This window comes from Wolbachia endosymbiont of Drosophila simulans wHa (assembly GCF_000376605.1).
GTDB lineage: Bacteria > Pseudomonadota > Alphaproteobacteria > Rickettsiales > Anaplasmataceae > Wolbachia > Wolbachia pipientis.
In genome coordinates this window covers 1-57,671 of record NC_021089.1, presented here as the reverse complement: position 1 = coordinate 57,671, position 57,671 = coordinate 1, and the positions used below count along the sequence as shown (strand labels likewise).

Sequence of the window (57,671 nt, the reverse complement as noted above, 5' to 3'; positions counted from 1 at the left end):
CCACTTTCTATTCCCATGGATTCATATTTTTTGCCTTGACCAAGAAAAAATTCAGCTATTGCCTTACTTTCTCTTGCAACAACTTCTTCCTTAACAATTTTTCCTTTCTCATCAACGATACTTATAAAAGTTTCTTTTAGTGAGATCGCTATAATATTCCATGAGACTGCTCCTACTAATAAAAGTTTAAATTATTTTTGAAGAACTTATTCTACTGAATTCGTTACTTCGTGCTAAAATAATGGACTCCATCATTCAACAGCAATTACAGTATGTTTACCCTTTTTCTTGTTATTTTTCTAATCTATAGTCAGCATTCAAAACCATATTCGAAAAGTATCTCATATATTTCCAGATTTTTTTAATGCTGTTTATTTCATCCTCAACATTGCCTCTACCTTTATGAACTAAGTAGCAGCATTAAAAATTATAACGTATTCCTACTTCTAGAATCGCGTCCGGTATTTGTACTGGTGGTTTAAAGCCACTTAGTTGCCCGCCTGCGGTAATACCAACTGTACCAACTATCTGTGGAGCAATTTCATAATCAACACCGACCTTTAGTTTATAGGAAATAGAACCCAGTATTTTATCTACTACAGATGCCTTCTCTCCAGCAGCTTCAATATCTTTGCTTGCAGGTTCACTTGTACCACTGTTACCAAAGCCAAAAGGTATTACTTGTAGGTATCCTCCTAAACCTCCGCTGACATATAGCTTAACGGGATCAATATCAAGGTTAGGGTAATAACGGTAATTTGCTAATAAGCTAGCCCCCATTTTCTTTTCTTCTTTACCAAACATATCACTTATGTCAGTGAGAACCTCAAGTTCAAACTTAGAGTTTTTGTCATGATGATAACCAAAAACAACGCTAGGTTTTATTTTTAAGCCACCACCCCATCCAGCACCAAAGTTTAAACCTGCATAATACTGATCTTCTGACTTACTTGCACTATTATTAGCTGTACCTGCTAGAGATGAAGTGAGCAACACAGCTAAAGCACATAATCTTTTCATTTTCATATAACTCCTCATACAAAAAAATATATAATGCATAAGTATATATCCTTTATATTAAAAAAGATATAATCGCATGCTAAAAAGAGTATAACCATGAAGTCAAAGATGCGCTACGGATTTTTTATATAACTATATTTACTATCTTATTTGGTACAGCATATACAGTGCGAACTTTGTTTTGATCGATCTTACTGGACACAGAGTCTATCGCTATTTTCTTCAATTCTTCTTGAGGTAAGTTAATTGCCACTTCGATTGTCGCACGCAACTTTCCATTGATCTGCACTGCTATAGTTACCGTATCGTCAACTAATAATGATTCATCAGCTTTTGGCCAAGGTTGACCTCCTATTTCTTGCCATAGGCTTTCAGCTAAATGCGGCATAAATGGTTCGATTACTCTGATTAGTATGCATATACCTTCATTAATAAGAGATTTTCCAGCTGCTACGTCTATTTCAGCTATTAAATTCGTCATTTCACGAAATTTTGCCACTACACAGTTTAATCTGCAGTTTTCCAAGTCATCTGTAAGTCCATGTAAGAGTTTATGAATTTTTTTTCTGTACTCTAGAAGTCCACCCGTAACACTTTTGCTATCATAGTGCATATTCACAGGCTTAAGCTGCATGACCATACGCCACAATTTATTTACATAACGAGAACAACCTTCCACACCATCATCGGACCATTCCATATCTTTCTCTGGAGGAGTGTCAGACAACACAAACAAGCGGGCAGTATCAGCACCATACTTTTCTATGATAAAATTTGGATCAACTGTGTTCTTTTTCGATTTGCTCATTTTCTCGACTTTTCCAACTTGAACCTTAGCTCCTTGTGCAATCAACTCTTTTGCTTCTGCGGGAAATAGCCACTTACCATTTTCGTCTTTATAAGTTGCATGGCAGACCATTCCTTGAGTGATTAAAGTAGAGAAAGGCTCTTTAATATCAAAATAGCCACATTTGGTTAAAGCACGGCAGAAAAATCGTGAGTAAAGCAAATGCAGAATTGCATGCTCTATCCCACCTATATAATAATCAACAGGCATAAAACGATTACATGCATCTTTGTCTATTGATTTATCTTCACTACAGAATGCAGCAAAATACCAGGAAGACTCAAAAAAGGTGTCGAATGTATCAGTTTCACGCTCTGCTTGCTTTCCACATTTTGGGCAATCAACGAACTTCCAAGTTGGGTGTTTATCAAGCGGATTACCACCACTTGTAAATTCCACATCTGTTGGTAGAACTACAGGAAGGTCTTTTTCTGGTACTGGAACAGTTCCGCAGTCTCTGCAATATATGATAGGTATAGGGCATCCCCAATAACGTTGTCTCGAAATTCCCCAATCATGTAAACGATAGTTTGTTGTTTTCTCACCTATCCCTTTTTCTTTGAGCTTTTTAATGATTACTTCCTTTGCTTCACTAACCGTCAATCCATTTAAGAATTCAGAGTTGCACATTATTTCGCCGCCAGTGTAGGCTTCTTCTAGAGTCACTATGGCTTGTGCACCCTTTTCACAAATAACAGGAATAACCGGCAAATCGTATTTCTGTGCAAATTCAAAATCACGCTGATCATGTGCAGGGCACCCAAAAATCGCGCCTTCCCCATATTCCATCAACACAAAATTCGCTATGTAAAGCGGCAATTCCTTATCAAGAAATGGATGCTTGACGTTTAATCCGGTGTAAACTCCTATTTTTTCGTCATTTTCCTCCTTTGCTTTCATGCCATCGATAAAGTCTCGTATTTCTTTGTCCTTAAGATCCTGCACAATAGGGTGTTCTGCTGCTACCGCAAAAAAAGAAGCTCCAAACCAAGTATGAGGAGAAGTTGTAAAAATCTTTAATTTCTTATTTAAGCCAACTATTTCAAAATCTATAGTTACCCCTTCAGATTTTCCTATCCAACGCTCCTGCATTGTTTTGACTTTTTCTGGCCAATTTTTCAAACTTTGCAGACACTTGAGTAAATCTTCAGCGAAATCAGTAATCTTTAAAAACCACTGGGATAACTTACGTTTTTCAACAACGGCGCCTGACCGCCATCCTTTTCCATCAACCACCTGTTCATTTGCAAGCACTGTTTGGTCCACTGGATCCCAGTTAACCCATGATTCTTTTCGATAGGCAAGCCCATGCTTTAAAAAATCCAGGAAAAATTTTTGTTCGTGTTTGTAATAATCAGGCTCACATGTGGAGAGTTCACGCTCCCAATTATAAGAAAGACCTATAGATTTCAACTGTGTACGCATATTATCTATATTCTCTTTTGTCCATGTTTCGGGGCTAATATTGTTATCCCTTGCTGCATTCTCAGCTGGTAATCCAAACGCATCCCAGCCAATTGGATGCAAAACCTCAAATCCATTAGCTCTCTTGTAACGCGCTATCACATCCCCTATTGCATAGTTACGTAAGTGTCCCATATGAATTTTACCAGATGGATATGGAAACATTTCCAACACGTAACACTTTTCTTGTTTACCACTCTTGCTTACAGAAAAATCCCATTTATCTTGATAAAATTTTTCAACACTTTTAAAATCATATTTCATATAAATCCAAATTCAATTACAGTTCATATGCATCAAAGGATCAACCGCTTGGCCATTATGTCGTATTGTGAAACACATCTGTGGATCTTTATCTTGTGTGCTTGATTTACCTGCAGATCCAATTACTTGACCTTGCTTTACTTTATCGCCAATTTCAACATGTATGTTTTTTAAATAGGAGTACACAGTCATGTAATTATCTTTGTGTTCCACTATAATTAAATTCCCATACCATCTCAGCCCTTTGCCTACATATATCACTTTGCCTGGTGCAGAGGAAACTACGTTCGTTCCATTTTGAGCAGCAATTTTTATGCCATCCTTACACATTTCATCAGAAGAGGTAGCTGAACCTTTAACTGGCATTACAAATTTACAATTTACCCCCACATTTTGTGTATTATTGTTATCTTTGTATATCCTATTTATGATGGCTTTTCTACTTTCTTTTTGCACTGAAGGCTCCCTAATTAAATGGTACTCTCTTGTATATTCCAGATCTCTTTTTCCGTAAAATTCTTCGCCTTTAAGCAGCACAGGTGCAGGTTTTTGCAGGCCACAGCCTATTAATATTGCTAATAACATAAGAAATGAGGCTATATGCCACATTTTAAACTCTCACAAAACTCCAAAATTTTAGCGAGACGTAGTGTTTCACGCCTGCTTGTTACTTTCCTCGTTATTTATTTTACTAGTTAAATAGTCCCTCAAATCGGTGAGTTCTTGCAACAAATTCTTTGTGACTTTTATATCATTACCAAATTCTTTTTGCACTCCTTTTATTGTATATCCTTTATCATATAGCATGTATTTTACTTTCTTTATGGCCTCTATACACTTGCGATCATATAGCCTTCTTCCTTTACGCTTTGTAGGCTTAATTTGATGAAATTGACCTTCCCAAAATCTCAAAACATGCTGTTCCAAATGTAGCTCTTCAGCTACTTCCCCAATCGTATAAAATAATTTTTCCTTGTTCATTAATTATTGATTGATTTTTTTATAATTTTTGAAGGCCTAAAAGAAACTGAATTTCTTGCCTGAATCATCACTTTCTCCGATGTATTTGGTATATTTCCTGGTCTTTCCTTCTTTTTCTTAACCAAGAATGTTCCAAATGACGATATTTTTACTATTCCATCCTTTACCAAGCTTGTCTTTATTTCGTCCAATATATCATCTATTATCGAAACAGAGTCTTCCTTTGATAATCCTATTTCTTGGTTTATATCTCCAGCTATCGTTGCCTTAGTTACTGTTGTGTCTTTTGTTGTAACGTGATCCATTATTGATAAATATTACAATACGTAAATATAATATAGCAATCGACTCGAGATTCAGCTACTTTATTTTTTAGAGTATGTCTCTTTTGTTGCATAATTTAAAATACCGGCAACTATCAATATCGCAAATATTGCAAAAAGTGCCATTTTATGATCTGTAAAAAGTGCTAACATTGACACTATAACTCCACTGCCAATAAACATAAATCCATTGATAATGGATGATGATGTGCTGATGTATTTTCGTTTCACAATCTCGCTGCCGACAGTAAAATTAAGCATATGTCCTCCCGCAAAAAACCCGAACATTAACATACAAAAGTACACAACGTGGACTGTTAAATGGCTGTATAGTAAAATAATAATTGAGACGCCTTGCAATAAAGCAAAAGCAGAAATTACATGTTTCCTATTTTTAAATAAGTTTGAGATTCGATCTGCAATTGGAGCACCAACTGCAAGACCAAGCCATAGTATTGCAGTTGCTATACCTGACTCCATTGCATTGAGTTCTGAGTTGCCCAGTAACCTTGGAGCCCACAAGGTATTAAGTGCTAAAAATGTTCCAAAAGTAATAGCACCCACCACTGAAGTTATCCAGATATCTCTTAATTTTAGCACTGTTAATATAGAGCACATTACTGTCTTCATAGAGCTTTTTATTGTGCGCTTTTCTGAGCTGCTTTCTGGAAGTGTGTTTGGACAAAAAAGCGTAAGTACAAATATCAACACACCAAATAGTATTATGCATACAATCAGATTTTTCCAATATGCATCTTCGGCAAGCAAGTTAGAGAACAGTATTTGAATTACCAAAGCAGAAAGGCTTGAAATTGTCTGCACTAGTGAAAACATTAGTCCAAATTGGGCAGCGGAAAAACATATGCTACTTGTGTGAGCAGCACCAATAAAACCAAATGATGCTCCAGTTGCAATCAACACTTGAGACAAAATCAAATGGGAGAAATTGTCACTATTAATAAGGACAAAAAACCCCAAGATCATAGTTGATAACGAGAAAAAATAAATTTTTTTACTGGAAAAAACATTAAACGTTGCTCCACTAAAAAATTGTAAGATGGCGAAAGTCCAAGTATATGCTGAATTAGCCAGTGCAACTTGCGCGATTGTAAGTCGAAGTTCCTTTTCGAGATTTACACTTATAAAGGTATAAATTATCTGCATGTTGCTGAATATAACAACCAAGTTACTAATCAGCCAAATGAACCAAGCCTTAGCTCTGCTTTCCATAAGATTTATTTTTATAAGTAATCTATTAGAAATTTAACACTAAGTCTCTTTTTAAGCTATTGTTTCCTGACTACTGTTATAGCTAACCCAAAAAACGGTTTCCCTACGTCATGCCGCCGCGGTATCTCTAGATCCCGCTAACAAGCAGCGGGATGACGAGCTTATCGTCACGCCGCCACGAACCGTCATACCGCGATTCATTCGCGGTATCTCAGCCGCTAACAAGTAGCGGGATGACGGTTGTCAGGGTGTCATGAAAGTAGCTGACACTGGAATCCAGAAAAAAAGAAATATGTATCAGCTACTTTCATTTGCTGCGCCTCGAAAATAAACGTTCATGTAGCTAAGCCATAAATCCAGTATAAAGACCTTTAATCATTGGCTTCGTAGTACTTCTCAACCAACTTATTAAGTAACCTTACACCAAAACCTACTGCTCCTCTTGGACAAATGTCAGTACCTTTCTCGTGCCAAGCAGTGCCTGCGATATCTAAATGTGCCCAGCAAGTTTCATTCACAAAACGCTGTAAAAACTGTGCAGCCATTATGCTATCTCCACCAGAGCCTGCAGGAGCGATGTTTTGAACATCAGCAATCGGTGAATCAATAATTTTGTCATAAGTTTCATTCATAGGAAAACGCCATAACTTCTCATTTACTTCATTTCCTGCATCAATCAGACGGTTTGCTAATTCATCATTATTTGAAAAAAGACCAGCATATTCGTTATTTCCAAGTGCAACCACTATAGCACCAGTTAAAGTTGCAAGATCAATCATAAATTTTGGTGAGAATCTATCTTGCGTATACCATAAAGCATCTGCAAGTATGAGCCTTCCTTCTGCATCGGTGTTCAACACTTCTATTGTTTGTCCAGACATTGAAGTTACTACATCACTTGGTCTTTGAGCATTACCACCCACTGCATTTTCTGCAAGTGCGACCACGCCAATTGCATTTACTTTTGCTTTTCGTCCTGCTAAAGCATGCATCACCCCAACCACAGTAGCAGAGCCTGCCATGTCATATTTCATCGACTCCATACCACGTGAAGGTTTGAGTGATACTCCACCAGTGTCAAACGTTATACCTTTACCAACAAAAGCTATAGGCTTTTGTTCTTTAGAAGCTCCATTCCATTTTATCACTACTAATTTTGGTTCTTTACTACTTCCTTGTGCAACTCCAAGCAAGGCTCCCATTTTTTTCTCTTCCATCTGCTTTTTATCAAGCACCTCGATTTCAAGGCCAAGCTTAGTAAGTTCTTTTTTTATATGATCAGCATAGGATTCTGGATATAGAATGTTAGGAGGCTCTGTTATAAAAGAGCGCGCAAGAAATATACTCTCACCTTCTTGCCTTAAGTGCTCAAATGATCTTTCAGCATTACTTAATTGTTCATCTTTTACTAATACGGTAATCTCCTCTACCTCTGTAATTTTCTCATCCTTTTTAGTTTTATACTTATCAAACTTAAAACTACGCAGAAACGCACCATATGCAACATTTGCTGCACTACCTTCGATTAAAACCGCTGCTTTTTTAATTTTTAATCTGCTTAGCTCACAATATATTTTACCACCAATATTTAATTCTTTATTTTCATTCCATTCATCCTTCTTACCCAGTCCAACAACTATAACATTTTTTTCTTCTGGCAAAGCAGTAGAGAAAAATTCACCAAAACTTCCATTGAAATCGCTAAATTGCTTTATATTATCTATGACCTGTTTTCCTTGCAAAACTCCGCCATCATTTACGGTTTCGTTGTCTTCAAATAAACCCATTACTATTGTTTTAAAATCGGGCGAAATTTTAGAAATTGTTATTTTCATTGCTGGTATCTCCGTTGCAAATAATTGTAAACTGTACATAAAACATAGCAAAAACATCAGTAAGATATTTTTCATATACATCCTAAGTACAATAACACTTAAGTTTACTATGGACTCCCTTACATGCAAGGTTTTTTATCTTTTATTAGAGAACTTATTATATCCGCCCAAGGTAATGTTAAACGTATAGGTTTTTATGACCTGATCACTGTAAGTAAATGGTGTTATGAGAAGGCTTGCAAGCCCATTACTAACAAAATCTTCAAGAACAGGATCAGCGCAATTATCGCAATTATGGTCAGCAAAAAACATTTGCGTTGTGAATTCTGGAAAATCCGGATGTTGAACTAGAAAGTTGATATGTGGAGCTCTATCACCAATTTTACCAGGTGCTATCGTAATAAAATTATAATAGCCAAGATTATTCACTACAAACCTTCCTGATCCAGCAAAATTCAGATCATCCTCTATATTCTTATCGTAATGGTTCACGCCGCGTGAATTCGCGTGCCATATAGAAACTACAGCATTTTGTATTGGTAAGCAGTTTATATCAGTAATTCTACCCACTATGTGTATTAATTCCCCTATTGCACTATTTGGAGAACCAGGTTTTCTTCTTAAATTGTTTGAAGAGTTAAAATTTTTTGGCCTTGCATCAAGGTCATATATTTCTGGAGTTTCAATGCAGTTGAGCAAAACAGGATCAGCTGCAAATAGCGGCAAACTGAATACCATTTGTACTAAAAACGCTAATAAGATATTTTTCACATTCATTTCATTTATAATAGACTTCTTGCATAACCATATAACAAACTTTTATTGGGAATAGAAACGAAAAAATTACTTTACAAACTCCGCCAGCCCTCTTATCATAAAACTGAAGGTATTCAGTTATCTTCATCTGTGCAGATTAAACAGCAAGAAAACAACGTAGTTGGCGTCTTATTTTTAATTTTTTGCACTATGTGCACCTTATGTCTTCACAATATTTCTAGGTTTTTACCTACACAAGCTGAAACGCGCTTATAAGTCGTTCAAGACAGTATAGTACGCCAATTTGCAGGATTAGAGAGTGACAACTAGCTAACACGGGGTTTCTTTTGCCTTTTTTTCTGTTTAGTAAATTGTATCCGTTCAGCGGAGTGGTAGAATAAGGTAGACAAAGTGATCTAAAAAGATAATCATAGAGCAAAAGTGAGGTAATGTGGTAAACCTTTTAGAACTTTGCAAAAATTTACAGCAAAAAATAGAAAAACTGAAAGCAGAGATAGAAAACTTAAAAGCAGAAAATAAAGCTTTAAAGATAGAGAACGCTGAATTAAAGGAAAGGCTTGGTTTAAACTCGAAAAATTCATCTCTACCGAGCTCTAAAGAATTGTACAAAACAAAAAAGGACAAGCCAAAAAGCGAAAGGAATGTTGGCGATCAGGTTGAGCATAAAGGAAATTTTCATGCTACAATGGAAGCGGATAAAGTAGTAAAAATAGAGTTGCCTAATATTTGCGAATGCGGAGGAGAGCTTGTAATATGCGAAAAACCTTATGTTCACCAAAAAGTTGATCTTCCGGAAATTAGGCCTTATGTAGTAATTGGAACATGGTCGTTGTTGGAGATGCAGAAAAAGAAAAAGTAGCAAGTTACCAGAAGGTGTTACGCCAGATACATTTGGTCCAAGGGTTAAGTCTATAATTGCAGCACTCAGCGGATTTTACAAAAACTCAAAGCATGAAGTGGCTAGTATCATAAATGACATTTTTAATTTGAACATAAGTGTTGGCAGCATATCAAATCTTACTATTACCCACAAATATGAGGTTCGTGAGCAAGTCGCCATCCTTCTGCTAGATCAAAGAGACGTCTCCACCCTTTCCAAAGAGTAATTGGTCCTGGTTTTGGGTCGCTTTTTCTTGCTAAATGACCTCCAAGTTCACGAAACGGCTTCTTTTATAGTAGGGGCTATATTTGGACATGGTTTCCTGTGTATTTTAACATATAAAACTTTCCATTCTTCCTCAGCTAATAAGGCAGTACATGGTAATGTTGGGTTAGTTCTTGCAATTGATGTAATAAAGAAAATTCTCCAAGCAATAATGCTCATGACTGTTAAATACCTCATTAATCTTTCTGCTGTTCCAAGTCTACATTCCTCAACTTTGAGACCGGATTTAAAATTTTATGTAATATCTCTATTTTCCATCTAAGGAAATTGTAAGTTAAAAACGTGATATAAAAGAGATAAGAGAGAAAGATAACCCTGCTCACTAGGAATAGCGGGCGTGCGCGACCGAAAGGAAATTGGTATTACAACCGTTGGTATCAAGGTACGCTAGCCCTATCTCTCGATACGTTTGAATAGTTGCTTGGGACATATATATGCACCCGTTTACAATCTTAAATTAACTAAAACTATCGAGGTTTATTATGGTTACATCTTATCAAAATTTTATTGGCATTGACATCGGAAAATTTAAAAATGTCGTTGCAATTCACAAACAGAAGAATGCTGTCGAATTTGATAATAATGCTTCTGGTTGGCAACAATTATTTCAAGAGTTTTCAGATATTCTACCTAATGCTTTAGTGACTTTAGAAAATACAGGGAAATATGAGCTTGGCTTATCACATTTTCTTACCGACAAAAATATTGCCGTGCATCGAGCTAATACTCGTAAAGTAAAAAGCTTTATTTTATCTCACGGAGCTTTAGCAAAGTCTGATAGATCAGATGCAAGAGCTCTTGCTCAATATGGATTTGAACGCCATAGAACTATCTCTCTATTTGTACCTACCTCTACAGAACAATCAACTTTGGCTGCACTTTGTCAACGTCGTGATGATATTACGCAAATGAGAACTCAAGAAAAATGCAGACTTGAAGCACCGGAAAATGATCATATAAAAGAAAGCTGTCAAAAGACCATTGAGTTTTTCGATAGTCAAATAAACGAACTCAATGATACTATACAAAAGATTATTGATGAAAGCCGCGAATTACAACAACGCCAAAAAATTCTTAAAACAGTTCCTGGAATAGGTAAAAAGTTATCACAAGATTTTTTGTGTTTAATGCCAGAGCTTGGTTACTTAAACAGAAAAGAAGTAGCAAGTCTTGCCGGAGTTGCACCGCATCCAAAAGAAAGTGGTAAAGCTGTTGGTTACCGAAGGATTACAGGTGGTAGAAGTAACGTTCGTTCAAAGCTCTTTACAGCCGCTATGGCTGCTACAAGGTCAAAATCTATACTTGGCGCCTTTTATTCTAAGCTTGTTGAAAGTGGTAAGAAGAAGATGGTGGCTATAACAGCCCTAATGCGTAAAATTATAGTAATTGCTAATACAAGACTTAAAGAAGCAATTAATTTGCATACTTAAAAATCTTCACAACGGTAACTAAAATTGGCTAATGAATATGTGCGTCCACACAGACTTAAAGCACATATTCATTAGCTTAAGCAGAAATTGCTGTGGTAGCTGTTTGATATAAAATTCTATTTCTATGACAAACGGGTTTTTATTGCCCATATAATTTGCAAAATTACACAAATAAAAAAATTTTTAAAAAACATAGTTGATAGCAGAAAAAGCACCAATAATAAAGTTAGCCTACGATGAGTTAGACAAGTTTTGCTGGAATGAGAAAGATTTAGTAGCATATGAAGAAAGAATAATGGATCTGCGGAAAGAAGAAGCCATTCTTGAATACAAACTTGAGGAAGGTATAGAGAAAGGAAAAATCGAAGTTGCAAAAAATTTACTTAAAGCTGGTGTATCTGTTAATTTAATAGCTGAATCCACTGGCCTTTCTCAAGCTGAAATTGTACAGCTTAAGCAAGAAGTAGCCTAAGTATCACGTTTTTCAGGGCTTTTTTAGCTCGGCAGTGGTCTGAAAAGTCCATTTTTCACTTTATAAAATGTTTATATTTTACCACCTACTTTATTTGAATAAGTTCTTCTGCCACACTCTGAACGGATACTTGAATCAGGCTCAAGTTGACAAGTAGATGTTATCTTGTTATAATAAATATTTATTAATTTAATCTTAACTTAAGAGGGTATTTATGGTAGCAAGTGATAGTGTTTTAAAAAGGTATGCGTTAGCCTATATAAAGAAATTAGGTAATAATAATAATATTGAAGGGTTTCTACAGTATTGTAATAATACACCGAATTTAACTTGGAGCAAGGAGAATTTTAAAAATGTGTATGAAGAATTTACACATCCAAATTCAAGCAATAGGCACGATACAGGAAGCAGAAATGATCAATATAACGCAGGGAATAACGCACAACCTACAGGCTCTCAGACTACACATATACATGTATACAATGATAGAGGTTTAGATTTTTGGGATTATTTACTACTTCGCAGCCTGTTTGGTGGTCATACTACAGTTATAAATAACCCTGGTTTCAGTAGTGGTAGCCATCAAAGCAGAGAAGATAAGAAAAAAGACTCAGAAGACAATAGAAAGTTATTAGCTTTAGGTATGGTAGCTGCAGTTGTGTGTGTTGCTTTCCATGCTGGTATGTGTTTTTGGTATAACAGCAGCAGAAAAGTGGCTAGAAAAGAAGAAAAAATAGATTACCTGGATAGTAAATTTAAAACGTTCAGAAATATAGAATTTGCGGTTGGCGCTGTTTCTTTGGCAGCTTTGGTAGCTTGTGCTGTTTACCCAGTCTTACCAGTGTGGGGTTTAGTTATCCTTGGCGTTAATTCTCTTGTGTGTTTTACTGGTGGTTTAGCTTTTCATATGAAGCATGAGGAAGAATCAGAAAATATCGAGAAAGCTGAAAGAGCGGTAGATAGCTATCTTAAACAAGGGCATGGTTATGGAGATTCTTCTCGTTATGATGCACCACCTCCTTACTTTTCTCAAGATCCTAATACTACTCCAACTGCTCCTCCTCAAAATGCATTTGATAATCCTTATTTGCAACAGAAGTTTGGGAATTGTAAGGGGTTCACGCGTGATAAAAATTAACAGTTTTATTTTTAGCCAAATTAATTGAATCAAGCTACAAAACCTGCTAAAGTTAACTTTGTGAAAGCACCCTTAGCTCAGTTGGATTAGAGCATTTGACTACGGATCAAAAGGTCGGGCGTTCAAGTCGCTCAGGGTGCACCACATTTTATAGGAAACAGAAGTCACACTTGAAATTAATATATGTAATACCTATCTTTAAAGGTTAAACACTAAACTATTATATATGAGCAAAAAAGACTACTATGATCTGCTGGAAGTAGGCAGAAATGCCAATATTGATGAGATAAAAAAAGCATATAAAAAATTAGCGTTAAAATATCATCCTGATAGAAATCCTGGCAATAAAGAAGCAGAGGAAAAATTTAAAGAAGTAACAGCTGCATATGAAGTTCTGTCTGACTCTGAGAAAAGGGCAGGCTATGACCGTTATGGCCACGAAGGTGCTTCTGGTGGATTTCAAGGCTTTAGCTCTGCAGGAGATTTTAGCGACATATTCAATGACTTCTTTGGTGGAGGATTCGGTGGTGGTGCAAGTAGATCGAGAGCAAAAAGAAGTACAACAGGAGTATCTGGAGCAGACCTACGTTATGATCTTGAAATTACCTTAGAAGATGCATTTAAAGGAATACAAGCGCCTATACATTATGTGACAAATGTAAAATGTGATACATGCCAAGGCACAGGTGGCGAAGGAGCAATTAAACCAGTTCAGTGCCACACATGCCAGGGAAGCGGTAGGATTAGAACTCAACAAGGCTTTTTTACCATCGAAAGAACATGTACTACATGCTATGGGGAAGGAGAAATAATACAAAACAAATGTAAGAAATGTGGTGGAAGTGGACGTAGAAGAGATGAAGTAAATATATCCGTTTCAATTCCAAAAGGCATAGAAGAAGGAGCTAAGGTAAGGATAAGTGGTAAAGGAGAAGCTGGAACAAAAGGTGGAAAAAGTGGAGATTTATACGTATACGTGAAAATAATTTTCCATAAAATCTTTGCTAGAAATAAAGCAGATTTACACTGTAAAGTGCCTATAAGAATGACACTAGCAGTGCTTGGTGGTGAAATCGATATTCAATCAATTGATGGAGCTAAAATAAAAGTAAAGGTCCCTGAAGGCACTCAAACTGGTACCAAACTACGTTGTAGGGAAAAGGGTATGCCATATATGAACTCACATGCTCGTGGTGATTTATACGTACAGGTAATAGTTGAGACTTTAAATCCAAAAAATTTAACTAAAAAGCAAATTGAACTATTAAAAGCGCTTGAAGAAGAGGAAAATGCAAGTGTACAACAGCAATCTGAAGGGTTTTTTAGTAAAGTAAAAAAAAAATAAGAAATCTGCTAAATGACATAAAGGGGTAACTGTTTACGGGTTTTCATTTAATCCTGCAATTTTTTGATCTCACTCATGGAAAACTTAACAATAATTAGCCAATAGAAACTTCTTAGCTCCTTATAGCCAAAGTGGCTTAGGTTTACCTACAATTTGAAAAACAACAAATTCGTCATTCCGCTACTCGTTAGCGGAATCTATACCGCGAATAAATCGCGGTATGACGTTGGGAAACCTTTCTTGGGTTAGCTATAAAACTATGTAAAAGCAATAAATTTCTTTATTTAAGGTCGAAGTTTTGCTATTCTCAGGTTTTAATAATTTAAATTTAATGAATATAAACAAAAATGAGTTTTTATTTCTTCCGCTTGGGGGAGTAGGAAGAATCGGGATGAATGTTAGCCTATATCATTACCAAGGTAAGTGGATTATGATCGACCTTGGTGTTGGTTTTGCAGATGAAACTATGCCAGGTGTTGAGCTGCTCATTGCTGATATAGATTTTATTGCTCAAAGAAAAAAAGATTTACTTGGAATAATAATTACACATGCACATGAGGACCACTGCGGTGCAGTGCCCCACTTGTGGGAAGAGTTGCAGTGCTCCATATATACAACAAAGTTTACGGTTAATTTTCTTAAAGAAAAACTAAAAGAATTTCGATTGGAAGGTATAGTGCCTGTAAAAGAGGTAGACATAAATGGCAGCATAAATTTGGGTCCTTTTACCGTCGAGTTTATAAATGTAACTCATTCAATTCCTGAGGCAAATTCAATATTAATTAGCACTGAAATGGGTAGTGCACTCCATACCGGAGACTGGAAATTTGATCCAAAACCTGTTGTTGGATTAACTTCTAATATGGAGCGTCTAAAAGAAATTGGCGATAAAGGTGACCTGCTTGCAGCAATTTGCGATTCAACCAATATATTAAGCAAGCATCACCCTGAGTCAGAAGGTGAAATTTATAATAATATTTATAACATAATAAAGCGGTCTAAAAAATTAGTTGCTGTTTCGCTATTCGCTTCAAATGTGGCACGAATTGAAACGATAAGCCAAGCTGCAAAAGCACTAAATAGAAAAGTAGTTTTACTTGGTAGATCTTTATGGAGAATAGTGAAAGTTGCGCAAGATAGTGGTTATTTAACTGATTCTCCTCAGTTTCTTGAAGCAAAGGAAGCAGTAAATTTTCCAAGGGAAGAACTGGTGCTACTTTGCACAGGTTGTCAAGGTGAGCCACTGGCAGCTACCGCAAGACTTGCTGCTAAGAGTCATCAAGCATTTAAAATGCAGCAAGGTGATACCATGATCTTTTCGTCAAAAATCATTCCTGGAAATGAAACTCGTGCGCACAACATGCTCAATGCCTTTATTGAGATGGGGGTAGAAGTTATTACTGAAAAAACAGAGCATGTTCATGCTTCTGGGCATCCAACAAGAGAAGAGCTAAAGGAAATGTATTCTTTAATAAAACCGAAGATGTCTATTCCAGTTCACGGCGAATATATTCACACGCATGCACATGTAAAATTTGCTAAAGAGTGCGGTGTGGCAAAAGCAATAATGATTGCACCAGGTGATATTGTTAATTTGGAGAACGGAGAAAAAGTTGATTCAATTGATGTTGACTACTTTGGTATTGATGGTATGCTGCTACGTCATCCGGAGAGCAGTGTTATAAAAATGCGTAAAAGGATGAGAGATGCCGGAGTTATTGTGGTAACAGCAGTTGTAAACAAGAAAAATAAATTGCTTGCTAAACCAAAAGTATTTGTACCTGGTGTTTTTGAAGTGCTAGAAGATGCAGCTACCATACAGAAAATTGTCAAGAAAGTTGAGTCGTTGTTTAGTTTGCAGCCAACAAAAAAAATTAAAAATAAGATTGAAAGTTCAATATTGAGTATCTTAAAGGAATATTTACTAAAAAGGCCTATAATTGAGGTTCAGATAGAACAGGTATGAAATGAATGAAGCTATTCGTTCATCTGGTGTTATTTATTTCGTTATTTATTCCTTATTTTACAAAAGCTGCTTTATATGTTGATATAAAAAAAAGCAGTGTTGGTAACATTGGTCTTGTTGTATCTAAATGTACATGTAAAACAGCGTTGGAAAGCGAATTAAGCGAAAATATTGCAAAGGTAATAGGAACAAATTTATCTAATTGTGGCTTATTTAATGTAAAACGTGGCGCGGAAGCTGAATCTAAATCTTGGAAAAGCGATACTGTAGTCACAGTAAGTTTAAGCGAAATATCTGGTAGTGCATTAGAGCTATCATTTCGTTTATTTGACACTTTTACAAAAAGAGAATTACTTACTCAGTCAGTTGTTTTTCCAGCAAAAGACTGGAGAAAAATTGGTCACCTCGTTTCGGATGTGATACATGATAGATTAATTGGTGAGAAAGGGCACTTCAACACAAAAATCACGTATATCGCTGAAGAAAAAGATAGCAACTACAAATCTGTGCGTAAAATTGCTGTGATGAATCAAGATGGAAGTAATATAAAATACTTAACAAATGGCGATAGATTTGTGTCAACACCGAGATTCTCACCAAATGGAAAGGGTATTGTTTATATCTCGTACGCAAATGGTAAAAGTTATATAATATTAAAAAATTTAAAAGATAACACTGAATCAATAATCAGCGCATTTGAAGGAGTTGTTTCTGCACCAAGATTTTCTCCCGATGGTAAATCTCTTTTAATTTCCCACTCATTGGGTGGTGAAACGAATATATTATCTTTGGATTTAAGTAGTAAACGAACAAAAAAAATTACTAAAGGTTCAGCTATAAGCACTTCTCCCTCTTTTTCTCCAGATCAAAAGTATATGGCTTTTAGTTCTGATATAAGTGGGAGTCAGCAACTGTACGTTATCGATTTTACTAACAAAAGTAAAAAACCTAAAAGAATTAGTTTTGGAAGTGGAAGATATGCTACGCCTGTTTGGTCGCCAAAAGGAGATCTGATAGCTTTTACAAAGATTCAGTCAGGAAAATTTTACATAGGAGTTATGAAGCCAGATGGCAAAGAAGAACGTCTGCTTTCAGAGGGGCATAAAATTGAATCCCCGGCATGGCTACCAAATGGTAGAGAAATCATTTTTACAAGAACAGAATCACCAAGCAACTCTAAACTATATTTAGTAGACTTAGTAAAGAAAAATCAAAAAATGGTTTCCACTCCCACAAATGCTTCTTTACCGGATTGGTCTTATTTTTGAAAGTAGATCTATTATAGGTTTGATATGAGCCTTATTTTACTTTAATCGCTTATAACCTTTGGCACTACAAAATACCCATGCTCAGGTTTTGTATTGGACAATATCTCTTTTTTAATGTTTTGAGAATTTATAACATCATCGCGTACATGAATGTCCTTGTCTATGCTGCCATAACGCATAGGAGAAACACCTTCAGTATTAACTTGCAATAAAGTATCGTGTATCCAATCCAGCATTGTCAGTTCTTTGGAGTAGTGATCAATCTCGTCATTTGATAACTTAATCCTTACAAGCTGTGCAATTTTAAGCATTTCTTCCTTGGTAATTGTTATTTTTCTCTTATTTGCAAATTCTATTAGTGAAGTAATAACGTCTTCTGTTGACTTAGCTGGCATTTCTACCTCCTTGGATGAAGTGAGTTAAAATATTTACAACCGAAACAACTTCTATTTTACCAGTTTTTTCAAGTTTGTGAAGTATGGTATCCGTAATCACTAATTTATCTAAAGAAGAGGAAGAGATTTTCTCAACTGCACTTCCTGAAAGCACACCGTGTGTGATGCATGAAGTTACGGACTTTGCTCCGTAACTTTTTAAAGCAAGAGCTGCATTACACAACGTTCCACCAGAGTCAACTATATCATCAACAATGACACAATTTTTGTTTGCAACTTCTCCTATTATGTTCATTACTTGAGATGTGCCTGCTTTCTCCCTATATTTATCTACTACAATAATCTTATCACTTAACCCTATCTTGTACTTTTCCTCTAAAGCCCTCGCAAAAGCACGTGCTCTGCCAATTGCCCCAACATCAGGTGCAACAATTGCCAAATTTTCCGTGTTTATAGAGTCAACAAATGCTTCAAAGCAGTTCAAATTAGTTACCGGTACATCAAAGAATCCTTCAATTTGACTTGAGTGCAAATCAATAACTGCAACACTACTTGCACCTGCAGTTTGAATAAGATTTGCAACTAATTTAGCACTTAAAGCAGATTGCATATTATTGTTTTTGATAATTCTATCTTGTCTGCTATATCCATAATAAGGAATAATTACTACTATCCTTTTGGCTCCTAATCTATTTACTGCATCAATTATAAGCAGAAGCTCCATAAGGTTATCATTCACAGGGGGAGAAAGAGATTGTACTATGTATACTTCTTGATTATACAGATCATTTGCTACTTCTACATTTACCTCGCCATCGGTAAACTTTGATATCCAAGCAGAGGATGGTTGAACATCTAGCCGGTTAACTACTGATTCCCCTAATTCCTTACTAGCATTACCTATTATTATCTTCATAACGCACTAATTGAGTTTTTAAGATTATACAGAAATTGTAAAATAATTGAAATGTAAGTTTCTTTATCTAGTATTCTTGTCGGCGAATTAGGTATCTCTTGTACAATGACCTGTCATTTTCACGCATTGTTTCAATATACAGACCCAAATTGAAACAACTATACAAAATCCTGCTTATGTTTCAAGATAAATGACTTTAATGAAATATAATTTATCTAGTCATTTGTATCTGCTAACATACTACACTTCCCATTGTAGAGCCTCTGCAACTTACTGAAATTTATAATCGCTTTATAAAAAGTTTTATACTCTTTGCTTAATTGGAGGTGCTACCTCTGCACCTTCTGCTCTGTCTAGGGTACTACTTGGTTTTTCTGCAGTAATTTTTTGAATGCTACCATCTACCTTATTCTTGATATCTGCTCCATATGATCTTAATACTTCAATAGCTTTTTCGTTTCCACTATTCAGCGCAATATCCAAAGCATCCATTCCATCATTATTTTTGTGGTTGATAAAATTCTCTAACTCAAAGATTTTTATATATTGCTCAATGATGAATTCTACCACTTTTCCAGGGCAATTATTAGCGGCAGGAAAGAGTACTGCATTGTTATTATTGTCTTTCTTTGTTACATCTGCTTTGAGCTTGTCTATCAAATACTTGATAATTTCTATTCTGCTATCATCTTCTGCTTCAGTGCACTGCCTAGCAGCTAAAAACAGAGCTGTTCGCCCATTATTGTCCACATCTTCAATATCTTGTCCCTTATCAATTAAGGCTTGTATTATATTTTTGTTCCCATACAAAGCAGCAAAGTGAAGAGGAGTATACCCTTCGGTGCTTTCTCTTTCATTAATCAATGCACCATGGCTAGCTAGTAATTCTATAAATTCTGGCGTATTTGCAAAAACTGCAAAGTGCATTGGTGTTAGATCATCTTTACCATGATTTTGAGTTTTTGCATTAACGTTTGCTCCATTTTTTATTAGCAATTTTGCTATTTCTAATTGTTTGCGTCCGATGGCAATATGCAGTGGCGTACGATTGCGTTCATAATGATCATTGACGTTTGTGCCACACTTTATTAGTAGTTCTGCAGCTTCAATATTACCTTCCTGAATTGCAACATATAAGGAAGCATATCCATCTTTTGTTTCCTCTGTCATACGAAATTGCGAACATGTTAGTTCATATATTATTAAGGATTATTATTAAGTTTTTATTAATACAATATTAATGTAGCGGGATGACGAGCTTATCGTCATCCCGCCGCGAACCGTCATACCACTGCGAACCGTCATACCGCCGCGGTATCTCTAGATCCCGCTAACAAGCAGCGGGATGACGGTTTTTCAAATTATCGTAAGTCAGTTTAGCTATAGCTACAAGTTTCATTCTTCCCTTACAAATAACTTTACTGCGTCCTTTTTTCGGATTCAGAATTAGCAAGAAACGTTCTTGTAAGGTGGTCTACTAAAATTTTGCTTTATAAAACAATGTCTGAACTATGCAATTAATACATTATCAACACAACTGATTCATAAAAGCAAATATTATAACCACGAAGAGAGGAAATGTTATACTTAGTTTAATAAGAAAGACCTTGAGAAAAAAAATGACTCATCAGGTAAACGATTCGAAATTGAAAGAGAAAGATGAAAAAAATATTTTAAAATTAGCATCAAAAATAAAAGGCAAAAAAAGTAGCATTGCTGAAGAACTAGAAAAAATATCTAAAAAGGAAAAACAAAGGATTCTTACTACGGAAGTAAGCAAACATCGGGGTAAAGAACCAACTATTATATCACTTGCTTATGCTATACTACGTAAAGATAGTATAGCTGTTGAGAAAATGTTAAGAGTAGCTAAAGAAAACGGTATTCTGAAAGACATTCTTGACGCAACAACAACTATAAAATATCCAGGTGGTCAGGAAGAAACTTGCACACCACTTACTTATGCCATATTATGTAAAAATAGCAAAACTATTGAAGAAACTTTAAAAGTCTCTAAAGAAAACGGTATTCTGAAAGATATTCTTAACGCAACAACAACTATAAAATATCCGGATGGTCGGAGAGCAACTGTTACACCACTTGCTTATGCTATACTATGTGAAGATAGTATAGCTATTGAAGAAATTTTAAAAGTCTCTAAGGAGAACGGTATTCTGAAAGATATTCTTAACACAACAGCAACTATAAGATATCCAGATAACAAGGAAGTGACTTACGCGCCACTTGCTTATGCTATGTTCTGGAAGGATAGTATAGCTATTGAAGAAATTTTAAAAATCTCTAAGGAGAACAGTATTCTGAAAGATATTCTTAACGCAACAATAACTATAAAATGTCTAGATGGTCGGAGAGTAACTGTTACACTACTTGCTTATGCTATACTACGTAAAGATAGTATAGCTGTTGAGAAAATGTTAAGAGTAGCTAAAGAAAACGATATTCTGAAAGACATTCTTGACGCAACAACAACTATAAAATATCCAGATGGTCAGGAAGAAACTTGCACACCACTTGCTTATGCTATACTACGTAAAGATAGTATAGCTGTTGAGAAAATGTTAAGAGTAGCTAAAGAAAACGGTATTCTGAAAGACATTCTTAACACAACAATAACCATAAAACATAAAAATAATCAAAAAGTAACTGATAAGTTACTTGCCGCATTACATGATCGCAAAGTTATTCAAGAAATTTTAGACATAGCTAGAGAAAACGATATTCTGAAAGACATTCTTAATGCAACAATAACTATAAAATATCCAGATAGTGAAGAAAAAATCTACACACCACTTACTTATACAATATCATGTAAAAGCAACGAAGCTTTTAATACAACAAGAGCTATAAATCAAGATGGTCAGGAAAAAACTCACATCCCATTTCCTACCGTTTCCGTACTTGATGAAAGAGAAACTGAATTAAAATTAAAAGAAAAAAGACAAAGTAGAAGAGATGAGGGATTAAATTTTAACAATGGTAGTAGTGACAAAAATGTTGAAATAAAAGTTAATGGGGATATCTTGTTGCAGCATAGTAGTGGAACTAAAAATGAAATAAATCATACTGCTGTACGTAATGATGTAGGGGGGGTAAAGCCTCTAATAGAAAGTAGAGTAAATGTTAAAGTACAGAATATAAATGCAGTGATTGCAACTTCTGTGACACTTGAGTTGGTAGCTAGTAAAATAACATGTGTACTGTCAAAACCCACCACTAAATTGGAAGAAGTAGCTATAACATATTTTCAAGGTTTAGCACTATATTTGTGAAACTTAATTTATATGTGCTAAACAAGATGCTGATTAGTTTTATAGCTAACCCAAGAAAGGTTTCCCTACGTCATACCGCCGCGGTATCTCTAGATCCCGCTAACAAGCAGCGGGATGACGATTGTCGTTTAGCCATAAACATTAAGAAATTTACCAAGCGAAAAAAAAGGCAAAAGAAGCCCTGGGGTTATTATCCGCTTTAAAATATTGGCGTTTTTTATGTTTTAAACGCTTGACAAGCGAAATTCAGCTGCTTTTAATTGCAACTAACTTACGCTGCAAATGTTTAAGAAGTTTACTAAGCAGAAAAAAAGACAAAGAATCCCCGAGTTAGCTAGTCTTTTACTATCTCTGTCGAGTATTAGCATTTTTTGATGTCTTGTAACGCTTTATAAGCGCGTTCAGCTTATTTAGATAAAAATCTAGATGTAGATGAAGTTTTGTAAAGACATACAGTATCTATATACTGCAAAAAATTGAACATAAGACGCCGATACATTAAGTAATCCTTACCTTTTAATCTGCAGATTGGCGAAAGCAAATACAATAGCTTCACTATCATGATAAGTGGGCTGGCGGAGTTTGTCAAGGAAGTTTTTCGTTTCTGTGAACCACCTGCTAACCGACAGCTAACATTAACTACCGATATCGTATCTGAAGAAGCCCCCTGGCCATTCTAAAAAATTTAATGCTGAGTACAGCTTACTTTTGGCTTCCTCTATAGTGCTCCCTTCTGCTACTATATTTAGCACTCTTCCGCCATCGGAAACTAAGTTACCACTTTCATCGAATTTAGTACCAGCATGAAACACCAACACACCAGGAATGCTTTCAATCTTATCTAATCCTTTAATTACTTCTCCCTTTTGATAATCACCCGGATAGCCTTTACTTGCAACAACTACACAAACTGTAGATTTGTTGTTAAGTTCCACCATTTTGACATTTAACTTTCCTTCTGCAACTGACAACATCAATTTTAACAAATCGCAATTTGAATCAAATCTAGGTAATATAGATTGCGTTTCTGGATCACCGAATCTAACGTTATACTCGAGAAGTTTTGGGCTATCTTTGCAAATCATTAAACCAGCAAAGAGTACTCCTTTATAAGACGTACCCATGTTAACCAATGCTTGAGCTGTAGGGTATATTATTTTTTGGATAATTTTTTGCTCCATGTCCTTACTTATAATTGAAGGTGATGAGTACGACCCCATACCTCCAGTATTTTGGCTTTCATTACTTTCATCAACTCTCTTATAATCTTTTGCACACCCAAGAGTTACTACTTTCAACCCATCAATAAGAGCAAAAAAACTTACTTCTTCTCCAACTAAAAACTCTTCTATGATTATTTCTTCACCTGATTCACCAAATTTTTTCTCCACTAGCATTGAATTTATTGCTGAAAAAGCTTCGCTTTCTGTATTACATATAACCACCCCTTTTCCTGCTGCAATTCCATTTGCTTTCACTACAAGTGGAAACTTTATTTTATTGCTACGTACAAAATCTTTAGCTAACCCTTCATCAACAAAACACTCGTACTTGGCAGTTGGTATACCATATCGTTTACATAGTCCCTTGGTGAAAGACTTCGATCCCTCAAGTTTTGCAGTTGCTTGACTTGGAGCAAAAACATTTATTCCCTCTGCAACTAAATCATCAGCAAGCCCATCAATTATTGGTTGTTCTGGACCAATAACAACCAACTCTATATTTTCTCTCTTGCAAAATTGTGTAACATCTACTGAATTTTGAATATTTACATCCACAAGAGCCCCAAGATCTTTCATAGCTTGGCGACCAGGAGTTACATATAACTCAGTCAAGATAGGAGATTTTTTTAGAGCCCAAAGTAGAGCGTGCTCACGCCCACCAGAACCTATAACCAGAACCTTCATCTTTATTTCCTCGCTTTTCTATATGTCAAAATTATTATTTGCTTATAACAGTATCATTACTCATGTATTTTTGCAACACGTTTGGTATTGCAATCGACCCGTCAGAATTTTGATAATTCTCCATTATGGCAATAATCGTTCTTCCTATAGCTAAAGCTGAGCCGTTTAAAGTGTGAATATATTTTTTCATCTTTTTATCAGTTTCTGAAGAGTATTTAGCGTTCATCCTTCTTGCTTGAAATGCACCACAATTTGAGCAGCTTGATATTTCTCTATATTTATTTTGCCCAAGTAACCATACCTCTATGTCATAAGTCCTTTGTGCAGCAAAACCCATATCGCCACTGCAAAGCAGCATTACTCTGTATGGCAATTCTAATTTTTTTAATATCTCTTCAGCAACACTCGTCATACGCTCAAGCTCATCATTTGATTGGTCTTCAGTTGTGATGCTTACCAACTCCACTTTACCAAATTGGTGTTGCCTTATCATGCCCCTGGTATCGCGACCTGCACTACCTGCTTCTTTACGAAAGCACTCCGAATATGCAGTAAAGCGAATAGGCAGTTCTTTTTCTTCCATTATTTTGTCAGCAACTAAATTTGTTAAAAACACTTCACTTGTGGGAATCAACCTCAATTCGTCGGTAGTTAAATACGAATCGTCAGAAAATTTCGGTAGCTGACCAACATTATACATAGCTTCGTTTTTCACCAAAGCCGGGTGGTACACCTCAGTATAGCCAAATTCATTAACATGCATTTCAAGCATACAATTTATTAGCGCTCGTCCAAGCTTAGCTAACTGTCCTTTTAATATCGTAAATCTTGATCCGGAAATTCTCGCCGCTTGTTCGAAGTCCATTAAACCTAACTTTTCCCCGAGCTCATAATGAGATTTTGCTGTAAAATCAAACTGTCTTTTTCCTCCATATCTTCTCACCTCTAAATTAGAGTTCTCATCTGCGCCTATTGGCACATCTTGCGCAGGAATATTCGGCAAGTTAGATAAAACATTCACTAACTTATCCTTTTCTGCTTGTTCTTTTAAGCTGATTGCCTCTATCTCATTTGTGATGCTTTTTGACAACTCTATTTGCTCTTCACAGGGGCTCTTGCTCATTTTAAGCTTTTTTATTTCCTCTGTGATTTCATTGCGCTGCCTATTCAAATCCTGCAGTTTAGTGGTTAATGATCTTTTCTCGTGATCGATTTCTAATATCTCTTCCGCAGTAGATTCTCTAATTCCCCTGCTTTTCATTGCCTTTTCAAATCCTTCAGGGTTTTTGCGTATATATTCTATATCGTGCATATATTGTGCTATTACTAACATTGTTACTGTACTCCAAAAGCTCTTAATATTCAATATATTCTCATACTACTAAAATTATTATGGTTGATTTTTTTGTTAGAATTTGTTAAAATTTAATTAACTTAGCGTTCATAGGGTGTAGTATGTTGGGTATTACAAAAAATAATCAGAAAGAGAGCACTGACTTTGCTGGTGAGGAATTCGTTATCTACGCTACTTGTGTATGCCTAGCAGCCACATTCGCTGCTGGCTGTTTAGGGGCGGTAATAGGATCCCCTCTATTGACCTTTCCACTTGCTATGCTCATCTCTAACCCCGTAGTTTGGGTTTTAATGGGAATAATTCTTACAGTAGCATACAAAATGGTTGTTGAACCTTTATTTTACTTAGCGAAGAACTATATTAATGGAAAAAGAGCTTCAAAGGGGGAAAAGAGTGAAGAAAAAGATACAGAACTACAAGATTTGCAAGGCAAGACTCCAGAAAAGCAAGCAAGACCGAAAACTCCTGATAGGGATAGTGGTATTTTTGACTGCAAAGAAAATAAGGATTCTTTTGTATATAAGACAAATAAAAAAGAAGATTATAAATTTTGGTTAAGTAATTTTGATATTGCAGAGATTGCAAAAAGTTACTATGGATGGATGCCATATCGTAAAAAAGGTCACAGGGAATTTTCCAAAGGAGTGTTCTTTTCTTGCCTCGATAATCTTACATCTTTTCTGGGGAACCGATTGCAAGAATATAAAGATAAAGTAAAAGGGGATAACAATTTAGTATTATCTTCAATTCTTAACTTAAATAACAATCATTGGGTAACATTGGTTATTTCTCATGATGAAAAGAGTAAAAAGTTTAGAGCATATTATTGCGATTCATTTGGTGAACCATTACCAGAAGAGGTATCAAGTGCGCTACAGAAAACTCTAGGAATAGACAATAGTAGTATTAGAAACTCAAAAGCTAAACAACAAGATGATAAGTATAATTGTGGAATATTTGCCTTAGAGAATGCTAAGAAAATTACAGATATGCTGAAAGCAGGCAAATCGTTTGATGAAATTGATGATCAGCTAAAATATGAACTTAGTTCAGAGCAATTAATAGAGAAGAGAAAAGAATTTGCAAAAGCGTTGAAAAAGGATGAACAAAGCAGGGCTGGCACGCCAAGCCCTGTATTAGGTGGTCCAGGAAATATAAGTCGTAAAGATAGCGGAGTAAGTTTAGATTCAGTAGAAAGTAAGCAAACAAAAATTGTTCAATATAATACTACAGGTGATGGCAACTGCTTTTTCCATGCGGTATTTGGTGATAATAGCTCTGGTCAATATAAAACTGAAAAAGCACAAGATATGAGAATGGAATGGCACAAATTTTTAAGTCAATTTAACTCTTTGAATGATCCAAGGATGCCTGAGTTATTGAAGGGACAGATGCAGAAAGTTTTTGGTGCATTCTTAGAAAATCCAAATCATTTGATTGGTATGTCGGACTCAATAAAAGATTTGGTTCAGCATACAAACAGACGGGTAGAGAAGATCAAAAAAAAGACTAATAAATTAATAAAAAAGTTATGTTGTCTTACAACATTAAAAGAAAATGAAGTTATAGGTGATTTAAGAAGCATTAGTGCTAGTAATCTCAATATTAGTGAAAGAAAATATGATAGAAATTATAATAGTGATACTGCAGCAAATTCTTTTCTCAATGGCAAATCCATTTATAGATCTTATCTAGAGGCAATCAGCAGCCAAAGTTACCATGTTTTCATAGAAGAAATTTCTATCTTAGCTTCGCTGGCTAATATTGAAATTGACGTCTACTATAAAAATAATGGTAATGATGTAAATACATTGTTTCTGCCAAATGCGGGAATGATAAATGAAGGTTATCAGCAGAACAACGAGCTATGGGGAAATAAAGAACAAGAAACGGTATACTTGGCACCTGGTCATTATGAGAGAGCTGAGATAGTAGAGGTAGAGCCTTCTCTTATGGAAAAAGTAAGTTCGGCTATACAAAGTATTGTAACAGTATGTGTAAATGCGCTAGGTTTGAACACATAGAATATATGTCCCTACAAGTAGGAAATTTGACAATTGATTCTCCAGTTATTTTAGCTCCAATGTCTGGAGTGACTGATTATCCGTTTAGAAGTATTGTGAAGAAACTTGGTGCAAGTTTGTTAGTTTCAGAGATGATCGCAAGCAGAGCTATGATTATGCAAACTCGCCAGAGTTTGCAAAAAGCAAAAGTCGATGCATTAACTGCTGTGCAGCTTGCTGGGTGTGAGCCAGATGTTATGGCGGAGGCTGCAAAATTAAACGAGGACATGGGAGCAAAAATTATAGACATAAACTTTGGTTGCCCTGTTAAAAAAGTTGTAAACGGTTATGCAGGATCAGCGCTAATGCGTGATGAGAAAAAAGCCGCTGAGATAATTGAAGCTGTGGTCAAAGCAGTGAATATGCCAGTTACGGTGAAAATGCGCACTGGATGGAACGATGAAAATCGCAATGCCCCGAGACTTGCGAAAATTGCCGAAGACTTAGGAGCAAAAATGATCACTGTGCATGGAAGAACAAGAGCGCAGCTTTATAATGGTCAAGCAGATTGGAAATTCGTTAGAAATGTTAAAGAGCAAGTGAAAATTCCAGTTATAGTAAATGGCGATATTAAAAATTTAAATGATATTCAGAATGCTCTCAAAGAATCTGGAGCAGACGGAGTGATGATAGGTCGTGGTGCCTACGGTAAACCTTGGCTGATTAATCAAGCAATGAACTTTCTCAGTGGAAGTGAAACTTCTGAGCCAACAGCTTCAGAGAGATTAAGCATCATACTCGAGCATTACGACAATATTCTTGAGTACTATGGAAATGACACAGGAATAAAGATGGCCCGCAAACACATAGGTTGGTACAGTAGCGGGCTTCAAGGCTCATCTGAATTTCGTGTGAGAGTAAATAACATGACAGATAGCACAGAAGTGAAAGAAAATATTATTGGCTTTTTTGGTCAAGAGACACACTAGCTGTACTCAATTCGACTGATCGTATGCCACTACGCTCTCTTCCTCACCAGAGTGTAAATGACAACCATTATCCATCAACCATTCCTCGTCATAAGTTTCAATATCAAAATATTTTTCATATTTATCCACATTATCACAAAGTGAAAGTGCTCTGATCTTATTCATAATCAAACCTGTACCAGCAGGAATTAATCTTCCTACTATAACATTTTCTTTTAATCCACTTAAAGGATCACTCTTCCCGCAGAATGCTGCTTCTGTAAGTACTTTTGTTGTCTCTTGGAAAGAGGCAGCAGAAATAAAGGAGCTAGTTTCAAGACTTGCCCTAGTAATCCCCTGCAGAATAGGAAGATAATGAGTAGACCGTTTGCCAGAGTTACTCATAGCATCATTTTCCCTATCAACTTCCAGCTTGTCAATGCTTTCGCCAACCAAGTACATAGTATCACCAGGATCAGTAATTTCCACTTTTTGTAGCATTTGTTTTAAGATCACCTCTAAATGCTTATTGTCTATACGAACACCCTGCAATCTATAAACTTGCTGTATTTCAGAAATCATATAGTGCGCTAAAGCTTCTAACCCAAGCACACGTAAAATATCATGGAGATCAGGGTCACCATCCATCAATAGATCACCTTTACGTACAAAATCACCTTCATTGACTATTACATGCTTACTTCTTGATACCAAATATTCAACTGGAGAAATTTGTTCATCTACAGGTTTAATTAATATACTGCATTTTCCTCTACGGTCTTTTTCAGAAAACGCTACATAGCCATCTATCTCACTAACAATAGCATGCTCTTTAGGACGACGTGCTTCAAATAACTCTATAACCCTCGGTAAACCACCAGTAATATCACGAGTTTTAACTGACTCTCTTGGTGTTCTTGTAATAACATCACCTGCATGAACCTCCTGGCCATCTTGTACATTGAGCACTGCACCGATTGGTATAAAATAACATGCTTCAACGCCACTTGCGAGTGTCATTACTTTACCATTATCGTCAAGCAGCACAATACGAGGACGTAAATTAGCTCCACCAGAATGCAATTTCCAGTCTTTTACTACTTTGCTTGATATTCCTGTAGATTCATCCATCACTTCAGTGATCGAAATTCCATCTTTTAAGTCCTGATAAGACACTGTACCAGTCTTCTCCGTGATAATAGGCAATGTATAAGGATCCCATTCCGCAACTTTATCGCCAATTTTTACTGACCCACTCTCATCTACATAAAGCTTAGCGCCGTAAGGTACACTGTGCTTCAACTTCTCACTACCAAGGCTATCAATCAACACGACTTCACAGGAACGGCTTATCACAATTTTATTTCCGTTTCTATCTATAATTATATTACTATTGTTTAACTTTATTTTAGCATTAATAGAAGCTATAATATTCGAGGATTCAACGCCTCTAGTCATTACTCCACCTATATGAAAAGTACGCATCGTTAACTGAGTACCTGGCTCTCCAACAGATTGAGCAGCTATAACACCAACTGCTTCACCTATTGAAACAATTTTACCAGTTGCAAGGTCTCTTCCATAACATAAAGAACATACACCAGGACTTATTTCACAAGTTAAAGGCGATCTAATTTTTACAACATCAAGACCTGCAATGCTGATTTGCTTTACTTTATCCTCATCAATTAATTCCCCTGCTTTTACTAATAATTCTTTTGTCACTGGGTTATATATATCATTTGCAGCTGTTCTACCCAGCACAACACTCTCTAGAGATGCAACTATAGTACTTCCTTCAACTGTAGCTCTCACAACAAGACCATTTTTTGTTTTACAGTCATGCTTTGTAACTATGCAATTTTGAGATACATCAACTAAACGACGAGTTAAGTATCCAGAGTTTGCAGTTTTAAGTGCAGTGTCAGCTAAACCTTTACGCGCACCGTGAGTAGAATTAAAGTATTCAAATACGTTCAATCCTTCACGGAAATTAGAAATTATAGGTGTTTCTATAATCTCACCAGAAGGTTTGGTCATGAGCCCTCGCATTCCTGCTAGCTGTTTCATCTGTGAAGTAGAACCCCTTGCACCAGAGTTAACCATCATATACACTGAGTTGTACTTACTATTTCCATCATATATAGATATTGCTTTTAACATATCATTAGCTATCATATCCGTACACTTAGACCATTCATCTATAACCTTGTTATACCTCTCACTTCTAGTTATTAGCCCATCTTGATATTGCATAGAGAATTTCTTAATTTCACCCCTCGCGTGATCAACATGTGTAGCTTTAGTTTCAGGTATAACCATATCACAACGACCAAAAGAGACACCAGAAAATGTGGCATACTCAAAGCCAAGTACCATTAATTTATCAGAAAATGCCACTGTAGCACTTTGACCACAGTTACGATATACCAAATCAACTATACCAGTTATTTCCTTGACTGTTAATATCTGATTTATTAGATCGAAGCCTAGATTCTCATGCTTAGGAAAAATTTGCCATAATATTAAACGGCCAGGAGTTGTACAAACAGTTTTATAGTGAGTTTCACCGCTGCTATTAATATACTCCATCCTATACTTTATACTAGAATGAATATGTAAAGTACCATCACTCAAGGAATGCTCAACTTCACAAAAAGCACCAAAAGATGGTAAATTATCTTCCTTAGGTTCTTGTAAAGTCAGATAATATATACCAAGTACTATATCTTTACTAGGAACTATAATCGGTCTGCCATTAGAAGGACTTAAAACGTTATTAGTGGACATCATCAACACCCTAGCTTCAAGCTGAGCTTCCAATGAAATTGGCACATGCACTGCCATTTGATCACCATCAAAATCAGCATTAAACGCCGTACAGACAAGCGGATGAAGCTGTATTGCTTTGCCTTCAATAAGGATTGGCTCAAAAGCCTGAATACCAAGTCTATGTAGCGTAGGCGCTCTATTCAACAAAACAGGATGCTCTTTTATTACCTCTTCAAGCATATCCCAAACTTCTGGTTTTTCTGCTCTTATCAACTTACTAGCAAACTTAATAGTTGGAGCCATACCATACATCTTAAGCTTTGAGTAAACAAAAGGTTTGAATAGTTCAAGAGCCATTCTTTTTGGTAATCCACACTGATTTAGTTTCAAAGTTGGACCAACAACTATTACAGAACGTCCAGAGTAGTCTACCCTTTTTCCTAAGAGGTTCTGGCGAAAACGACCCTGTTTTCCTTTTAACATATCACTAATGGACTTTTTATATCCAACAGCACCAGCTTTATTTACCAAAGTATTACGACGACTATTATCAAAAAGAGAATCAACTGCTTCTTGTAACATCCTTTTTTCATTACGAATCATAATCTCAGGAGGATTTAAGCTCAACAATTTCCTCAACCTGTTATTTCTATTAATAATAGTCCTATAATGATGATTCAGATCAGAAACTGCAGGACGACCACTCTCAAGCGATACCAAAGGACGCAAATCAGGTGGTAAAATAGGTATAGTTGTAAGTATCATCCACTCAGGCCTATTTCCAGATTTAATGAAGTTTTCAACAATACGCAATCTCTTTATAATTTTCTTTCTTCTTATCTCAGAAGCAACAGATTCTAATTCTAGTCTTAAATCCTTCCTAATTTCATGTAAATCAAGGCGCGTTAGCAACTCTCTTATAGCTTCAACACCTTGCATAGCTACAAAACTATCGATCCCATAGCTATCTTTAGCTTCATTATAAGCTTTTTCACTAATAATCTCACCTTTTTCAAAAGGCGAAACAAGAGGATCTATTACGATATAATTATCGCTATATAAAATATTCTCAATATCTCTGAGAGACATATCTAATAATGCTCCAATTCTTGAAGGAAGCGATTTCAAAAACCATATATGAGCAACAGGAGATGCAAGCTCTATATGACCCATCCTTTCTCTTCTTACTTTAGAAGATGTAACTTCTACTCCGCATTTTTCGCATATGCGACCTCTGTGTCTTCTTTTTTTGTATTTTCCACATAAACATTCATCGTCATTGACAGGGCCAAAAACCTTAGGGCAAAATAATCCACCTTTCTCAACTTTGAACGTACGATAATTTGCAGTTGAAACATCTTCTATCTCACCACAAGATATACGCTTAATACTTTCAGGGCTAGCAATCGATATGCTAACCTCATTAAAAGGTTGTGCAATGTGAGTGTGAGATATATCTTCAATCACTACATCATTTTGCTTTAAATCTACATTTAAACATAAAGAACGTAGTTCTTTTATCATCACATTAAAGGATTCAGGAATTCCACATTCAAAATTACTGTCACCTTTTATTATCGATTCATAAATCTTAACTCTACCATTAATATCATCAGACTTCACAGTTAACATTTCCTGCAAAGTATAAGCAGCACCATAGGCTTGTAATGCCCAACATTCCATTTCACCAAAACGCTGACCACCAAAATGAGATTTTCCTCCAAGAGGTTGTTGAGTAACCAAACTATAAGGCCCTACTGAACGCGCATGAATTTTACCATCAACCAAGTGGTGCAACTTAAGCATGTACATGTAACCAACTGTAACCTTGCGGTCGAATTTTTCACCACTGCAACCGTCATATAATACAGCTTGTCCAGAGTTATCTAAACCAGCAAGTTCAAATAATTTTGCTATTTGTTCATCTTTTGGACCCTCAAATACAGGTGCAGCAACAGGAACGCCATCACGTAATTTGCGTGCAAATTCAATGAGATTATTATCACTAATATTACGAATATCATTACAGATAGATACGTTACTGCCATAGCTATAAACCTCAATCAGGAAGTTACGTAAATTGCTGTATGAACTTTTACAAGAGTTCAAATAGTTCTCTACTAACTCATTCAACTCGTCATTTAGTGCATTCTTATTAGGTGTATTTAAAACAGAAGCCGTTATTTCATCATCATCAATATTTTCAATTTTTTTATTATCAAGGTATGCTACTGCAAATTGTGTAAAATTATCATCGTTAAGGGACCTAATTCCCTTGCAAAAAGCACTTTTGATCTTATTGATCTCATCGAGAATATTACTTACCTTTTCCCCTAATTTTCTACAAGCCCAACCTACATGCGTTTCCAGTATTTGCCCTACATTCATTCGTGAAGGAACACCAAGAGGGTTAAGAATAATATCAACAGGAGTACCATCTTCCAAATAAGGCATATCTTCCACTGGCACAACTCGAGAAATCACACCTTTATTTCCATGTCTACCAGCCATTTTATCCCCTGGTTGCAGACTATGTTTCACAGCAATGAAAACTTTTACTGACATCGACACACCTTGAGGCAGGTCATAACCTTCATGTAATTTTTCTACTTTTCGCTTAAACTGTGCTATTGCATGCGATACTTTTTCATCAAAATCTTTTTTTAAGCTCTTAACTTGCTCAGAAATGGATTGGTTTTTTAATCCTATACCCCACCATTGCTCACGTTCAATAGAGTCAAATTTTTCTCGATCTTGAGAACCAGAATTAATAAGAAGTTTCTTCAATTCATCATAGAAATATTCACTAGTAACATTGATTATATAATCTCGCTCTTCCTCAAAGTCATTTATCTCTTTTTGTTTGATGAGTAATGCCCTTTCATTTTCTTCAACCCCCCTGCGTGTAAAGACTTGTACATCAATTACTGTCCCTTCAACATCTGGAGATGTATATAAAGAGGAATCCGCACAATCGAATGACTTTTCACCAAAAATTGTCATTAATAACTTCGTTTCAGGAGGCAATGAAAGAGAAGGTTTAGGTGTAACTTTACCTACCAGAATATAGCCTGGACCAACTCTTGTACCAATTTTCACTATACCACTATCATCCAAGTGATATAGATTTTCTTCATTAACACCAGGTATAGCACGAGTTATTTTTTCTGATCCTAAAGGGGTATCATGTACAACACAGTCAAATTCTTCTATATGAATAGAAGTAAAGAGATCTTTTTTAACAACTTCACTAGAAATAATAATAGAGTCTTCAAAATTATAACCTTGCCAAGACATAAAAGCGACTAGCAAATTTTTACCAAGCGCCAACTCACCACTGTTAATTGCAGGACCATCAGCTATTACATCACCCTTTTTAACATAATCACCTACGCACACTAGCGGTCTTTGATTAATACAAGTATTATGGTTAGAACGCTGAAACTTCCTTAGATGATAAATATCTACGTCCAAGTAGTTAACCCTTTCTTTATCAAAAGCACGTATAACTATAGAGTTACTATCAGAACTATCAACTATGCCATCGCGTTTTGCTAAAACTACAGCACCAGAGCCAGAAGCTACAAAAGACTCCATACCAGTAGCAACCAGAGGAGCGGTAGGCTTCAATAAAGGTACGGCCTGACGTTGCATATTTGAGCCCATTAATGCTCTATTAGCATCATCATTTTCTAAAAATGGAATCAAGGAAGCTGCAACTGATATTACCTGCTTAGGAGATACGTCAATGTAACTAACTTGGTCGCTACTTACCATGACGAAGCTACCAGCATATCTACAGTATAGCATGTCATCAACAAAGCAATTATTTTCATCAAGCTTTACGCTAGTGTCAGCTATATGATGTGAGCCTTCGTCTATAGCAGAAAGATACTCAATTTGATCAGTAACAACCCTATTGACTACTTTTCTATAAGGGCTTTCAATGAAACCATATTTATTAATACGCGCGTATATAGCTAAGCTGTTGATTAACCCTATATTTTGCCCTTCAGGAGTCTCAATAGGGCAAATTCTTCCATAATGAGTTGGATGAACATCACGCACCTCAAATCCTGCCCGTTCTCTTGTTAAACCGCCAGGACCTAACGCGGATAACCTTCTTTTATGTGTTATTTCAGATAACGGATTAGTCTGATCCATAAATTGAGATAATTGAGAAGAATTGAAGAAATCTCTTAAGACATTAGTTAACACTTTTGGATTAATAAAATCAGATGGAGAAACTTTATCTAAACTAGAAGTGGACATAGAATCAACTATTGCGCGTTCCAATTTCAACAACCCAGTTCTAAATTGATTTTCTATAAACTCTCCAACTGATCTTACTCTTCTGTTTCCTAAATGATCAATATCATCTACAGATCCTTGACCGTCACGTAACAATACTATTTTTTTCACAATTTCAATAATATCTTCATGCGTTAAAACAGTTAAATCCTCATCATAATTTAATCCAAGGTAAGAGTTAAGCTTCAACCTACCAATGTTAGACAAATCATAATATTCCGGACTGAAGAAAAGATTACGGAAAAACTCTTCTACTATCTCTAAAACAGGAACTTCACCAGGACGCAAAACTCTATATATTTCATATAGTGCATCCTGATAAGACATGTTTTCATCTAAGAAAAGCGTATTTAATATATAAGGTCCAACAAACAAATTATCTATGTTCAACACTGATATTTCATCTACAGATAATAACTCAAGCTTCTTTATGTCTTCCAGCTTTATAGATTCACCAGCAGATAAAATTTTCGTAGAGCTAGCACTATCCATTAAATCTTCTGCGAGGAATAAACCACATATAGAATTAAAAGGAACCAGATACTCTTTCAATTCATTATCATATAGCTTTTTAGCTAGTCTTGAGGTAATACGAACGTTAGCTTTAAGCAGCACATTACCTTCAATATCCATTAAGTCGAAAGGCAGCCTCACTCCTTTAAATTTATCAGGAACAAAAGGCACTTTCCAACCATCTTTATGTTTTACATACTTTATTTTCTCATAAAATCTATCGAGTATATCATTATTTGATAAACCCAACGCCTTTAATAAAACTGAGATTGGCAATTTTCTTTTTCTATCAACACGAAAATACAAATGGTCTTTAACATCAAATTCAATATCAAGCCAAGAACCCCTATAAGGAATAATTCTAGCAGAATAGATCAATTTACCAGAATTGTAAGTTTTTCCCTTATCGCTATCAAAGAATACACCAGGAGACCTATGCATTTGTGAGACGATAACTTTTTCCACACCATTAATGATGAAAGTGCCCTTATCAGTCATCATAGGCAACCCACAAAAGTGGACTTTCTGCTCTTCTATAGATTTTACAACGGTTGCAAGTTTAGAATGATCTCCACTCTCTTTAATCGATTTATATTCATCAAGAGAAATACCATCCTGCATAACAACAAGACGTATAGAAGCAATAACCTGAGCAGAAAAAGTTACACCACGCTTTATACACTCAGATTCATCATACTTAGGATCATCCACCCTACAACTTATAAACTCAATAGTAGCCCTACGCAAAGGATCATTTATTGGAAAGATTGTATGAAAGATAACTTCAAGTCTTTCATTACCCTTATTCTGAGGAGTAAATGAATCATACGATTCTTTTTGAACCTTAACCAAATCCAATAAAGAATCTTTTAAATCAATCGACCTAGAATAAGAAACTCTAGGAACAAAAGCACCAGAAGCGTACATATAAGAAGAATCAACCATTAAAATACCCCAAACTAATTAAAAGAGCTATATCAATATAAAATTAATACATTAAATATTATTCAAGCTCCACTTTAGTTGCTCCTGCTTCAATAAGTTTTTGCTTGATTTTTTCTGCTTCGTCTTTAGGAACATTAGCAGTCAAATCTTTAGGTAAAGATTCAACCAACTCTTTTGCTTCTTTTAAACCCAATGTAGAATTAACCTCTCTCACAGCTTTAATAACTCCTATTTTTTTACTCGCATCAATTTCTTTAATCACAACTTTATATTCAACTTTCTCTTGAGCAGCAGGAGCAGCAGCATTATCGCCAACAGGCGCCCCAGCACCAACAGCTCCACCAAGAAAAGAACCAGCAGGCAACCCTATTTTCTCTTCTAGAACTTTTACAAGTTCAGAAGCCTCTAATAGATTTAAAGATAATATTTTATCAACCAAATCACTTGTTACATTACTCATAATTACCACCTTACTTAACAATAAATTTATTTTTTAGAACTATAATAATCCAAAACTCTCATAAGCCTCATAGAAGATGAATTAATAGACAACGCCAATCGAGCAGGAATATCATAAGATATTAAACGCATAATTTTAACACGCAATTCATCCAGAGAAGGCAACTTAGCCAGTTTATTAACATCTTCCACTGTTAACAATTCATTTAAATGAGCCGCGCAAATCACAGACATTTTTTCTTTGTTAGCATTAGCAAAATCAACTATTAACTTTGCAGCTTCTACTATGCCACTAGAGTATATAATAGCAACAGGACCAGAAAATTTGCCTGATAAATAAGAAAATTTGCCAGTCCTTTCCAAAGCCAAGCGAGCCAGAGTATTTTTAACTACTAATACCCCACCTGTTATAGACTTCAGGTTATTCCTCAGGATTAATGAATCATTAGCATTTATAGATTTAAAATTTACTAATATTAAGAAATCATTATTTACAAATACGTTTATTGTGTTCTGTATAAATTCATCCTTATTTTTACGCTTCACGGTATCGCTCCCTTAAATTATATCTTCCACTTTGCTTATCTTATAAGCTTTACCCATAGTTGAATTTAAAAAAACACCCTTAAAGTAAACTCCTTTCACAGAAATAGGTTTATTATCTTTAATTACTTTAAGAAAGGCTTTTAAATTTTCTAGCAAGTCATCAATATCAAATTTAATATTTCCTAATTTACCATGAATAACACCATTTTTATCTGTTCTAAATTTTATCTGACCAGACTTAATGGTTTTAATAGCTTCTGCAATGTTAGAAGTCACAGTACCAAATTTAGGGTTAGGCATCAGCCCTTTAGCACCCAATACTTTTGCAATAGGAGTGATTTTTGCCATAAAATCAGGAGTAGTAATGCACCAATCAACATCTAATTTTCTACCTTTTTTTATTTCTTCAACTAAATCCTCTCCTCCTGCAATATCAGCACCAGCTTTTTCAGCTTCTAATAAATGTTTATCTTGAGCGAAAACAGCTACTTTAATATTCTTCCCGATACCCTTAGGCAAAACTACTGTACCACGCACCTGCTCTTCAGATTTACATGAATCTACGCCTAGATTGACCGCAACATCAACTGATTCATTAAATTTTGCTGAAGCAGACTCAACAATCTTCTCCAAACACTGCTTAGGATTACCATTATATGTATTCATTTACCTAACCTTCCACAACTTCTATACCCATAGATTTTGCAGTGCCTACAACCATTTTCACTGCTGAATCTTCATTATCCACTTTCATATCAACCATCTTGCACTTTGCCACTTTAATTATAGCAGACATAGGTAATTTAGCCACTAATTCTTTACCAGGATTACCAGAACCTTTACTTAATTTAGCTTCCTGCTTAAGTAAATAAGCCACAGGAGGACCGCTGACAGTAAAATCATGAGAGCGATCATCCTTTATGGAAATTCGCACTGTTACTAAATCACCTACTTTATAATTAGCGTTAGCAGCGCTAGTAACTTTATTAAAAGCTTCACAAAACTTAGGAACAGGTATACCACGCGGACCAAGTACTGAAGCAATTTTTGGTCCTGGAACTGCTTTTCCAGCTTCCATAAGTAAGTTAATCTTAGCAACTACAACACTCATAATTAATCCTCTATTTTCTCTACTTGAGCCAGATCAAGCTCTATTATTGTCGGCTTACCTAAAATCGATACTTCCACATTAATAATTTTTTTCTCATCGTTTACCATATTTACCTTACCAGTAAAATTTTGAAAAAGACCATCATTAATTTTCACTTTTTCACCTTTTTCATAACCATAACCTAACTTCTTTGTCTCTTGAGCATTATAAAGTGCATTACACATTGAGTGAATCTCATCATCCAAAATTACCTTTGGAATATTACCATTTTTCAAAAATCCATAAACCTTAAGAGATTTTGGTATATTATTGATAAAATTCAATACTTCATCGCATAAATTCACGTATAAAAAGACATAACCAGGAAAGCATTTCCTTCGTGTAGCAATTTTCTTAGATTTTAACTCTATTTCACTTAGCTCTTCATATGGAATAAAAACTTCCTTAAAGTAATCATTAACACCCAATCTCATAGAATTTTCCAATATATGTTGGCGCACTTTCTCTTCACAATTGGAAGCAACTCTCAAGATATACCATTTATATCTATTAAATTCTTTACACTTTAAACTTATCTCATCATCTGAAATCATCTCAAAATCACCAGATTCGCCACTACAGAATCCAGGCGTTTGATTCAAAATATTTTTGCTTTCATCACACAGATGCATATATACATACACTTCACATAACTCTTTTATATCAGACTTTGAATTACATACCGTTTGATAAGGAATAAACACTTCCTTAAAATAAACAGCATTACTTACCAATTCGCGTATGTTTTGCTCATATCCATAATCAACTTTAATGATATACCATTTATATTCACATTCCATAAATAATTCCAAATAAAGCCTTAATTACGTAAAGAGACATAAAATCCACAAAACAGAAGAAAATCGAAAAGCATAATATAACAATCATTACAACAAATAGAGATGACAACACCTCCTGTTTCTTTACCCAAGCAATTCTTCGTATTTCTTGCTTTATATCACAGAAAAAACCATACAAACTTTTTAACATTTCCACCACAACATTAATGCAGGAGCGATAGGAATTGAACCTACAACCTCTGGTTTTGGAGACCAGCGCTCTACCAATTGAGCTACACTCCTATAACTCAAACTCTCACTCCAAAATTTCAGAAACAACACCAGAACCAACAGTTCTACCGCCTTCTCTTATCGCAAAACGCAATCCCTTATCCATTGCTATCGGTACTTGCAATTCTACTTCTACACTCACATTATCTCCTGGCATTACCATCTCCTTCCCATCTAGCAATTTTATGCTCCCAGTTACATCCGTTGTCCTTAAATAAAACTGTGGCTGGTAATTCGCAAAAAATGGTGTATGCCTTCCTCCTTCCTCTTTCTTTAATATATAAACCTCCGCCTTAAACTTTCTATGCGGTGTTATCGTCCCCGGTTTCGCTAATACTTGCCCTCTCTCCACTTCTTCTCTTTTTGTTCCTCTTAACAATATTCCTACATTGAGTCCTGCACTTCCCTTATCCAGCAACTTCTTAAACATCTCAACACCTGTGCATATCGTCTTTTGCGTCGCTTTCAGACCTATTATCTCTATCTCTTCTCCCGTCTTTATCTCTCCCTTCTCTATTCTTCCTGTTACCACTGTTCCTCGCCCCGATATCGAAAATACATCTTCGATTGGTAATAAAAATGGTAAATCCACAGGCCTTGGTGGAACCGCTACATATTCATCTAACTTTTCCATCAATTTGTCTATTGATTTCTTTCCATATTCGCTGCTGTCATCCTCCAGCGCCTTGAGCGCTGAACCAACCACCACAGGCACTTCATCCCCTGGAAATCCGTATTTACTCAGTAATTCCCTCACTTCCATTTCTACTAAATCTATCATATCAGCATCAGCAACATCAGCTTTATTTATATACACCACGATATATCCAACACCTACCTGCTTCGCCAGCAATATATGCTCTCTCGTTTGTGGCATTGGCCCATCAACCCCCGACACTACCAATATCGCCGCATCCATCTGTGCTGCACCTACTATCATGTTCTTTACATAGTCAGCGTGTCCAGGACAATCAACGTGTGCATAATGCCTTTTTTCCGTCTGATACTCAACATGCGCTGTTGCTATCGTTATCCCCCTCTTCCTTTCTTCTGGCGCTTTATCTATCTGATCGTACGCTACAAAATTTCCATAATGCTTCGTTATCGCCGCTGTTAACGTCGTCTTCCCATGATCCACATGTCCTATTGTTCCCACATTTACATGCGGCTTTCCAAATGCTTCCACTACTGCTGTCATAATTATTACCCTTAATTATACTCTAACTTTAACTCATCAACCACATATTGTGGCACTTGCTCATAACAAGAAAAATGCATACTATACTGCGCCCTTCCCTGAGACATAGAACGCAAAACGTTGATATAACCAAACATATTTGCAAGAGGTACCGAAGCAGTAATTATTTTACTATTATTACCTAAATCGAGCATATCAGCAACATTTCCTCTTCTACTATTTATATCACCCATAACATCACCCATATATTCTTCAGGAGTAATGATTTCAACTTTCATTATAGGCTCCAGCATTTTTGGACCAGCTTTATTTGCCATCTCTTTAAAAGCACCTTTAGCAGCAAGTTCAAAAGCTAAAGGACTAGAATCAACCTCATGAAAAGCACCATCAAGAAGGGTAGCCTTAAAATCAATCAACGGAAATCCCGAAATTACACCACCTTCTTTTATCAACTCCAAGCCATTTTCTACCCCAGGAATATACTCTTTTGGAATAGCACCACCTACAATTTTACTTTCAAATTGAAACCCAGAACCAGGCTCAAGAGGTTCAAATTTTATTTTAACCTTAGCAAACTGACCAGCTCCACCAGATTGTTTTTTATGAATGTAATCAATTTCAACAGATTTAGTGATAGTTTCACGATATGCAACCTGAGGAGCACCGACGTTAGCCTCAACGTTAAATTCGCGCTTCATTCTATCAACAATAATCTCAAGATGGAGCTCACCCATGCCTTTCAATATAGTCTGGCCACTTTCCGCATTTACTGACATTCTCAAAGAAGGATCTTCTGCAACCAACCTATTTAGAGCAATACCTAATTTTTCCTGATCTGAAGTGGTTTTAGGTTCCACAGCAATTTCAATAACAGGCTCAGGAAATTCCATACGCTCCAATAATATAGGAAAATCAACAGAACATAAAGTATCTCCGGTGGTTGTTTTCTTTAGCCCAACTAAAGCAACTATATCTCCAGCCCTAGCCTCAGTTATATCTTCTCGGTTATTTGCATGCATAAGTAACATTCTGCCAATCCCTTCAGTTTCGTTTTTTAACGCATTTGAAACGGTAGATTTAGACTTTAATTTACCAGAATAAATACGGATAAACGTCAAGCTGCCTACAAATTTATCCGTCATCACTTTAAATGCAAGAGCAACAAATTTCTCTTTTTCTGAAGGTTTGACCTCAATTTTCTTTTCTGAATCTTTAGGATCAATTCCAACAATTACATCAACATCAATAGGAGAAGGTAAAAAGTCAACTACACCATCTAAAAGTGGTTGTACGCCTTTATTTTTAAAAGCTGATCCACATAACACAGGAACAAATTTTCCTTTAATGGTCCCATTTCTCACGCATTTTTTCAGTAAATCCACTGGCAGATCATTAGACTCAAAGTAAGTATTCATCGCTTCATCATCCATCTCAGCTGCAGCATCTAATAAAAGATTTCGATATTCTTGAGCCTTATCAAGCAAACCAGAAGGAATATCTTCATAAGAAAATTTAGCGCCCAACGTTTCTTCTTGCCATATAATGGCTTTCATAGAAATAAGGTCAATTATACCTTTGAAATCTTTCTCACTCCCTATTGGTAAATGAATAACTAAAGGTGCTGCACCAAGCTTCGTCTTTATCATATCAACACATCGATAAAAATTTGCCCCTATTCTATCCATCTTATTAACAAAGCAGATACGAGGAACGCTATATTTATCAGCTTGACGCCACACTGTCTCAGATTGAGGTTCAACTCCAGCAACTCCATCAAATACAGCAACTGCACCATCCAAAACCCTTAAAGATCTCTCAACTTCAATAGTGAAATCAACGTGACCAGGAGTGTCTATTATATTGACCCTATGATCATTCCAAAAACATGTTGTTGCAGCAGATGTGATTGTAATACCACGCTCTTTTTCCTGCTCCATCCAATCCATAGAAGCTGCACCATCGTGCACTTCACCAATTCTATTTTGCTTACCAGTATAAAATAAAATACGCTCTGTTGTAGTAGTCTTACCAGCATCTATGTGAGCCATTATCCCTATATTTCTGTATTTAGATATTCCAATTTCCATATCACAATTAATTAGCTAACATTAAAAACGAAGATGAGAAAATGCCTTATTAGCTTCAGCCATTTTATATTTTTCTTCGCACATCTTAAACGCACCACCGCGTTTATTATAAGCATCCAGTATTTCAGATTGCAAACAATCAACAGTGGTTTTTCCACTCTTTTTTCGAGCAGCAGAAGTTGCTTTAGCAATCCACCTTAACGCTAAAGAAACCGCTCTATCTTGTCGAACTTCAACAGGTACTTGATAAGTTGCACCACCAATGCGTCGAGAACGCACTTCTATAGAAGGAGTAACATTTCCTACTGCTGTCTCAAAAATTGATAACCCACCTTCGCCTATTTTCTTTTCAGCTAAAGACAAAGCGTCATAGATAATCTTTTCTGCAGTAGATTTTTTACCACATTTCATGATTGTATTAATGAAACGCATCAGCAAAACACTGCCGTAACGCGAATCAGGACTTATTTCTCTTTTTTTTGCTTTATTCCGACGAGCCATAAACTTTAACCAGATTTCTTTACACCATATTTTGAACGAGCTTTCTTTCGATTTTGCACACCACGCAGATCAAGGGCACCTCTTATTATGTGATAACGCACACCTGGCAAATCTTTAACCCGCCCACCACGTATCAAAACAACAGAGTGTTCTTGTAAATTATGACCTTCACCAGGTATATAAGCCGTCACTTCACCATACCCACTAATTTTTACTCTGGCTACTTTACGGAGTGCTGAGTTAGGCTTTCTAGGAGTTGTAGTATACACCTTAGTGCAAACACCTCTCCTTTGAGGGTTGCTTTCTCCCAAAGCTGGTACCTTTTTCTTATGGGTCAATCCTAATCTACCCTTACGTATTAATTGATTTATCGTAGGCATATGTTATAAACTCAAGCTCATTAAAATAACTAAGTTTTTAGTTATAAAATAATAAACCTCAATAGTCAATATAAAAATAAACATTACTACTCTAATAATTAAGCTCAACTGCCTTGAAAGCCATCAGTAGACTTCTTGCACTACCTCCCAAGCCACAACTGTCATTCAGTAGAAACGAAAAAACTTACTTGACACCCTTCGCCAGCCCCATTATCATGGTACTGAAGGTATTCATTTATCTTCAATCTGTGCAGATTAAATGACAACAGTATTACGTAATTGGCGTCTTATTTTTAATTTTTTGCACTATGCACACTTTACGTCTTCACAACATTTCTGGGTTTTTACCTATATAAGCTGAAACGCGCTTATAAAGCGTTTAAGACAGTATAGTACGCCAATTTGCAGGATTAGAGAGTGACAACTAGCTAATACGGGATATCTTTTGCCTTTTTTTCTGCTTAGTAAATTTCTTAAACATTTAAACTAAGGTGAGTTGCATTTAAAAGCAGCTAAATTGCAGTGTTTAAGACTTAAAAAACGCCAATACTGAAAATAGACAATGACTAGGGCTTCTTTTGCCTTTTTTTTTTGCTTGGTAAATTTCTTAATATTTATGGCAACATGAACTGAGCAGGAAGGTGTCATTCCAGTGCTTGACACTGGAATCCAGTTTTCCATATAATCTCATCGAAAATGTTGTAACCACTTTCTGTGCTAGTTTGCTTGCTTACAAGCAAACTTTTCTGGATCTCAGTGTCTGGGCACTGGGATGACAGGGGAGGGAGGCTACTTGGATGACACCATTCTTTTTCCTGGATCCAAGTAGTCAGGGCACTGGGATGACAGGAGAAGGTACTAGGATGACACCCTGACCTCGTCGTCCCGCTACGTGTTAGCGGAATCTAGAGATACCGTGACGGTATGACGTAAAGCTCGCATTAGCTATACTTTTATGCTCACCAACTTAGCTGGATCCAAGTAGTCAAGCTACTTGGATCTGCAAATTGCAATGTTCGTACAGCTGCGTGCTTGACACTGGGATTTAGCGCAGCTACCCTAAACTGGAAGCTCATCTTGCTATTTTTGGCTGAAAGAAACATATTTTTAGAATAATGAAAACAATCAGCACTTTAATTCAAGAAGGATCGGAGTTATTATCGTCACATAAAGTTGAATCACCACATTTAGATTGTGAAATCATCATGCAGCACGTACTTGGAGTGGAAAGATCATTTATAATTGTGAACCATGCTGATCAAGTGCCGATGGAGAAAGAACTTTTATTTTGGAAATTAACAAAAAAAAGAGCGGAAAGATATCCAATATCGCAAATAATAGGTAATCGTGAATTCTGGAGTAAAAATTTTATAGTTAACCAGCATGTTTTAGATCCAAGGCCAGATAGTGAAACAATAATCCTAGCAGTGTTAAAATATTACCCAAACAAAAAACAGAAACTAAAAATTGCAGATTTTGGTACAGGCACAGGTTGTTTATTGATATCCGTACTTAGTGAGTATGAATATGCTGTTGGCGTCGGTTTTGAAAAAAGCTTGGAAGCATATAAAGTTGCCTATCAGAACACAAAAAAACATGATCTTCTCAGCAGAGCCAAAATATTTCCAAGTTCGTGGACAGAGTGCAGAGGTTCATTCGATCTTATAATCAGTAATCCTCCATATATTAAAAGAAGCAAATTGAAAGACTTGCAAGCTGAAGTGCAAAAGGAACCAAGAATTGCCCTTGATGGTGGTATTGATGGTTTGAGCTGTTATTTGAGCATTTTTCCAATATTGAGAAAGTGCCTTAAAAAAAATGGGTTTGCGATATTGGAGATAGGTGAAGATCAAAGCAATATTGACAAAATAATCCCCTCATACGAATTAGCTTTTCAGGAATATGTATATGACTTAGCGGGAATGAAGAGATGCATTGTTGTGAAAAGAACATAGCTAATGTTTTTTTGCCTTCATCCCATATTATCCTATATCATCCCAGTACCCTCTACCTAGTCATCCAAGTAGCGTGACTACTTGGATCTATATTTAACTAGATCCTATGGTCAAGCCATAGGACGACAGGAACGGTTTTATGCATTTTTTAAAGGGCAACATGTTTAAGCTTTGCTGGCAAAATGGAAAGTAAGACCAGCCTCTATACCGTGTGTATGAAATAGTTGATTACCTATATTTATTTCCTCAGTTACTTTGCTACCTGAGCTAGGATTAAGCTTCTTTTTTTTATCATTATTAGGGTCGTCTACCACTTGTCCTAACCTTTTTGCTGTAAGCTTAATATCGCTACCAATAGCACCAAAACCTCTATATCCGATATGCATATTTACATCTTCGTTTATGCGATAGTCAAAGCCAGCTTTTAATTGACCTGCGGGTCTTATTGACGGTTTTTCAAACATCGTCATTCTTGTTGCACCGATCCCAATACCAACGTAAGGAGAAAAAGAGAAACGGTCACTTTTCCAATGATGATAAACATTTGCCATTACAGATATGTTCTCAATTTGGTCATGACTAACTGCAGCACTATAGAGATAAGTTTCTTTATTAGGATCCTCACCAGTCTCCTTTAGGTATGAAACAGTTATTTGGCTACTTGTTAAACCAATATTATCCACTTTTACAGAAGAATACATCCCTTCCAATTCAGCCCTATAGCTGTTGTTACCCAATTCTCCTGTGTAACCAAATGCCACATTTGCAGCAAAGGTGGATTATAATCTCCTTTATACTCACTTAGTGACTGACCTTCTGTGTTCTGAGCACCCCTGTCATTTATAGACAAATTTTTGATACCTGTAGTGCTTGTTTTTAGTACGCTTGTGTTATTTAAATATTGACCGTAATACCTACTACCAAAGTAAAACCCTTCTGTTTCACTTGCAAAAGATTGTTGTGACAACAATAAAGCAAATGCTGTAACCGCTAATGTTTTTTTACTAATCATTACTACTCCCCTAGTTAAAATAGCTAATCTAATACTAATTAATTAAAAATGGCTTAATATGAAAAAGCTAATTATTTGCATAACTTGCACTTTTCTGAGCTAAAAATAGGCAAAGTTAACCTTACTTCTCGTCATTTTTTAATTTATCCTCATCTTCAAATTCATCCTCCTCTTCTTCGTCATCAAACCCATCATCGCTCCTATCCTCATCTTCCTCGTCATCATCTTCAAACTTATCGTCGATATCTTCGTCTGCAAATTCATCTGATTCATCATATACTGCATCTTCGGTTTTAGTTTCAGCAGGATAATCAACTGAATTAGGTCCCTCAAGAACATTATTCCCCTCGTTATTAACCTTATCTTTGCTCGCAGCGGCAGAAAGAACTTTGTTTGGGTCATATGGTTCTTGTGTAGGCACACGAGTTTGTTTGAGCAGCCTTCTTGTGAAGGTGGTATCACTGTAGTACAAAATTTTCTTTGATTTAATTGGGTAAGTCGACTCTATTAAAATTATCTGATCGTCACGTGGCAACATAATAACTTCTTGAGGCAATAGCAATGCTCTCTGTATTTCAGAGATATGTAATGACCTTGAAGCAGGATTTAAATCTAAAAATTTAGGCTTATTCAACGATTCTTGTTGTACAGTTTTGTTTCCTATAAGTTGCGATATTAAATTAGCTGTTTCAATATTATTGGCTGCAAAAGTTATTCTGTAAGTCGAGTTTGACAAAAAGGAGTTCATCCCTGCTTCTTCGTATATTCCTTTGAGCTGCTCAGTATCTTGAACAATTAAGAATAACCTAACTCGATAACCACGAAAATATGCAATACCTGTTTGAAATTGCTCCATTTTTCCAAGTGTAGGAAACTCATCCATTAAAAACAATACGCCATAAGGCTCGTCATCCGATGGCAATTTTCTACATAAAAACTCAGTTGCCTGTTGGTAAAAAACCTGCATTAAAGGCCTGAGCCTAGTCAAGTTGTCAGGAGTTAAACCAACATAAACTGTAATTTTCTTCTTTTTAAAATCTAGAATATTAAAATCACTTGACGCAGTTGCAGTATCAATCAATGGGTTTGCCCACAATTCAAGTGATGAGTTCATGGTTGATACAACACCTGACCTTTCTTTATCAGCTTTTTGTAAAAAAGCTGCAATATTCATATATGCTACAGGGTGTAGTATTTTACCCATTGTATCAAGAGCAACAGCAAGATTATAAACCACGTCATCACTACGCATCGTACGCACAACTTCACCAAAAGATTTAACTTTCTCTGGTGCAGCAAGTAAGTATAATACCACTCCAACAAATAAGCTTCTTGCTTCATTCTGCCAAAAGTCTTGTTCAGGCATGATTAGGTTAGCTATTTTCTGCACATCGTCAACCATCTGCCCAGGTTTTTCACTAATCCATTGTAATGGATTGTAACAGTGACTTATTCCATCTGGCTGCGCTGGATTCCATACGTATACTTTTTGTCCTTGTCGTTCTCGCCAACCACTTGTTATTTCATAGTTTTCTAATTTTATGTCGTGTACAATTACCGAGTCAGTCCAAAATAATAAATTAGGAATTACAAAGCCAACACCCTTACCAGAACCTGTAGGTGCAAATAACAATGCATGCTGAAACCCATCAGAAATGAAGTATCCTCTTTTATCTTTACCAAGCAATAATCCCTTTTTGCTTCTTAATCCTGCTTTTCGTATGTCTTTCTCTGATGCCCACTGCGAATCTCCATGAAGTGATTCCTTCTTTTTAAATGGTCGCCACTCAATTATCCTTTCTCTTAAATTCCATAAGATAATCATTAAAACAATGATAGGCAGTGCAGAAGATATAATTAATGTGATTTTGAGCTCAAGGCTATATAACTCTGGATGATGCCAACAATATTGTATATGATCAAAAATCGTTGGCCAAAGAGCTTGAGGGAAAGGCGTCAAACTAGGATTAATTGCCTTAAAATCCACAGCATCCGGACCATCAGCAAACAGAACAAACAATATACCAGATAGATAGAAGCAAAACTCAAGTACGCTAAAAGCTACTACACCTCCTATGAGAATATTACGTAGGTGATTTCCATTACTCATAAACTACTCTTCCTTAACTTATGTATAAATTTAAGCATTTTCGCTCGCAGATCTAGTAAATAATATCTCAGAAATGCTTCTTTTGCCCCCACCGGTTCTTTTTAGCTGAATAACAATATCAATCACATTTCTAATGTATGGTATAATTTGGTCTGGAGGAATGCCAAGGTTTGCTTGCATAACCATCAGTTTTATTTGTTCAAGGGCCATTGTTGGACTATCCGCATGAAGGGTTGATATTGATCCAGGGTGACCAGTATTTATCGCCCTAAGAAAACTAAAAGCTTCCGCTCCACGGAGCTCACCAACTATTATTCTGTCTGGCCTTAAACGTAAGCACGCTTCTATCAAATCTTGAGTGGTTACTTTTGCTCTGCCCTGCCCTCCTTTAGAGGCAATTAGATGGACTTTATTGGGATGATCGTTCAAAACGATTTCCCTTGCATCCTCAACAGTAATAATTCTTTCCTCATCTGGAATAGCACGCAAAGTAGCATTAGTAAAAGTAGTCTTACCAGTGGAAGTTCCACCACTAATTATAATATTTTTCTTACTTATTACAGCGTATTCTAAAAACTCTTTTATTTTTTTTTGCCTTAACAGTAAATCCAAATGACGGTCAACTGGATTATCAGTTGCTTCTGTAACAGTTTCAGAAAAAGCCCCCATTTTTTCGTAATCATCGAGTGCTAATTGCATGCTAGAAGGCTTACGAATCGACATGACTACTTTATCAGGCTCACATGCTGGCGGAAATACTATCTGTATACGATAACCATTTGGTAATGTTGCCGAAAGTAACGGCGCTTCTTCGCTAAGCTTTTGTTCTGTAGCTTGAGCAATCAGTCTGCCAAGAGATTTCAAATGGCTAAGATCGAATATTTCTAATTTTTCACACCTTACTTCACCACGATTTTCAATCCATACTTCCTTTGGCTTATTTATTGATATTTCATTTACGCCTTCTTCTTGAAATATGCCCTGTAATGGCTCCAAATATGTATCAAGTGCAGCATAGTTCATTTCATTGATTTAATATTGCCTGTGGAGGAAATACTATATCTTGGTTAACAAATACTTTCAATGCAGTGCCTTGATCAACATAAATAGTTGGTTTTTTATCTGTATATCTGCCCACTATATCTCGCATGTCTTTAGAAAAATCATTGATTGATTTCCCGATTGCTTCATCATAAACAGATTTGCTTCTTTTCTGAGTTTGCCTCAACAGTTGACGTACATCGTCTAAAGTTATACCGATATTGTCACTAGTAATTGCATCAACTCCACTAGCTCCAGAACTTTTTATCACACTTACTATTTCTTCCTTTATTATTCTCAGTAAATCCTGATCACTTTTAGCATTCCGAATTTTTTCAATAGCCCTAAGACCCAATTTCCATTTTTCGTCTCCTACCTTCCCAACTTCAGTTTTTATAGCATCCTCCAATCTCTCAACAATAGCCCCTTTGAGAGAAGAAATATCTATTTCAGTTGCAGTAATAGACTTCACTGCATCCATGGCAGTTAGCGCATCGATAAGATTAGAAGCCTTTTGCCCTATAACAGCCGAACTAATTGAAACACCAGCAAGTGCCACTGAAGAGAATAACGCACTTACTATTTTATTATCAACTATTCCCGCTATCCCTGCTCTACCAAGCTCGTCAGTACTAAGTGATGAGATGGCAACATCTATTCCATGTGGCAGAATCACTCTATTCCAGTTTATATTTACACGAGATTTAGCAACATTCGAGTCAAATGAATAACTACCTATCAATCTTGAGCCTTTAGGTATTAAAACTGTATCACCAGTTTCTGCATAAACATCTCTACTCACCATAGCACGCAGCATTCCTTGCAGATCAGAATTTATTGCAGTTTCAAGAACAGCATCAATAATTTTACCTTGAGTAATCATTAAACCAAGCTTTCCTACTCTGGTAGCTTTGCTCGACTGTGCTGAAGTGTCGGATAAAATAGCATCAGCAGCCTTGTTCTCTCCACTACTACCTGAAATTGTTAACATTTGTGCACTACGTCTGTCTCTAGGATAACCTCCGCCCCCTATTGTAGGAAACGAGGTAGGTAAATTGCTAATAACATTACTAGAAGGAAAATTTGGCTTTGGCAAAATAGGTATATTTGACACAGGGGTTTCTTTTGGTTTCTCTTCTTCTTTTTTAATTTGTTTTATTTCTGGTACGATTTGTGGTGTAGGAAGAGGAGGTAAGGGTGGTAAGGAATCGGTTATTATTCTTTCTGGAACTATTACATTATCTGGAACTTGTTCCAACTTTCCTTTAAATTCTTGAACGTTTTGCTTTGTTTCCTCTTTTTTAATAACTTCTGAATCCTCTTTATGAGAAGGACTAAAATAGAAATAATACACTACACCAACCAGAAGCACTAAAATCATAACCATCAATGCCCTATGACCTTGATTAGAGCCAACTGTTACTACCTTGTTCTCTATTTCTGACTCATCTTCTGAATTGTTACGCCTTTCTTTATTCATATTGCATGTACCACAGCTAAAGTGACCTATTTATAATTTCAACTTCATCATCTTCATAACGCATAAATAGCTTTTTATGTACCCCTTTTATTATAACATAATCATCAAATAACAGCCTTTTACAAGGTTTATCCTCCCCTTCTACAAAAATCTGAGGTATTTTATTATTATTTCTAAATTTTAAATAGGTTAAATAACCATCATCAAATAACTCAATCGGAACTATATCCGCATTACCACCTTCATCAATATATGTATAATTATACTTCGTATCATTTTCTTGTATTATTTTTTCTAGCTTGTCTGTAGTATACTGCATTTGAGTAGGTAAAGAAACCTCATCTAAATCAACATCAAATTCACCTTCTTCTTGAGGATAATAAAAACGTACTACGTAAGATATATCCTTTTCAGCAGAATAATCGTGATCCACTTTCTTAGCATTAGTGTCCAGGTATTTATCGTAGTTTGGCCTTGAGATTAAATCAAAAATGTAATTTCTTTTTTTAGTTGTCGTAATAATCATGTTAGTGCGGCTACTAACTTCAAATGGCATGATAAGCAATTTATTGTCATAAGGATTAATTTTCCAACTTGATGCATCACCAACAGCGATATTTTTAACTTTTTCTCCTTCCGCAAATTCAATATAAGAATAGTAACCCTGACTAAAAACCACCGTAAATACTTCATTAGGGCTATACACAAAAGTCTTTATTCTACTATCTACAGAAATAGGTTCATTATAATTAATGGATGCGTTTAAATTGCTACTTACAAGTAAAACTAAAACTAATAATATCCTATACATATTCATCATCTACTCTATATGAAATAACTTGAAACCCTAATGGGTTAATATATCTTTGCTGATCATTCATTTCAAGCGATGCATATCTATATGACATAATAACTATCTTATTTTTTCTTGTGGAACTTCCATCTTTCCGTATAAATTCCACAAAAAACCTCACCTGAAGAGCATCGTTACCCAATTTTTGAATCGAGCGAATTTTAAATTCATTTTTGGTATCTGAATATAAATTAAAAAGATCATCCATATTCTGCGATCCTATATAATTTCTAAATTCATTATACACATTAGATGAGGAAAACAACCTCACCTTTGTATAATAGTTATAATTATAATGATATGGATCAAAAACCTCCCTTGCTTTTATATACTCTGAAATAAAATAATCGTTCAGCGCTTCATCTGCAGAATACTGCTTTACTGTGACAGGATCAACCAATTGCACTATTCCAGATTTCTTGTCAATTTCTATAACAAATGGCTCAATAGTGCTACTTGTGCTAATTTTAAATATGACTAATATGCTGATAGAGATCGTTGCTAATAATATTAACGCAAATAAAAGTAGAATATTCCTTTGAGCAATAACTGTGCTGTAGCGGTTTGAATTCCAATTTATATCCTTATCTAACGATTCAGTACTTTTCTCTCGCTTAAAAAATCTTAGCATTTTAATATTCTTAAAAATCTTAACTTGTGTTAATAAACATAGCAAATTAACAAAGTAGTTACAACAAAAAAGCTAAAAAACTCTTAACTTATGGCCTAGCTTACCAAACTTTGTCTCCATATATGAATCGTTATATTTATTACGTTCCACAATAAGTGGTAGACACTTTGTAACCTCTATACCACTACTTTCCAATTCTGACAATTTCCTATCATTGTTTGTAAGTAATTGGATTTTGTTAATGTTCAATTTCTTAAGCATTTTAGCTGCAACAACAAAACTCCTTTCATCATCTTCAAAACCCAATATTCTATTTGCATCAACAGTATCAAGGTTATGTTCTCTTTGCATACTGTATGCTCTTAACTTATTAGTTAAACCAATACCTCTTCCATCCTGCATCAAATACAATATAATACCACTTCCAAAGTCAGCTATCATTTGAATTGCTTGATGTAACTGACTTCTGCAATCGCATGATAAGCTATCTAACAAGTCACCCGTATAGCACGAAGAATGAATTCTCACTAATGGTTCGTCATCTTTATCTGGATTGCCAATGATAATTGCATGATGTTCTCTTCCACCACTTTCGGTTCTATAAGATATGATATTTACTTCTTGAGTCTGTTTTAAAAATAATGATGTTTTGCACACTTCATATACATCCTGATTTTCTTGAAAATTATTTATGAATGACGTGTCCAGTGCAATAACGTCATTTTTCTCGCACCAATTTCGCATTTCATGGTTATTCTCAAAAGTCATATCAGCCACTAACGCGTATGGCAATAATTCTGAGAACTTAAGCAAGGCAATAGCACATTCATCTATTGTCTTTGAGCATTGCAACTCTTTTATGCAATCTTCCTTTGAACAGTTTATTAAATAGAGCAGTTCATCAAAATTATTCACCAACAGACGTTTGCTGTTATGTTCTTTATTCTGAGATATGTATTTTACCTTACTTGAAGTTAAAGTAACATATACATTACTTGATGTAAGCTTGTATTGATTAAATAAATCTCTTTCTAAAGCCTCAGCAGCAGCAAACAATAGGTAATTACTTTCATCATATATTACAATTGGCCGACCGCGCCTGATTTCGCTGATAGCTCTTTCTACCTTATTGCTACTCTGATTTCCTATAAACATTTTTACCCATATTAAACAGCGATAAAAACTGGTGCGGCCGAGAAGACTTGAACTTCCAAGGCCTTATGAGCCACAGCGACCTCAACGCTGCGTGTCTACCAATTCCACCACGGCCGCACTATATTCTAGTTTTTATATAATTATTTTAAATTACTTAATCATTTTAGAATTTTTCATCTAGAGTGTCAATCTGATACTAGAATAATTTAGAAATTGTTTGTATAATTTGATTATGAATTTTGTGATTATAAATTTTAATCATTTAAGATAACCTTACTACTAATTTTTAACTTAGGTTTTTATACAAATGAATATAGCTAATATCTTTATTTTTTTAGCTCTCTCTCTTATAACTAGCTTTCATTTCGTCCATGCACAAATATTATACACATGGTCTCAAGTTATCCCAGAAAATAAACTAAGCATACGCGCAATTACGGACAATGACATGTGTCCCATTGTTTATGTTGATGGCGAGGAAACAGAAATGCTGAATCGCAGCTCAATTAACAATGGTGATCATAACGAAACAGTTTGTGAACTGACAGTACAAACAAGTGCCAAAAACATTAGTATTGAGAATCTACGGGTTCCTATATTACCAAAAAAGGTTAATAAAATTGCTTTCATTGGTGACACGGGCTGTAGAATAAATATGTTATTTCAGCAGGAATGTAATTCGGTAGATAGCTGGCCTTTAAAAAAAAATTTAGATTCAATCGCCCTTCATAAACCAGATTTAATTATCCATGTTGGTGATTATCATTATAGACAAACAAAATGTAGAAATACAAAAAAGTGTGGCGATATTTATGGATACAATAAAGAAGTTTGGTACGCTGATTGGTTTGAGCCTGCAAAGGATATTTTATCACAATCCCCTTTCCTTTTTGTTCGTGGAAACCATGAGAGTTGTGATAGAGCTTATGAAGGATGGTTCAGGTATCTAGATTCATACCCCTTTTCGTCTGAAAAATGTGGAAACTTCGTTTCTAGTTGGTCCTTAGATGCTGGACCGATGAAATTTTTTATCTTCGACTCTTCATCCGGTGAGGATATTTTTACAACCCAAAGCACAATTGATGCTTTTGAGAGGCAATTTGATAAATTGATACAAAATAGTTCTGACAAGCCCATGTGGTTTTTAACTCATAAACCGCTTTGGAGATCTCCAAAAAAAGAATTTTTGACATTAAAAAGCCATGGTAATCTTACACAAATCGAAGCTTTTGGAGATAAATTTCCAAGCAATGTTACTACCATAGTTTCTGGCCACATTCATATAGCCCAGATTTTATTAATGGATAATGTTCCAGACCAAATTATAGTTGGAAACGGTGGTGCATCATTACACGCTCAAGATCAAGAATCTGTTTATCAAAATGTAGAATTTGACTATTTAAATGGTAAAAACTACTTAGCACACGAGGTTAGAAACTTTTTTGGCTTTGGCTTTGCAATACTAAATTTAGATGATCACGAATTTACCTTCTATAATCAACACAATAAGGAAATGTATTCTGCGAAGCTAACAGAAGATTTTAAACTTAAACGGATTAAAACTATAGTCGATTCATTTTAGGATTTGTTATTAGCTATTTTAAAAACGCTACTTAAACATTTTTTTTAATCGATTGATTTCATCAGCAAATTTTGAGTCGGTCTTTATAAAATTTTCTACTTGTTTTACTGCATGTATAACAGTAGCATGGTCTCTGCCACCAAAGTTTCTCCCAATATCTGGTAGGCTTTTTTGCGTAAATTTTTTGGCAAAATACATAGCTATTTGTCTTGGCCTTGCAAGACTGCGAAGCCTTCTATTGGATTGCATATCTGCAACCTTTATATTGAAAAATTCAGCTACTTTCTTTTGTATTTCTTCTATTGTGACTGACCTATGATTTGACCTAAGAAGATCGATTAGGGTTTCACTAGCTGATTCTACCGTCATACTTCTTCCAATTAATGAGGTATGGGTAACCTTATTTAATGCTCCTTCTAATTCTCTTATATTAGATTTTATGTTCCTTGCTAAAAACTCTAGGACATCTTTCGGAACATACATATTCATCTGCTCCACTTTTGCCTGCAATATACCAAGCCTTAATTCAAAAGTTGTTTCATTAATATCTGCCACCAACCCCCAACCGAGTCGTGATTTTATTCTTTCTTCCACTCCATCAAGATCACTAGGAGACCTATCAGCTGATATAACCAATTGTTTATTTTGGTCTATCAATGCATTGAAAGTGTGAAAAAATTCTTCTTGTGTACTATCTTTACCACTGATAAATTGCACATCATCTACCATCAATACATCTACTGATCTAAATTGCTCTTTAAATAACATAATATCTTTGCTTCGCAGCGCTGTAATATATTGGTACATGAATTTCTCTGCTGATAAATACACCACTTTTCTTTTTCCTGATGGGGAATTGACTATGTGCCAAGCTATAGCATGCATTAGATGTGTTTTACCAAGTCCCACTCCACCATATAGAAACAAAGGATTGCTGCCTAATATTGGATCTATAGATTCTGCCACACGCTTTGCCGCCGTAAATGCTAATTCATTTGGCTTTCCCACTACAAAATTATCAAAGGTGAACCTTGGATCCAGCGGCGAACCAAGATTATGATTACTTTCCTCTCTGTTTTTTAGTATAACATTAAAATTTGAATTCCTCTCCTCAATTACTTGAATATCAATAGAACGTATACTTTTATCTTCGCTTTGCCATAATGATAATATTTTTTTCATGTAATGAACTGTAATCCACTCTTTTATAAACCTTGTTGACACGGATAAAAGAACTTCCCCATTTCTGCTACTGACAAATTTTAGTGAACTCAGCCAGCTATTATATGTTGCTTCTCCATAAAGATTATAAAGACAATTTTGGATTTTTTCCCAAGTAACATTGTGATCCGTTACTGTAATAATCTGATCAAAAAACATAGTAGAAACCTTAGGGCTAGTTAAGTTCATATACCACACCAAGAAAAAAGCAATAATTAGAAAAATATAAGATAATCAATAGCCTACTGCAAAATGAAAAGCTAATACTACTTAATACATACTAAAAATTATGGTGATTTTTTGATGGGTTGTAAAGGGTATAAAAACATTAAAATTGATCA

At 35.6% G+C, this 57,671-nt stretch carries 41 protein-coding genes, 3 tRNA genes and 4 pseudogenes; 13 read left to right on the top strand and 35 right to left on the bottom strand.

The window, feature by feature from the left end:
• Positions 1-420: 420 nt before the first annotated feature.
• The 8 genes from WHA_RS00245 to WHA_RS00210 form a co-directional block, all read right to left on the bottom strand.
• Entirely contained in the window at positions 421-1,026 is a 606-nt protein-coding gene (locus tag WHA_RS00245) for an OmpA-like protein (RefSeq protein WP_015588785.1), read from the bottom strand.
• A 118-nt stretch (positions 1,027-1,144) separates the two neighbouring features.
• A complete protein-coding gene (leuS, locus tag WHA_RS00240; protein ID WP_015588784.1) occupies positions 1,145-3,595 on the bottom strand; it encodes a leucine--tRNA ligase in 2,451 nt (816 codons plus the stop codon).
• A 12-nt stretch (positions 3,596-3,607) separates the two neighbouring features.
• The gene (locus tag WHA_RS00235) at positions 3,608-4,204 is read right to left on the bottom strand and encodes a murein hydrolase activator EnvC family protein (protein ID WP_006279879.1); all 597 of its coding nucleotides are present in this window, start codon (positions 4,202-4,204) and stop codon (positions 3,608-3,610) included.
• A gap of 45 nt (positions 4,205-4,249) precedes the next feature.
• Entirely contained in the window at positions 4,250-4,576 is a 327-nt protein-coding gene (locus WHA_RS00230) for a MerR family transcriptional regulator (protein WP_006279880.1), read from the bottom strand.
• The gene (locus tag WHA_RS00225) at positions 4,576-4,881 is read right to left on the bottom strand and encodes an integration host factor subunit alpha (protein ID WP_006279881.1); all 306 of its coding nucleotides are present in this window, start codon (positions 4,879-4,881) and stop codon (positions 4,576-4,578) included. Before WHA_RS00225 ends, WHA_RS00230 begins: the two co-directional genes overlap by 1 nt.
• A gap of 60 nt (positions 4,882-4,941) precedes the next feature.
• Positions 4,942-6,129 carry an MFS transporter gene (locus WHA_RS00220; RefSeq protein ID WP_015588783.1) on the bottom strand — a complete coding sequence of 396 codons (1,188 nt, stop codon included), beginning with the start codon at positions 6,127-6,129 and terminating at the stop codon, positions 4,942-4,944.
• Between the two features lie 371 nt (positions 6,130-6,500).
• A complete protein-coding gene (locus tag WHA_RS00215; protein ID WP_010962337.1) occupies positions 6,501-8,003 on the bottom strand; it encodes a leucyl aminopeptidase in 1,503 nt (500 codons plus the stop codon).
• A gap of 96 nt (positions 8,004-8,099) precedes the next feature.
• Complete coding sequence (locus tag WHA_RS00210) at positions 8,100-8,741, bottom strand: protocatechuate 3,4-dioxygenase (RefSeq protein WP_015588781.1); 642 nt, start codon at positions 8,739-8,741, stop codon at positions 8,100-8,102.
• Between the two features lie 430 nt (positions 8,742-9,171).
• Between WHA_RS00210 and WHA_RS06090 the strand changes: the two are divergent.
• Positions 9,172-9,757, top strand: a pseudogene (locus WHA_RS06090) (DUF6444 domain-containing protein); the annotation flags it as partial.
• Positions 9,758-9,764: 7 nt separating this feature from the next.
• Here WHA_RS06090 and WHA_RS06085 read toward each other — a convergent pair.
• Positions 9,765-10,169 (bottom strand): annotated as a pseudogene (locus tag WHA_RS06085) (IS4 family transposase); the annotation flags it as partial.
• A gap of 219 nt (positions 10,170-10,388) precedes the next feature.
• Between WHA_RS06085 and WHA_RS00195 the strand changes: the two are divergent.
• From WHA_RS00195 to WHA_RS00165, 7 genes and pseudogenes are all read left to right on the top strand, one after another.
• The gene (locus WHA_RS00195; protein WP_015588780.1) at positions 10,389-11,336 is read left to right on the top strand and encodes an IS110 family RNA-guided transposase; all 948 of its coding nucleotides are present in this window, start codon (positions 10,389-10,391) and stop codon (positions 11,334-11,336) included.
• Positions 11,337-11,535: 199 nt separating this feature from the next.
• A pseudogene (locus tag WHA_RS00190) lies at positions 11,536-11,808 on the top strand (hypothetical protein); the annotation flags it as partial.
• A 214-nt stretch (positions 11,809-12,022) separates the two neighbouring features.
• A complete protein-coding gene (locus tag WHA_RS00185; protein ID WP_015588779.1) occupies positions 12,023-12,946 on the top strand; it encodes a hypothetical protein in 924 nt (307 codons plus the stop codon).
• 66 nt (positions 12,947-13,012) lie between these two features.
• A tRNA-Arg gene (locus WHA_RS00180) sits at positions 13,013-13,090 on the top strand.
• Positions 13,091-13,172: 82 nt separating this feature from the next.
• The gene (dnaJ, locus tag WHA_RS00175) at positions 13,173-14,291 is read left to right on the top strand and encodes a molecular chaperone DnaJ (protein ID WP_015588778.1); all 1,119 of its coding nucleotides are present in this window, start codon (positions 13,173-13,175) and stop codon (positions 14,289-14,291) included.
• 331 nt (positions 14,292-14,622) lie between these two features.
• Complete coding sequence (locus WHA_RS00170) at positions 14,623-16,257, top strand: ribonuclease J (protein WP_012673044.1); 1,635 nt, start codon at positions 14,623-14,625, stop codon at positions 16,255-16,257.
• Between the two features lie 5 nt (positions 16,258-16,262).
• Positions 16,263-17,525 (top strand): Tol-Pal system protein TolB, encoded by a 1,263-nt coding sequence (locus WHA_RS00165; protein WP_015588777.1) that lies wholly within the window; start codon positions 16,263-16,265, stop codon positions 17,523-17,525.
• A gap of 41 nt (positions 17,526-17,566) precedes the next feature.
• On the opposite strand, the gene gatC is transcribed toward WHA_RS00165, so the two are convergent.
• From gatC to WHA_RS00150, 3 genes are all read right to left on the bottom strand, one after another.
• On the bottom strand, positions 17,567-17,920 hold the full coding sequence (gatC, locus tag WHA_RS00160) for an Asp-tRNA(Asn)/Glu-tRNA(Gln) amidotransferase subunit GatC (RefSeq protein ID WP_015588776.1): 354 nt from the start codon (positions 17,918-17,920) through the stop codon (positions 17,567-17,569).
• Positions 17,910-18,836, bottom strand: coding sequence for a ribose-phosphate diphosphokinase (locus WHA_RS00155; RefSeq protein ID WP_015588775.1), 927 nt, complete (start codon positions 18,834-18,836; stop codon positions 17,910-17,912). The genes gatC and WHA_RS00155 overlap by 11 nt, the downstream gene beginning before the upstream one ends.
• A gap of 303 nt (positions 18,837-19,139) precedes the next feature.
• Positions 19,140-20,006, bottom strand: coding sequence for an ankyrin repeat domain-containing protein (locus WHA_RS00150; RefSeq protein WP_015588774.1), 867 nt, complete (start codon positions 20,004-20,006; stop codon positions 19,140-19,142).
• Between the two features lie 449 nt (positions 20,007-20,455).
• Here WHA_RS00150 and WHA_RS00145 point away from each other — a divergent pair, with 449 nt between their 5' ends.
• Positions 20,456-22,126: a WD_0033/WD_0034 family tandem repeat-containing protein gene (locus WHA_RS00145; RefSeq protein WP_015588773.1), complete on the top strand. Its 1,671-nt coding sequence runs from the start codon at positions 20,456-20,458 to the stop codon at positions 22,124-22,126.
• Positions 22,127-22,761: 635 nt separating this feature from the next.
• Here the strand turns inward: WHA_RS00145 and purD are convergent.
• Positions 22,762-24,033: a phosphoribosylamine--glycine ligase gene (gene purD, locus WHA_RS00135; RefSeq protein ID WP_015588772.1), complete on the bottom strand. Its 1,272-nt coding sequence runs from the start codon at positions 24,031-24,033 to the stop codon at positions 22,762-22,764.
• Between the two features lie 34 nt (positions 24,034-24,067).
• Positions 24,068-25,345 (bottom strand): serine--tRNA ligase, encoded by a 1,278-nt coding sequence (gene serS, locus WHA_RS00130; protein ID WP_015588771.1) that lies wholly within the window; start codon positions 25,343-25,345, stop codon positions 24,068-24,070.
• A 143-nt stretch (positions 25,346-25,488) separates the two neighbouring features.
• Here serS and WHA_RS00125 point away from each other — a divergent pair, with 143 nt between their 5' ends.
• On the top strand, positions 25,489-27,411 hold the full coding sequence (locus WHA_RS00125; protein ID WP_015588770.1) for a Ulp1 family isopeptidase: 1,923 nt from the start codon (positions 25,489-25,491) through the stop codon (positions 27,409-27,411).
• A 5-nt stretch (positions 27,412-27,416) separates the two neighbouring features.
• Entirely contained in the window at positions 27,417-28,379 is a 963-nt protein-coding gene (gene dusB, locus WHA_RS00120; protein WP_012673040.1) for a tRNA dihydrouridine synthase DusB, read from the top strand.
• 6 nt (positions 28,380-28,385) lie between these two features.
• On the opposite strand, the gene WHA_RS00115 is transcribed toward dusB, so the two are convergent.
• The 12 genes from WHA_RS00115 to rpsL all read right to left on the bottom strand — a co-directional run bounded on the left by WHA_RS00115 (position 28,386) and on the right by rpsL (position 44,290).
• Positions 28,386-36,899: a DNA-directed RNA polymerase subunit beta/beta' gene (locus tag WHA_RS00115; RefSeq protein WP_015588769.1), complete on the bottom strand. Its 8,514-nt coding sequence runs from the start codon at positions 36,897-36,899 to the stop codon at positions 28,386-28,388.
• A gap of 58 nt (positions 36,900-36,957) precedes the next feature.
• The gene (rplL, locus tag WHA_RS00110; RefSeq protein WP_015588768.1) at positions 36,958-37,359 is read right to left on the bottom strand and encodes a 50S ribosomal protein L7/L12; all 402 of its coding nucleotides are present in this window, start codon (positions 37,357-37,359) and stop codon (positions 36,958-36,960) included.
• A gap of 26 nt (positions 37,360-37,385) precedes the next feature.
• The gene (gene rplJ, locus WHA_RS00105) at positions 37,386-37,904 is read right to left on the bottom strand and encodes a 50S ribosomal protein L10 (protein WP_015588767.1); all 519 of its coding nucleotides are present in this window, start codon (positions 37,902-37,904) and stop codon (positions 37,386-37,388) included.
• Between the two features lie 12 nt (positions 37,905-37,916).
• Entirely contained in the window at positions 37,917-38,570 is a 654-nt protein-coding gene (gene rplA / locus WHA_RS00100; protein WP_015588766.1) for a 50S ribosomal protein L1, read from the bottom strand.
• Positions 38,571-38,574: 4 nt separating this feature from the next.
• Positions 38,575-39,015 (bottom strand): 50S ribosomal protein L11, encoded by a 441-nt coding sequence (locus WHA_RS00095; RefSeq protein ID WP_015588765.1) that lies wholly within the window; start codon positions 39,013-39,015, stop codon positions 38,575-38,577.
• Between the two features lie 2 nt (positions 39,016-39,017).
• Complete coding sequence (gene nusG / locus WHA_RS00090; RefSeq protein ID WP_015588764.1) at positions 39,018-39,854, bottom strand: transcription termination/antitermination protein NusG; 837 nt, start codon at positions 39,852-39,854, stop codon at positions 39,018-39,020.
• Positions 39,844-40,044: a preprotein translocase subunit SecE gene (secE, locus tag WHA_RS00085; RefSeq protein ID WP_227738576.1), complete on the bottom strand. Its 201-nt coding sequence runs from the start codon at positions 40,042-40,044 to the stop codon at positions 39,844-39,846. The genes nusG and secE overlap by 11 nt, the downstream gene beginning before the upstream one ends.
• A 19-nt stretch (positions 40,045-40,063) precedes the next feature.
• Positions 40,064-40,136 (bottom strand) — tRNA-Trp (locus WHA_RS00080).
• A 13-nt stretch (positions 40,137-40,149) separates the two neighbouring features.
• A complete protein-coding gene (gene tuf / locus WHA_RS00075; protein WP_010962309.1) occupies positions 40,150-41,322 on the bottom strand; it encodes an elongation factor Tu in 1,173 nt (390 codons plus the stop codon).
• An 11-nt stretch (positions 41,323-41,333) separates the two neighbouring features.
• Positions 41,334-43,409: an elongation factor G gene (fusA, locus tag WHA_RS00070; protein ID WP_015588762.1), complete on the bottom strand. Its 2,076-nt coding sequence runs from the start codon at positions 43,407-43,409 to the stop codon at positions 41,334-41,336.
• Between the two features lie 21 nt (positions 43,410-43,430).
• Complete coding sequence (gene rpsG, locus WHA_RS00065; RefSeq protein ID WP_007549313.1) at positions 43,431-43,910, bottom strand: 30S ribosomal protein S7; 480 nt, start codon at positions 43,908-43,910, stop codon at positions 43,431-43,433.
• A gap of 5 nt (positions 43,911-43,915) precedes the next feature.
• Positions 43,916-44,290 carry a 30S ribosomal protein S12 gene (rpsL, locus tag WHA_RS00060; RefSeq protein WP_006279787.1) on the bottom strand — a complete coding sequence of 125 codons (375 nt, stop codon included), beginning with the start codon at positions 44,288-44,290 and terminating at the stop codon, positions 43,916-43,918.
• Between the two features lie 1,115 nt (positions 44,291-45,405).
• On the opposite strand from rpsL, the gene prmC reads away from it, so the two are divergent.
• On the top strand, positions 45,406-46,245 hold the full coding sequence (gene prmC / locus WHA_RS00055) for a peptide chain release factor N(5)-glutamine methyltransferase (RefSeq protein ID WP_010962305.1): 840 nt from the start codon (positions 45,406-45,408) through the stop codon (positions 46,243-46,245).
• A gap of 164 nt (positions 46,246-46,409) precedes the next feature.
• On the opposite strand, the pseudogene WHA_RS00050 reads toward prmC, so the two are convergent.
• From WHA_RS00050 to WHA_RS00015, 8 genes and pseudogenes are all read right to left on the bottom strand, one after another.
• A pseudogene (locus WHA_RS00050) lies at positions 46,410-47,257 on the bottom strand (P44/Msp2 family outer membrane protein).
• 121 nt (positions 47,258-47,378) lie between these two features.
• Positions 47,379-49,367 (bottom strand): type IV secretory system conjugative DNA transfer family protein, encoded by a 1,989-nt coding sequence (locus WHA_RS00045; protein ID WP_015588761.1) that lies wholly within the window; start codon positions 49,365-49,367, stop codon positions 47,379-47,381.
• Between the two features lie 30 nt (positions 49,368-49,397).
• Complete coding sequence (virB11, locus tag WHA_RS00040; RefSeq protein ID WP_015588760.1) at positions 49,398-50,390, bottom strand: P-type DNA transfer ATPase VirB11; 993 nt, start codon at positions 50,388-50,390, stop codon at positions 49,398-49,400.
• Position 50,391: 1 nt separating this feature from the next.
• Positions 50,392-51,888 (bottom strand): TrbI/VirB10 family protein, encoded by a 1,497-nt coding sequence (locus tag WHA_RS00035; protein ID WP_015588759.1) that lies wholly within the window; start codon positions 51,886-51,888, stop codon positions 50,392-50,394.
• 16 nt (positions 51,889-51,904) lie between these two features.
• Positions 51,905-52,705 carry a P-type conjugative transfer protein VirB9 gene (gene virB9, locus WHA_RS00030; RefSeq protein ID WP_015588758.1) on the bottom strand — a complete coding sequence of 267 codons (801 nt, stop codon included), beginning with the start codon at positions 52,703-52,705 and terminating at the stop codon, positions 51,905-51,907.
• Complete coding sequence (locus tag WHA_RS00025; protein ID WP_015588757.1) at positions 52,692-53,372, bottom strand: VirB8 family type IV secretion system protein; 681 nt, start codon at positions 53,370-53,372, stop codon at positions 52,692-52,694. The genes virB9 and WHA_RS00025 overlap by 14 nt, the downstream gene beginning before the upstream one ends.
• A gap of 72 nt (positions 53,373-53,444) precedes the next feature.
• On the bottom strand, positions 53,445-54,527 hold the full coding sequence (locus WHA_RS00020) for a GTP cyclohydrolase II (RefSeq protein WP_015588756.1): 1,083 nt from the start codon (positions 54,525-54,527) through the stop codon (positions 53,445-53,447).
• A 29-nt stretch (positions 54,528-54,556) separates the two neighbouring features.
• A tRNA-Leu gene (locus WHA_RS00015) sits at positions 54,557-54,644 on the bottom strand.
• 190 nt (positions 54,645-54,834) lie between these two features.
• Between WHA_RS00015 and WHA_RS00010 the strand changes: the two genes are divergently transcribed.
• Positions 54,835-56,109, top strand: a complete 1,275-nt coding sequence (locus tag WHA_RS00010) for a metallophosphoesterase (RefSeq protein WP_015588755.1) — start codon at positions 54,835-54,837, stop codon at positions 56,107-56,109.
• 27 nt (positions 56,110-56,136) lie between these two features.
• On the opposite strand, the gene dnaA is transcribed toward WHA_RS00010, so the two are convergent.
• Positions 56,137-57,519, bottom strand: a complete 1,383-nt coding sequence (gene dnaA, locus WHA_RS00005; protein ID WP_015588754.1) for a chromosomal replication initiator protein DnaA — start codon at positions 57,517-57,519, stop codon at positions 56,137-56,139.
• Between the last annotated feature and the right edge of the window lie 152 nt (positions 57,520-57,671).

Coding starts and splice junctions, on each gene's coding strand:
- WHA_RS00245 (WP_015588785.1), bottom strand. CDS start 1,026: ATGAAAATGAAAAGATTATGTGCTTTAGCTGTGTTGCTCACTTCATCT.
- leuS (WP_015588784.1), bottom strand. CDS start 3,595: ATGAAATATGATTTTAAAAGTGTTGAAAAATTTTATCAAGATAAATGG.
- WHA_RS00235 (WP_006279879.1), bottom strand. CDS start 4,204: ATGTGGCATATAGCCTCATTTCTTATGTTATTAGCAATATTAATAGGC.
- WHA_RS00230 (WP_006279880.1), bottom strand. CDS start 4,576: ATGAACAAGGAAAAATTATTTTATACGATTGGGGAAGTAGCTGAAGAG.
- WHA_RS00225 (WP_006279881.1), bottom strand. CDS start 4,881: ATGGATCACGTTACAACAAAAGACACAACAGTAACTAAGGCAACGATA.
- WHA_RS00220 (WP_015588783.1), bottom strand. CDS start 6,129: ATGGAAAGCAGAGCTAAGGCTTGGTTCATTTGGCTGATTAGTAACTTG.
- WHA_RS00215 (WP_010962337.1), bottom strand. CDS start 8,003: ATGTACAGTTTACAATTATTTGCAACGGAGATACCAGCAATGAAAATA.
- WHA_RS00210 (WP_015588781.1), bottom strand. CDS start 8,741: ATGAATGTGAAAAATATCTTATTAGCGTTTTTAGTACAAATGGTATTC.
- WHA_RS00195 (WP_015588780.1), top strand. CDS start 10,389: ATGGTTACATCTTATCAAAATTTTATTGGCATTGACATCGGAAAATTT.
- WHA_RS00185 (WP_015588779.1), top strand. CDS start 12,023: ATGGTAGCAAGTGATAGTGTTTTAAAAAGGTATGCGTTAGCCTATATA.
- dnaJ (WP_015588778.1), top strand. CDS start 13,173: ATGAGCAAAAAAGACTACTATGATCTGCTGGAAGTAGGCAGAAATGCC.
- WHA_RS00170 (WP_012673044.1), top strand. CDS start 14,623: ATGAATATAAACAAAAATGAGTTTTTATTTCTTCCGCTTGGGGGAGTA.
- WHA_RS00165 (WP_015588777.1), top strand. CDS start 16,263: ATGAAGCTATTCGTTCATCTGGTGTTATTTATTTCGTTATTTATTCCT.
- gatC (WP_015588776.1), bottom strand. CDS start 17,920: ATGCCAGCTAAGTCAACAGAAGACGTTATTACTTCACTAATAGAATTT.
- WHA_RS00155 (WP_015588775.1), bottom strand. CDS start 18,836: ATGAAGATAATAATAGGTAATGCTAGTAAGGAATTAGGGGAATCAGTA.
- WHA_RS00150 (WP_015588774.1), bottom strand. CDS start 20,006: ATGACAGAGGAAACAAAAGATGGATATGCTTCCTTATATGTTGCAATT.
- WHA_RS00145 (WP_015588773.1), top strand. CDS start 20,456: ATGACTCATCAGGTAAACGATTCGAAATTGAAAGAGAAAGATGAAAAA.
- purD (WP_015588772.1), bottom strand. CDS start 24,033: ATGAAGGTTCTGGTTATAGGTTCTGGTGGGCGTGAGCACGCTCTACTT.
- serS (WP_015588771.1), bottom strand. CDS start 25,345: ATGCACGATATAGAATATATACGCAAAAACCCTGAAGGATTTGAAAAG.
- WHA_RS00125 (WP_015588770.1), top strand. CDS start 25,489: ATGTTGGGTATTACAAAAAATAATCAGAAAGAGAGCACTGACTTTGCT.
- dusB (WP_012673040.1), top strand. CDS start 27,417: ATGTCCCTACAAGTAGGAAATTTGACAATTGATTCTCCAGTTATTTTA.
- WHA_RS00115 (WP_015588769.1), bottom strand. CDS start 36,899: ATGGTTGATTCTTCTTATATGTACGCTTCTGGTGCTTTTGTTCCTAGA.
- rplL (WP_015588768.1), bottom strand. CDS start 37,359: ATGAGTAATGTAACAAGTGATTTGGTTGATAAAATATTATCTTTAAAT.
- rplA (WP_015588766.1), bottom strand. CDS start 38,570: ATGAATACATATAATGGTAATCCTAAGCAGTGTTTGGAGAAGATTGTT.
- WHA_RS00095 (WP_015588765.1), bottom strand. CDS start 39,015: ATGAGTGTTGTAGTTGCTAAGATTAACTTACTTATGGAAGCTGGAAAA.
- nusG (WP_015588764.1), bottom strand. CDS start 39,854: ATGGAATGTGAATATAAATGGTATATCATTAAAGTTGATTATGGATAT.
- secE (WP_227738576.1), bottom strand. CDS start 40,044: ATGTTAAAAAGTTTGTATGGTTTTTTCTGTGATATAAAGCAAGAAATA.
- tuf (WP_010962309.1), bottom strand. CDS start 41,322: ATGACAGCAGTAGTGGAAGCATTTGGAAAGCCGCATGTAAATGTGGGA.
- fusA (WP_015588762.1), bottom strand. CDS start 43,409: ATGGAAATTGGAATATCTAAATACAGAAATATAGGGATAATGGCTCAC.
- rpsG (WP_007549313.1), bottom strand. CDS start 43,910: ATGGCTCGTCGGAATAAAGCAAAAAAAAGAGAAATAAGTCCTGATTCG.
- rpsL (WP_006279787.1), bottom strand. CDS start 44,290: ATGCCTACGATAAATCAATTAATACGTAAGGGTAGATTAGGATTGACC.
- prmC (WP_010962305.1), top strand. CDS start 45,406: ATGAAAACAATCAGCACTTTAATTCAAGAAGGATCGGAGTTATTATCG.
- WHA_RS00045 (WP_015588761.1), bottom strand. CDS start 49,367: ATGAGTAATGGAAATCACCTACGTAATATTCTCATAGGAGGTGTAGTA.
- virB11 (WP_015588760.1), bottom strand. CDS start 50,390: ATGAACTATGCTGCACTTGATACATATTTGGAGCCATTACAGGGCATA.
- WHA_RS00035 (WP_015588759.1), bottom strand. CDS start 51,888: ATGAATAAAGAAAGGCGTAACAATTCAGAAGATGAGTCAGAAATAGAG.
- virB9 (WP_015588758.1), bottom strand. CDS start 52,705: ATGAATATGTATAGGATATTATTAGTTTTAGTTTTACTTGTAAGTAGC.
- WHA_RS00025 (WP_015588757.1), bottom strand. CDS start 53,372: ATGCTAAGATTTTTTAAGCGAGAGAAAAGTACTGAATCGTTAGATAAG.
- WHA_RS00020 (WP_015588756.1), bottom strand. CDS start 54,527: ATGTTTATAGGAAATCAGAGTAGCAATAAGGTAGAAAGAGCTATCAGC.
- WHA_RS00010 (WP_015588755.1), top strand. CDS start 54,835: ATGAATATAGCTAATATCTTTATTTTTTTAGCTCTCTCTCTTATAACT.
- dnaA (WP_015588754.1), bottom strand. CDS start 57,519: ATGAACTTAACTAGCCCTAAGGTTTCTACTATGTTTTTTGATCAGATT.